Source organism: Bradyrhizobium sp. AZCC 2230, assembly GCF_036924495.1.
Lineage (GTDB): Bacteria > Pseudomonadota > Alphaproteobacteria > Rhizobiales > Xanthobacteraceae > Bradyrhizobium > Bradyrhizobium rifense.
The window spans coordinates 9128652-9184472 of record NZ_JAZHRS010000001.1 but is presented as its reverse complement, the minus strand read 5'-3'; the positions used below and the strand labels follow the sequence as shown (position 1 = coordinate 9184472).

The 55821-nt window shown below is 58.6% G+C and carries 57 protein-coding genes and 11 pseudogenes (2 of these 68 running past the window's edge); 32 read left to right on the top strand and 36 right to left on the bottom strand.

Translation table 11 applies throughout. From position 1 onward, the window contains the following. From istA to V1280_RS43745, 3 genes and pseudogenes are all read right to left on the bottom strand, one after another. Positions 1-1283: the 5' portion of an IS21 family transposase gene (gene istA, locus V1280_RS43755; protein ID WP_334538124.1), read on the bottom strand. Its footprint begins 256 nt before the window's first position; 1283 of the gene's 1539 nt are visible here — the first part of the coding sequence; its start codon is at positions 1281-1283; its stop codon lies beyond the left edge, outside the window. A gap of 886 nt (positions 1284-2169) precedes the next feature. Continuing rightward, positions 2170-2283, bottom strand: a pseudogene (locus tag V1280_RS47030) (PEPxxWA-CTERM sorting domain-containing protein); the annotation flags it as partial. A gap of 932 nt (positions 2284-3215) precedes the next feature. Continuing rightward, on the bottom strand, positions 3216-3422 hold the full coding sequence (locus tag V1280_RS43745; protein WP_334537209.1) for a hypothetical protein: 207 nt from the start codon (positions 3420-3422) through the stop codon (positions 3216-3218). Positions 3423-3764: 342 nt separating this feature from the next. Here V1280_RS43745 and V1280_RS43740 point away from each other — a divergent pair. Next, positions 3765-3944 (top strand): annotated as a pseudogene (locus V1280_RS43740) (IS5/IS1182 family transposase); the annotation flags it as partial. Between the two features lie 679 nt (positions 3945-4623). On the opposite strand, the gene V1280_RS43735 reads toward V1280_RS43740, so the two are convergent. Further along, a complete protein-coding gene (locus V1280_RS43735) occupies positions 4624-4938 on the bottom strand; it encodes a hypothetical protein (protein WP_334537205.1) in 315 nt (104 codons plus the stop codon). A 322-nt stretch (positions 4939-5260) separates the two neighbouring features. On the opposite strand from V1280_RS43735, the gene V1280_RS43730 reads away from it, so the two are divergent. Then, positions 5261-5479, top strand: coding sequence for a hypothetical protein (locus V1280_RS43730; protein WP_334537203.1), 219 nt, complete (start codon positions 5261-5263; stop codon positions 5477-5479). A gap of 962 nt (positions 5480-6441) precedes the next feature. Here V1280_RS43730 and V1280_RS43725 read toward each other — a convergent pair. Beyond that, on the bottom strand, positions 6442-7122 hold the full coding sequence (locus V1280_RS43725) for a PEPxxWA-CTERM sorting domain-containing protein (protein ID WP_334537201.1): 681 nt from the start codon (positions 7120-7122) through the stop codon (positions 6442-6444). Positions 7123-7392: 270 nt separating this feature from the next. Between V1280_RS43725 and V1280_RS43720 the strand changes: the two genes are divergently transcribed. After that, complete coding sequence (locus V1280_RS43720) at positions 7393-7548, top strand: hypothetical protein (protein ID WP_334537199.1); 156 nt, start codon at positions 7393-7395, stop codon at positions 7546-7548. Between the two features lie 204 nt (positions 7549-7752). Here V1280_RS43720 and V1280_RS43715 read toward each other — a convergent pair whose 3' ends face one another. The 11 genes and pseudogenes from V1280_RS43715 to V1280_RS43665 all read right to left on the bottom strand — a co-directional run bounded on the left by V1280_RS43715 (position 7753) and on the right by V1280_RS43665 (position 15717). Beyond that, on the bottom strand, positions 7753-7920 hold the full coding sequence (locus V1280_RS43715) for a hypothetical protein (RefSeq protein ID WP_334537197.1): 168 nt from the start codon (positions 7918-7920) through the stop codon (positions 7753-7755). 202 nt (positions 7921-8122) lie between these two features. Then, positions 8123-8260 (bottom strand): hypothetical protein, encoded by a 138-nt coding sequence (locus V1280_RS43710; protein WP_334537196.1) that lies wholly within the window; start codon positions 8258-8260, stop codon positions 8123-8125. 5 nt (positions 8261-8265) lie between these two features. Beyond that, positions 8266-8478, bottom strand: a complete 213-nt coding sequence (locus V1280_RS43705) for a hypothetical protein (RefSeq protein ID WP_334537194.1) — start codon at positions 8476-8478, stop codon at positions 8266-8268. Between the two features lie 294 nt (positions 8479-8772). Beyond that, positions 8773-8877 (bottom strand): annotated as a pseudogene (locus V1280_RS47025) (PEPxxWA-CTERM sorting domain-containing protein); the annotation flags it as partial. A 941-nt stretch (positions 8878-9818) separates the two neighbouring features. Continuing rightward, positions 9819-11408, bottom strand: coding sequence for an IS66 family transposase (tnpC, locus tag V1280_RS43695; protein ID WP_334518647.1), 1590 nt, complete (start codon positions 11406-11408; stop codon positions 9819-9821). Between the two features lie 69 nt (positions 11409-11477). Continuing rightward, positions 11478-11831, bottom strand: a complete 354-nt coding sequence (gene tnpB / locus V1280_RS43690) for an IS66 family insertion sequence element accessory protein TnpB (protein WP_027545641.1) — start codon at positions 11829-11831, stop codon at positions 11478-11480. After that, the gene (gene tnpA, locus V1280_RS43685) at positions 11828-12250 is read right to left on the bottom strand and encodes an IS66-like element accessory protein TnpA (RefSeq protein WP_334518652.1); all 423 of its coding nucleotides are present in this window, start codon (positions 12248-12250) and stop codon (positions 11828-11830) included. The genes tnpB (V1280_RS43690) and tnpA (V1280_RS43685) overlap by 4 nt, the downstream gene beginning before the upstream one ends. 347 nt (positions 12251-12597) lie before the next feature. Beyond that, a pseudogene (locus V1280_RS47020) lies at positions 12598-12705 on the bottom strand (PEPxxWA-CTERM sorting domain-containing protein); the annotation flags it as partial. An 853-nt stretch (positions 12706-13558) separates the two neighbouring features. Then, positions 13559-14245: a PEP-CTERM sorting domain-containing protein gene (locus V1280_RS43675; protein ID WP_334537188.1), complete on the bottom strand. Its 687-nt coding sequence runs from the start codon at positions 14243-14245 to the stop codon at positions 13559-13561. Positions 14246-14664: 419 nt separating this feature from the next. After that, a pseudogene (locus tag V1280_RS43670) lies at positions 14665-15225 on the bottom strand (transposase); the annotation flags it as partial. A gap of 225 nt (positions 15226-15450) precedes the next feature. Then, on the bottom strand, positions 15451-15717 hold the full coding sequence (locus V1280_RS43665; RefSeq protein ID WP_334538672.1) for a hypothetical protein: 267 nt from the start codon (positions 15715-15717) through the stop codon (positions 15451-15453). Between V1280_RS43665 and V1280_RS47015 the strand changes: the two are divergent. The 3 genes and pseudogenes from V1280_RS47015 to V1280_RS43655 all read left to right on the top strand — a co-directional run bounded on the left by V1280_RS47015 (position 15607) and on the right by V1280_RS43655 (position 17073). Next, positions 15607-16042: pseudogene (locus V1280_RS47015) on the top strand (NAD-dependent epimerase/dehydratase family protein). The gene V1280_RS43665 and the pseudogene V1280_RS47015 sit on opposite strands and share 111 nt — an antisense overlap. Next, positions 16039-16593, top strand: coding sequence for an NAD-dependent epimerase/dehydratase family protein (locus V1280_RS47010; RefSeq protein WP_442895202.1), 555 nt, complete (start codon positions 16039-16041; stop codon positions 16591-16593). The pseudogene V1280_RS47015 and the gene V1280_RS47010 overlap by 4 nt, the downstream one beginning before the upstream one ends. 198 nt (positions 16594-16791) lie before the next feature. Continuing rightward, on the top strand, positions 16792-17073 hold the full coding sequence (locus V1280_RS43655) for a hypothetical protein (RefSeq protein WP_334537186.1): 282 nt from the start codon (positions 16792-16794) through the stop codon (positions 17071-17073). Positions 17074-17122: 49 nt separating this feature from the next. Here V1280_RS43655 and V1280_RS43650 read toward each other — a convergent pair whose 3' ends face one another. Next, a complete protein-coding gene (locus V1280_RS43650) occupies positions 17123-18553 on the bottom strand; it encodes an undecaprenyl-phosphate glucose phosphotransferase (RefSeq protein WP_334537184.1) in 1431 nt (476 codons plus the stop codon). 79 nt (positions 18554-18632) lie between these two features. Between V1280_RS43650 and V1280_RS43645 the strand changes: the two genes are divergently transcribed. Beyond that, complete coding sequence (locus tag V1280_RS43645) at positions 18633-18980, top strand: hypothetical protein (protein WP_334537182.1); 348 nt, start codon at positions 18633-18635, stop codon at positions 18978-18980. A gap of 1125 nt (positions 18981-20105) precedes the next feature. On the opposite strand, the gene V1280_RS43640 is transcribed toward V1280_RS43645, so the two are convergent. After that, positions 20106-20468, bottom strand: a complete 363-nt coding sequence (locus tag V1280_RS43640; RefSeq protein ID WP_334537180.1) for a hypothetical protein — start codon at positions 20466-20468, stop codon at positions 20106-20108. Between the two features lie 585 nt (positions 20469-21053). Here V1280_RS43640 and V1280_RS47005 point away from each other — a divergent pair. Beyond that, a pseudogene (locus V1280_RS47005) lies at positions 21054-21161 on the top strand (PEPxxWA-CTERM sorting domain-containing protein); the annotation flags it as partial. A 1250-nt stretch (positions 21162-22411) separates the two neighbouring features. Here V1280_RS47005 and V1280_RS43630 read toward each other — a convergent pair. The 3 genes from V1280_RS43630 to V1280_RS43620 all read right to left on the bottom strand — a co-directional run bounded on the left by V1280_RS43630 (position 22412) and on the right by V1280_RS43620 (position 23782). Beyond that, positions 22412-22741 carry a hypothetical protein gene (locus tag V1280_RS43630; protein WP_334537176.1) on the bottom strand — a complete coding sequence of 110 codons (330 nt, stop codon included), beginning with the start codon at positions 22739-22741 and terminating at the stop codon, positions 22412-22414. Beyond that, the gene (locus V1280_RS43625) at positions 22738-23421 is read right to left on the bottom strand and encodes a hypothetical protein (protein WP_334537174.1); all 684 of its coding nucleotides are present in this window, start codon (positions 23419-23421) and stop codon (positions 22738-22740) included. The genes V1280_RS43630 and V1280_RS43625 overlap by 4 nt, the downstream gene beginning before the upstream one ends. A gap of 76 nt (positions 23422-23497) precedes the next feature. After that, complete coding sequence (locus tag V1280_RS43620; RefSeq protein WP_334537173.1) at positions 23498-23782, bottom strand: hypothetical protein; 285 nt, start codon at positions 23780-23782, stop codon at positions 23498-23500. A 373-nt stretch (positions 23783-24155) separates the two neighbouring features. On the opposite strand from V1280_RS43620, the gene V1280_RS43615 reads away from it, so the two are divergent. The 15 genes and pseudogenes from V1280_RS43615 to V1280_RS47000 all read left to right on the top strand — a co-directional run. After that, the gene (locus V1280_RS43615) at positions 24156-24860 is read left to right on the top strand and encodes an alginate O-acetyltransferase AlgF (protein ID WP_334537171.1); all 705 of its coding nucleotides are present in this window, start codon (positions 24156-24158) and stop codon (positions 24858-24860) included. 11 nt (positions 24861-24871) lie between these two features. Beyond that, entirely contained in the window at positions 24872-26251 is a 1380-nt protein-coding gene (locus V1280_RS43610) for an MBOAT family O-acyltransferase (protein ID WP_334537169.1), read from the top strand. Between the two features lie 10 nt (positions 26252-26261). After that, a complete protein-coding gene (locus V1280_RS43605) occupies positions 26262-27314 on the top strand; it encodes an alginate O-acetyltransferase AlgX-related protein (RefSeq protein ID WP_334537167.1) in 1053 nt (350 codons plus the stop codon). Positions 27315-27330: 16 nt separating this feature from the next. Beyond that, entirely contained in the window at positions 27331-28290 is a 960-nt protein-coding gene (locus V1280_RS43600; RefSeq protein WP_334537165.1) for an alginate O-acetyltransferase AlgX-related protein, read from the top strand. Between the two features lie 192 nt (positions 28291-28482). Next, entirely contained in the window at positions 28483-31077 is a 2595-nt protein-coding gene (locus V1280_RS43595) for an NfrA family protein (protein WP_334537163.1), read from the top strand. Between the two features lie 204 nt (positions 31078-31281). Then, on the top strand, positions 31282-31704 hold the full coding sequence (tnpA, locus tag V1280_RS43590; RefSeq protein ID WP_334518652.1) for an IS66-like element accessory protein TnpA: 423 nt from the start codon (positions 31282-31284) through the stop codon (positions 31702-31704). After that, complete coding sequence (gene tnpB, locus V1280_RS43585) at positions 31701-32054, top strand: IS66 family insertion sequence element accessory protein TnpB (protein WP_027545641.1); 354 nt, start codon at positions 31701-31703, stop codon at positions 32052-32054. Before tnpA (V1280_RS43590) ends, tnpB (V1280_RS43585) begins: the two co-directional genes overlap by 4 nt. Positions 32055-32123: 69 nt before the next feature. Further along, positions 32124-33713 (top strand): IS66 family transposase, encoded by a 1590-nt coding sequence (tnpC, locus tag V1280_RS43580; protein WP_334518647.1) that lies wholly within the window; start codon positions 32124-32126, stop codon positions 33711-33713. Between the two features lie 52 nt (positions 33714-33765). Beyond that, positions 33766-34128: a hypothetical protein gene (locus V1280_RS43575; protein WP_334537161.1), complete on the top strand. Its 363-nt coding sequence runs from the start codon at positions 33766-33768 to the stop codon at positions 34126-34128. Beyond that, positions 34125-34265 (top strand): hypothetical protein, encoded by a 141-nt coding sequence (locus V1280_RS43570; RefSeq protein WP_334537159.1) that lies wholly within the window; start codon positions 34125-34127, stop codon positions 34263-34265. The genes V1280_RS43575 and V1280_RS43570 overlap by 4 nt, the downstream gene beginning before the upstream one ends. Next, positions 34253-34393, top strand: a complete 141-nt coding sequence (locus V1280_RS43565; RefSeq protein WP_334537157.1) for a hypothetical protein — start codon at positions 34253-34255, stop codon at positions 34391-34393. The genes V1280_RS43570 and V1280_RS43565 overlap by 13 nt, the downstream gene beginning before the upstream one ends. 290 nt (positions 34394-34683) lie before the next feature. Continuing rightward, entirely contained in the window at positions 34684-34881 is a 198-nt protein-coding gene (locus tag V1280_RS43560) for a hypothetical protein (protein ID WP_334537155.1), read from the top strand. 68 nt (positions 34882-34949) lie between these two features. Further along, positions 34950-35300, top strand: coding sequence for a hypothetical protein (locus V1280_RS43555; RefSeq protein ID WP_334537153.1), 351 nt, complete (start codon positions 34950-34952; stop codon positions 35298-35300). A gap of 138 nt (positions 35301-35438) precedes the next feature. Continuing rightward, entirely contained in the window at positions 35439-35957 is a 519-nt protein-coding gene (locus V1280_RS43550) for an ATP-dependent DNA ligase (protein ID WP_334537151.1), read from the top strand. 530 nt (positions 35958-36487) lie between these two features. Continuing rightward, positions 36488-36592: pseudogene (locus tag V1280_RS47000) on the top strand (PEPxxWA-CTERM sorting domain-containing protein); the annotation flags it as partial. An 88-nt stretch (positions 36593-36680) separates the two neighbouring features. Here the strand turns inward: V1280_RS47000 and V1280_RS43540 are convergent. Beyond that, on the bottom strand, positions 36681-36848 hold the full coding sequence (locus V1280_RS43540; RefSeq protein ID WP_334538670.1) for a hypothetical protein: 168 nt from the start codon (positions 36846-36848) through the stop codon (positions 36681-36683). On the opposite strand from V1280_RS43540, the pseudogene tnpC (V1280_RS43535) reads away from it, so the two are divergent. Both tnpC (V1280_RS43535) and V1280_RS43530 read left to right on the top strand, forming a co-directional pair. Continuing rightward, positions 36841-37765, top strand: a pseudogene (tnpC, locus tag V1280_RS43535) (IS66 family transposase); the annotation flags it as partial. The gene V1280_RS43540 and the pseudogene tnpC (V1280_RS43535) overlap by 8 nt on opposite strands. Positions 37766-37852: 87 nt before the next feature. Continuing rightward, positions 37853-38488, top strand: a complete 636-nt coding sequence (locus V1280_RS43530; RefSeq protein WP_334537147.1) for a hypothetical protein — start codon at positions 37853-37855, stop codon at positions 38486-38488. 170 nt (positions 38489-38658) lie between these two features. Here V1280_RS43530 and V1280_RS43525 read toward each other — a convergent pair whose 3' ends face one another. Next, the gene (locus V1280_RS43525; protein ID WP_334537145.1) at positions 38659-38826 is read right to left on the bottom strand and encodes a hypothetical protein; all 168 of its coding nucleotides are present in this window, start codon (positions 38824-38826) and stop codon (positions 38659-38661) included. A 598-nt stretch (positions 38827-39424) separates the two neighbouring features. Here V1280_RS43525 and V1280_RS43520 point away from each other — a divergent pair. Together V1280_RS43520 and V1280_RS46995 are read left to right on the top strand one after the other, a co-directional pair. Further along, positions 39425-40135 carry a PEP-CTERM sorting domain-containing protein gene (locus V1280_RS43520; RefSeq protein ID WP_334537143.1) on the top strand — a complete coding sequence of 237 codons (711 nt, stop codon included), beginning with the start codon at positions 39425-39427 and terminating at the stop codon, positions 40133-40135. An 837-nt stretch (positions 40136-40972) separates the two neighbouring features. Beyond that, positions 40973-41083: pseudogene (locus V1280_RS46995) on the top strand (PEPxxWA-CTERM sorting domain-containing protein); the annotation flags it as partial. 591 nt (positions 41084-41674) lie between these two features. On the opposite strand, the gene V1280_RS43510 reads toward V1280_RS46995, so the two are convergent. From V1280_RS43510 to V1280_RS43460, 11 genes and pseudogenes are all read right to left on the bottom strand, one after another. Further along, entirely contained in the window at positions 41675-42319 is a 645-nt protein-coding gene (locus V1280_RS43510) for an Npun_F0296 family exosortase-dependent surface protein (protein WP_334537139.1), read from the bottom strand. 403 nt (positions 42320-42722) lie between these two features. Beyond that, a complete protein-coding gene (locus V1280_RS43505) occupies positions 42723-43313 on the bottom strand; it encodes a hypothetical protein (RefSeq protein ID WP_334537137.1) in 591 nt (196 codons plus the stop codon). A 236-nt stretch (positions 43314-43549) separates the two neighbouring features. Next, the gene (locus V1280_RS43500) at positions 43550-43789 is read right to left on the bottom strand and encodes a hypothetical protein (RefSeq protein ID WP_334537135.1); all 240 of its coding nucleotides are present in this window, start codon (positions 43787-43789) and stop codon (positions 43550-43552) included. Positions 43790-44065: 276 nt separating this feature from the next. Further along, positions 44066-45013 carry a PEP-CTERM sorting domain-containing protein gene (locus tag V1280_RS43495; RefSeq protein ID WP_334537133.1) on the bottom strand — a complete coding sequence of 316 codons (948 nt, stop codon included), beginning with the start codon at positions 45011-45013 and terminating at the stop codon, positions 44066-44068. Between the two features lie 168 nt (positions 45014-45181). After that, complete coding sequence (locus V1280_RS43490) at positions 45182-45436, bottom strand: hypothetical protein (protein WP_334537131.1); 255 nt, start codon at positions 45434-45436, stop codon at positions 45182-45184. Positions 45437-45585: 149 nt separating this feature from the next. Beyond that, positions 45586-45696 (bottom strand): annotated as a pseudogene (locus tag V1280_RS46990) (PEPxxWA-CTERM sorting domain-containing protein); the annotation flags it as partial. A gap of 641 nt (positions 45697-46337) precedes the next feature. Beyond that, positions 46338-47519: a glycosyltransferase family 2 protein gene (locus V1280_RS43480; protein WP_334537127.1), complete on the bottom strand. Its 1182-nt coding sequence runs from the start codon at positions 47517-47519 to the stop codon at positions 46338-46340. 4 nt (positions 47520-47523) lie between these two features. Further along, positions 47524-48198 carry a metallophosphoesterase gene (locus V1280_RS43475; RefSeq protein ID WP_334537125.1) on the bottom strand — a complete coding sequence of 225 codons (675 nt, stop codon included), beginning with the start codon at positions 48196-48198 and terminating at the stop codon, positions 47524-47526. A gap of 159 nt (positions 48199-48357) precedes the next feature. Then, on the bottom strand, positions 48358-49260 hold the full coding sequence (xrt, locus tag V1280_RS43470; protein WP_334537123.1) for an exosortase: 903 nt from the start codon (positions 49258-49260) through the stop codon (positions 48358-48360). Between the two features lie 69 nt (positions 49261-49329). Next, positions 49330-49551: an XrtV sorting system accessory protein gene (locus V1280_RS43465; RefSeq protein WP_334537121.1), complete on the bottom strand. Its 222-nt coding sequence runs from the start codon at positions 49549-49551 to the stop codon at positions 49330-49332. Between the two features lie 54 nt (positions 49552-49605). Further along, a complete protein-coding gene (locus V1280_RS43460) occupies positions 49606-50484 on the bottom strand; it encodes a hypothetical protein (protein WP_334537119.1) in 879 nt (292 codons plus the stop codon). 264 nt (positions 50485-50748) lie between these two features. Here V1280_RS43460 and epsI point away from each other — a divergent pair, with 264 nt between their 5' ends. Together epsI and V1280_RS43450 are read left to right on the top strand one after the other, a co-directional pair. After that, positions 50749-51447 carry an exosortase-associated protein EpsI, V-type gene (gene epsI, locus V1280_RS43455; RefSeq protein ID WP_334537117.1) on the top strand — a complete coding sequence of 233 codons (699 nt, stop codon included), beginning with the start codon at positions 50749-50751 and terminating at the stop codon, positions 51445-51447. 5 nt (positions 51448-51452) lie between these two features. After that, complete coding sequence (locus tag V1280_RS43450; RefSeq protein WP_334537115.1) at positions 51453-52208, top strand: trypsin-like peptidase domain-containing protein; 756 nt, start codon at positions 51453-51455, stop codon at positions 52206-52208. 42 nt (positions 52209-52250) lie between these two features. Here the strand turns inward: V1280_RS43450 and V1280_RS43445 are convergent, their stop codons facing one another. Together V1280_RS43445 and V1280_RS43440 are read right to left on the bottom strand one after the other, a co-directional pair. Next, positions 52251-53057 (bottom strand): CpsD/CapB family tyrosine-protein kinase, encoded by an 807-nt coding sequence (locus V1280_RS43445; protein WP_334537113.1) that lies wholly within the window; start codon positions 53055-53057, stop codon positions 52251-52253. 14 nt (positions 53058-53071) lie between these two features. Further along, positions 53072-54004, bottom strand: a complete 933-nt coding sequence (locus V1280_RS43440) for a hypothetical protein (RefSeq protein ID WP_334537111.1) — start codon at positions 54002-54004, stop codon at positions 53072-53074. A gap of 213 nt (positions 54005-54217) precedes the next feature. Here V1280_RS43440 and V1280_RS43435 point away from each other — a divergent pair, with 213 nt between their 5' ends. From V1280_RS43435 to V1280_RS43425, 3 genes are all read left to right on the top strand, one after another. Further along, positions 54218-54541 carry a hypothetical protein gene (locus tag V1280_RS43435; RefSeq protein ID WP_334537109.1) on the top strand — a complete coding sequence of 108 codons (324 nt, stop codon included), beginning with the start codon at positions 54218-54220 and terminating at the stop codon, positions 54539-54541. A 164-nt stretch (positions 54542-54705) separates the two neighbouring features. After that, entirely contained in the window at positions 54706-55542 is an 837-nt protein-coding gene (locus tag V1280_RS43430; RefSeq protein ID WP_334537107.1) for an ExeA family protein, read from the top strand. 131 nt (positions 55543-55673) lie between these two features. Beyond that, a protein-coding gene (locus V1280_RS43425) for a polysaccharide biosynthesis/export family protein (RefSeq protein ID WP_334537105.1) crosses the window boundary here: on the top strand, positions 55674-55821 show its start. The gene runs 437 nt beyond the window's last position; the window shows 148 of its 585 coding nt (coding positions 1-148); the start codon lies at positions 55674-55676; its stop codon lies off the right edge, out of view.

The window sequence follows — 55821 nt, the reverse complement described above, 5'->3', positions numbered from 1 at the left end:
TCGCACAGCGCCGCGGTCGCCGGCCCGATCGAGGCTGCGTCCTTGCGGATGCGCTCGATGGTCCAGCCGGCGTAGCGCCGATGACTGGATGCCATGTGCTCCGGCACGGTCGTGTGCTTGTGGTTGCCGCTCATGCGCTGATGCGCGGCGATCCGCTCACCCTTGTGGAATATCTCGACGGTGCGGGCCGTGAAGCGCACCTCGACCTCGGCGCGGACGAAGCGATGCGGAACGCTGTAATAATGCGCCTCGATCTCGACGTGATAATCGATGCTGACCCGGCAGATCCGCCACTCAGCGAACACGTAAGGGCTCTCCGGCAAGGCCTGGAGTGCCGGCCGGTCGATCTCCTCCAGCAGCTTGCGGCGAGTGACGCCGAGCCGCCGGATCGGCCGCTCCTCGTTGAGCCGGGTCATTAACTCGGCGATCGCCGCGTTGACCTCGGCGAGGCTGTGGAAGATCCGGTGGCGCAGCCGTCCGAGCAGCCAGCGCTCGACCATGAGGACCGCCTGCTCGACCTTGGCCTTGTCCCGTGGCCGTCGCGGCCTCGCCGGCAGAATGGCGGTGCCGTAATGCGCCGCCATATCGGCGTAGCTGCGGTTGATCTGCGGATCGTAGAGGCAGGCCTTGATCACCGCGACCTTGGTGTTGTCCGGCACCAGCAGTGCCGGCACGCCGCCGATCGCCTCGAAGGCGCCGACGTGCCCGCTGATCCAGTCGGCGAGGCCCTGCGTCCAGGTCGCCTGCGCGTAGGTGAAGCTCGATGCGCCGAGCACTGCGACGAAGATCTGCGCGGTGCGCCGTTCGCCGGTGAACCGGTCGATCACCACCGGCACGCCGTCGCCGGCATAGTCGACGAACAGCTTGTCGCCGGCCGCATGCGACTGGCGCATCGTCACCGACAGCCGGCCTTCCCAGGCCCGGTAGAGCTCGCAGAACCGCGAATAGCGATACCCGCCGGGTTCGCCCGCGATGTACTCCTCCCACACAATCGACAGCGTCACGTGCTTGCGCTTGAGCTCGCGATGCACCGCCGCCCAGTCCGGCTCGGCCTGCCGCCGATGGCCCCGCCGGGTGCCCGGACCGGCTCCGGCGCTGGCGAACAGCCGGGCCTCCAGCACCGTGTCGGTGACGTCGTCTGGCAACGGCCAGGTCAGCCCCGCCGCCTCGAACCGGCGGATCGTCAACCGCACCGTCGAAGGCGCCGTCCCCAACCGCCGCGCAATCTCGCGGGTCGGCATCCCAGCCGACTTCAATCTGATCACTTCGCGCACGTGGCGCATCGCAAGCCTCTCCGTCGGCATCCAGGTCCCCCTTCGCAAAGCCGAAAGGCGGGACCGTATCGGAGCCAGAAGAGGCCTCGTCACCCCGGGCGACATCATCCCGGAATGGTGGGCGAGATCATCTCGGAATGGTGGGCGACATCAAATCGGAACGGTGGGCGAGATCATTCCGGAAAGGTGGGCGACATCGAGCGGAATCAGCACAAGCAAAATGCCCGAAGAAACAACACGATGCATAATTCACCCCCGGAAATTAACAGATTCGCAAGGGGAGTAATGCCGAGGTTTTGTTACAGCTCGATGTCAGTTGTGTCTGTTTGCTTCAGTCTATTGTTCGCTGCCATCAGAGAGGGTTGAGCGACAGCCATCAGTAAGGCTAACTGCCGGCGCCGCCGAACCCGCGCATGCCTGGCGAAGCATCGGGGCTGCTGAGACCGCGCCCCCCTGGCCCCATTGGCACCCCAACGGCTAAGTGCGCCGCGGACCTCGGCATTCAACTTTCTGGTTTCTTCGACCGCTCGGTTCTCTGCTTCGGTCATGCGGCCATTGAAACGCGGCGCGGACGAGAGCCAAATTATCGATTCTTAGTGGCTCTGAACGCGGACGAGCCACTGCGCATCGTGGGTGCGGACAACCGAGAATCAAAAGGCCGGATACGGTCGGGATGTTGAACGTGGGTATAAATCGGTGCCCTGAGTTCGTTACGGTGTCCGCATTTGAAGAAGCGGCCGATAGGGCGAGCAAGAAGAGCGCGGCAATAAAACGCATACTCAATACCCCAACTGAAAGGGTTATTCTCAGCTTCTCGTAATGGTTGAGTCAATCTGCGGCGCAAACAAAAAGACCGCCCGAAGGCGGCCTTTCTGCGTACTGATGGGGCTGGCTATCAGGCCGCGGTGAGCGCGGACGCTTGGTTGCGACGGCGATAGGCCATGAAGCCGACGCCAGCGAAGCCGAGGATCATCATTGCCCAGGTCGACGGTTCAGGCACGGCGCCGACCTGACCAACAGTGATTGCGTAGTAATTCTCGAAGGTCGGATTGGTCCACGAAATCGAAGTGATCAATCCACTGAAAAGCACAAGACCGTTGCCTTCAATCCCAGAGACCACGTTGCCGCTTGAAGAAAGGGAGGTGCCGCCCCACGCGGACGACGGACCGCCGCCTGCAAGGGTGAACGTGAGCGTGGGGTCAAAATGGAACGAAGCATCGATGCCGTTTTGCCCGAGGCTCACGATCGCCAAAACAGGATTGAGAACTGCCGTGGAGAAAGTAATCGTATCGAGGACGGTCGGATTGCCGCCACCTTGAAGTTGAATACTGCTATTGCCGGGAGGCGCGTTACTCACCGGACCACCCTGCCATGTCGAGGCCGGCGACCAGTTCGATACATAGCAGTTGAGGCAGTCGTTCTCACCGGAGTAAGTCACGGTCACGCTACCCATCGTGCCCGTAGCTGACCCAGCGGTTGGGCTAGTCGTACCAGAAGTCCAATTGGTCCAAACTACTGTGGCAGCATTAGCTGCGCTGATCGACCCGAGCAGCGCCAAGGCCGCTCCAAGAAGGAGTCTTTTCATTTCCAGCCCTTCGAATTATCATTTAATTAATTAACGATTAAAATTAAGCACAAAATTTCAACGCTAACAAGCGGAACTCAGAATAATCTGTTGGGGCGGCCCTGAAATTGTGACTTCACCAGCGAGAATTGGCCCGCTTGGCGCCGGCACCTTCGCGCAGTCGGCTCAGTCTCCGCGTCGTCGCGCATTTCGCGTTCGATTTTCTGGCGTCTACGCTCTAGCTCGACCAGCCGCTGTTCGATTTCTCTGATGGCTTTGAGTTGAGTCAAGGTGAGGGTGGGCGAGGACGGCTTCATATTCACGGCTCCGAATGCGCGCGACCATGCCCGAGGGCTGCCGATTGCTCTGTGAACTGGTTAACAAGCGCCGTGTTTTTCCCCTGGCCAGTCGATCGGCGCGCAGAACAAGTCGCGGCGCTCGATCTCCTTGCGCAGCTCTTCGGCGCGCTCCCGGGCGGGTTCGCCAAGTAGGCGGCCGCCAGATGTCGTGTCCGCGAGAACCTCGCCGCGGATGGCTTCATACATTTGGATGATGAAGTGGTCTGAGAGATTTTCGAACGGCATCCGCGCATCGTCTCAGGTAAGGTGGTGGGCCGCCAGGCTTGGGGGCGTATCGCTGGCGGCCCGTACCGGACGATTGAAATCGTGGTCTTGGGGTTTCGACATGGGGAAAGACCAGCCCCGTCCGGCGCTACAATGAATACCGTCAACGTCGTCGGCTTCAAGCCGATGTTCGGATTAACCTCACTTCTCAAGGTTAAGCCAGCCCGCGTCAAAGTCGCCAGCGACGAGCGCTCATGATGCTGGAGTCGGCTCAGGGCTGATTTTGTTGCAAAAGTCGGTTGAGACGAGCCGCGAACGGAGATTCCGTTGTGTTGACGCGAATCTCGGCGAGGTCGATCCATGATGGGCCGTGTGAAGAGTGACCAAGGTCAACTGTTCTACGAGTTTCATCTTGGTGACGCGGTTCCTGAAGATCATTTGCTGCGGAAGATCGACGCAGCTCTCGATCTATCCTGGCTTCGCAGTGAATTAGCACCTCATTATTCGTCCATGGGTCTCCCGTCGATCGATCCGCCATTGCTCAGAACCTACGGTGCGGCCACACCATTGCCTTGAGCGCAGATCGCTGGCCTGATGAGGTGCGGCTGTCTGATGTCGAGCCGCGCTTGGTCTGTACCGCCTGCGGCCAGCGCGGCGCCGAGGTCCGGCCGAACTTCGATTGGGACAAGCCGCCGCTGGCGGCGATGGGGTATCGATAGACCTTAAGCGAGTAACTGCCCCGTCAACCGAGTAGTCGCCGGCTCAAATTGATGATAAAGTCGGCCGGCATGCCGGTAAGGGCACCAACGGTCCCATGCCCGATGGCCGGCCGCGAAGCCGCGAGCCTCTTGGGCAAGTCGGGTCGCAAGCGTTTCAACCGGTCGGCACGGAGGGGGCTTCCTTGGCAAAAGGAAGACTTCACTAACGCCAACTGAGGCGGCCCTTACTCGTCCCAAACACGCTCACCGCAATCGCATTCGAACGCTCTAATGACCGCTTGCCTGTCTGGGAAGTGCACGACTCCGATCAGCTTTAGCGTTGCGCCGCAAACGCGGCAATCCCGGCTTGAATTGGTTTCAGTCTCCGCAATTTTCTCAGCTCTGAATATCTCCATCGGTCATCCCTGACTGTTCATTCCTGAGTTTCGTGGAAAGGTGGTAATTGTCAAATCAGCTCTCAAATCGAACTAAGCCACTGAGGTCGGAAACAGGCCAGCGCCAGCTTATGCCGTGAGAACACGAAGTGAACAACGCGCCTTGCGGAAAGGGCGAACGAAACCAGACGCCCAGAGTGCGCTCAACGCAGCCTGATCTTCCACCCTCACAACGGCTACAAAAACACCGCCTTCGGGGCGGTCTTTTTGTTTGCGCCGCCGTGCAGGAAGAGGCTGCTCGCGCATTAGCAGGGCCTTCATGGGGACGCCGCGCGGACTCAAAGCCATCGAATGTCGATCGAAGTCCGGGACGCGCTTGGCTCCGTGATGCACGCCAGATTTACGTTCGACATTATCCGCCAGCAGTGACAGCCGTTGGGACATTGGCAAATCTGCCCCCCGCCACGGGGGCCGCACCTGTCCGCAGCGCGGAGCCGAGAGACCACCGGCGTTGCGCGGCGGCGGGCCATCGCGCACACTGCTTATTGATCCAGCCAGTCCAAAATAGCTGCGGGCCATACGCGGCAAAGCACTTGGGGTTGAGTGCCCGCCAGCAGCCAGCCCCGGCGGTGCCCTCCTCAGCCCACCCGCAATAACGCCGCCACGGTTAGCGACTGCAGCAACGATGTTGCTTGCCGTCCCGAGCGCGAGCGGTAATCTCCCCCTCATTGCACATCGTCGATTTCAGCACCTTCGGAGATTTCTGATGACAAACGACACAGCCGTGTTTGAGGCTATGCGTTTCGATCCGGCCAGCGGAGAGAATGAAAGCGAGGGGCGCCTGGGCACACGCGACGCGATCAGACGTGACGGCATGGAGATCGATGCCGCCTCCCTCGCCTTCTGTCCGCACGAGTGGATCAATAGCTCTGGCTATGTCGACCTCGATCTCGTGCGCAAGTTTCCGCTGATGCTGGCGCTTTGAGCACAACGACGGACAGGCCTCCTCCGGAAGCCGCGGTTCGCCGGCGGCTCGGTCGCTTCGCCAGACGACGGCGACCCGCTAGGCCGCCTTCCACCACACCTCACGCAACGGATACCGATCCGAACCGCGAATTCGCGCGAACCGATCAAACAGCGGTTTGGTTCCTCATCTTTCTGCCGATCTTTGTGCTGCTCTACGCGATTGCCGAGAAGATGCACGTCAGGTAGGGAAGCGAGCTGAGCTTCCCGTGACACCCCAGGGTTACCGTTCAAGACGGCAGCCAGCAGGCCGCGCGCCCCTTCATCTCGACAAGCTTTCTTCTCCCGACGAAGCACAATTTGCGGCACGCGTCGCGGTCCTTGACGCGCTGAAGCCCGACCCAAGTCACTTTAGCGGGGGACCGCCTCAGGCAGCTTACTTTCGGAGTATCAAGCCCAACTTACCGGCCATCCGCTTAATGGAGCTAATGTAACGATTGAGCTTTTTGCAATGACGGCAGAGGAGACACCTTGCTCGGCAAGGCGGCGCAACAGGTTCACCTCCTCATCTGACCATGATTTTGGGTTGCCAGTCCTCAATGTGAGGCTCCCGATTCGCAATCGCTAACATAACAAATGTTTAGGGACGGCGCGCGGTCGCGCTAAGCTACGGCAATGTGCGGCAGTAAGGGCTACGGTACTGCGTGAGTTCCTGGCCTCATCCGCTCGTTCGCCGTCAACCGACGGCTGGGAATGCGCTCCTGACGCAACCTGGTCAGGCGCGATTCTATGAGGCCGATCTCAGCCTCGAGTTTCTTAGCAAGATTGTCTCGGATCTGAGCATACAACGCCAAGAGTTCTCGGAGATCAGCATTATCGACATCCACTCTCACAATGCTCCCCCCGCTTGCAATGCGTGCGGTCATCGACAAAAGGCCGCCGAGTGAGGCGGCCTTTCCCCGAAGAGGTTGGCGAGCCGTTTCGCTAAACCAGGCGGACTGCGGAGGATTCCCTACGGCGGTAGGCAAGGTAGCCAATGCCACTAAACCCAAGCAGCATCATCGCCCAGGTAGTCGGCTCAGGCACTGCGGCGATAGCAGTCACACCGGAAAGCTCGAACTGCTTGATCTGAGAGAAACCAAGGTCCGAGTGGAGGCTAATCGAAGTCAGGCTAGTACCGTTGATCGAGAGCGCCGTGAATTCGGTATTGCCGTTGGGGAGATTGCTAAGGCTCGCCGTCCCACCGTTTGAGGCGGTGATCGTGAACGGATTTGGGCTCAGAATATCGAAAACCAAATCAGTAAATGTGAAGCCCTTCGCGATCGTGAGTGTAAGGTCGTGATAGACTGATGTCACGGCGTCAATGGAAGCGAAGCCATTTTTGGCATCGACATTGATCGGGCTGGTGAAGGTCACGGAAGGCGTGCCGATCTGGCTACCAAGGTGTCCCGCAATCGTTTTGGCGATATCAGCATCAAGAAAGACCTTGACCTCGTCTGCCGAATTGTTTTGCCCGATCGCAACCGACAAATTGCCGGTGGTATTGATGACGGCCGTGACAGGGGTTGCGCATGCAAAGCTACCAGCAGCAACCGATCCCACTAACACTACACTTGCAACTGTCGAGCGAATTATATTCATTTTAATACCCCAGCGTTTGAACATGCGACATTAAACATTTGTAAATCTACTGGATTTAACCCGTCCGCACAATGGGTTCGGGATATTTCGGCAAAATCGGCAGACAGATCTCGTTAAAGCATTGATTATATTAGACTTTATAGCCTGCTTTCTTTGGGGGCACCGGAAAGATCGCCATCAATCCGTTTTTCATGACGATCGAAGCGCGCGCCTTGCGGCGCGCGGTGCGAGACCGAGAACAAAATAGTGGACTCGAAACGGCCCTGCGCCGCGACGCAGCGTCGAAAGTCGCCGATGCTGTCGCTCAGGGCGCAGTCTGACATCGAAGCCGCAATTTTGTCTGCACAGCACGCTTTTGTCGAGGAACGCGAGCAGGGTGTTCTGTACTACCGCTTCGTGGAGCAGCCCGAGGCTATGAAATGCGTGCCGGCGCCGTCGACCGATCGATAGCGCGCCTGATCTGCTTCGCAAGCCGGTTATCCGTCCTCGGCCCGCCTGTAGTCCTGGCAGCCAGGATGCGATCCGCGGCTTCCTGCCGAGCCCGATGTCGCCTGATGTATCGTTTCGATCTTGTGTGCATTTGCGAGATCGGTGATATCGCCGAGCCACGTCATGCCAAGTTGTGGCATAGAGGCAAGAGGCGTATGCTGGGCCCTAAAGCGCGGTTTTCCAGCCGCCAAGCTTGAACAGCACCACCGAGAAATTGTTGGCACGATTCCACCGCAGCTCGAGGACCTGCTCGCCAGCATAGGTGACACGGAGGCGAGAGAACTCCGTCTCGAAGGCGCTTGAGCGCCACGGCTCCCAGAGCTCAGTGAACATGAGGCCGCGCCGATATTCTATGGGCTGCTTCCTCGCCCTCACCTCAAGGTTGCCCGCGATCGTAGCGGAGCGCGCCAGGCGGTAGGCAGCGCGGCCCAGCGCCTTTGCACGTTCAACCCGCGCTGCACGCGTCGAGCTAGCCACAGAGGACTCTGAATCGGATGATGGAGCGGCGGCTGAGAGACCGCCGCTCCAGCGATTGCTACGTTGCGATGCCGGCGACGCGAAGCACGGCGTCGGCGAGGCCTCGGCCGAGGATCGATGCCGCTTTGATTGGCGCGCTTACGTGCCAGCCGTCCTTGTCGACATCAGCATAGCCGGCGAGAGCGCGGATGATCACACCAGCTAGCCGTCCGCGGCGAGTGCTTCTCGATCATGTTCGAAGGCGTAAAGGGCCTGCACGCGGGCTTCGGCCTCTTCCTTTCGGCACTCTATCTTCGAGACGTCGACCGCTTCGAAGCACGCCGCCTCGTACTGCTTTGCTGATGCGGTCGAGGAGTTCAGTTTGATAGTGGATGGATGATGACGACGAGAAAAGAAATTCGACGCGGCTCGCATGGATTTTGCTCGGGCGCAGGCCAAGCTGAAAGGTGTCCAATCACACGAGGCCGAAGCCGTCGACACACCCGCGATGTACGAGGCTTGGCGCAAGGATTGCGCCGATGCGGCCGCGGAGATCGATCGCTGTCAGAAGTGGTTGAGCGCGAACAGGCCCTGGCCAAGGATGAGCAATACGCGCACTGGACAACTCCTACAAAAAGCCGCCCATTCTGCGCCGGTTGCGTCAATTTGCGACGCAAACAAGAAGAGCGCCCTTAGGCTGTCTTCCTGCTGCGCTGATGGGGCCGAATATCAGGCTGCGGTAAGCGCGGTCGCCTGGTTGCGGCGACGGTAGGTCATGAAGCCCACTCCGCAGAAACCGAGGATGAGCATCGCCCAGGTGGACGGTTCGGGGACAGCGCCGACGTTAACTTGAATGTCGACTGATGCGAGGAGTGCGCCATTGGCGTCCTTCGTCGCTAGATCGATTGAGTAGATTGCTGGGGCGGTCGGATCAAACGCGCCAATTGTGAAAGGAAAGAACCCGATGTTTTCGCTGTTCTGTGCGGCAGTACCGGCGAAAGTGTTGTCGAAAACGAAAAGCGGAAAATCTGCGAACGTGTGATTATGATTGTCTGCGATCGTGATGTAAGTCGTTGTGCCCGCATTGCTGCCAGCGTCGTAGGAATATTCAAAGTTCCAAAGAGCAAGCGTTGATCCGAGTGTACTGACGGGAGCCACATACACGTCGCCTGAAGGCGTGACGGGGCCCACGAAGCGAATTGCCGCCCGTAGTCCCAACTCGACGCCGTTCTCTTGGTCAACGGTGAAATGGCCGTCGACCGTTCAAGTGCCGTTATGCCATCCCGTCGTGAGGGTAGTATTGTCCACCACAGTCGCTGAAGCGCTGTTCAGCCCCGCGAACGCCACGACGGCCGCAGCCACCAATGCCTTGTAGATCATTTCCAATGCCCCAAATTACATTTGTTTTTATGCGTCAGATTATTCTGCGGGGAGCAACTTACGTGCGCAAGCACATTCCCTGCAATAAGAAAATCGTGGGGTCCCGGCACGGAACTCAACGTTCTTTACCGGTAGCGCGACGAACGCTTTGATATCCGCCAGCGCCGCGGAAAAGACAACGCCATACCAGAGCGATTGCGCGGAAGTGGGTCAGCTTAATCCGGGCGTGCGGCGTTTTACCAGGGTCGGGTGCGGTGAGTTTCCGGCGAAGAATAACGGCTGCCGGAAGCCGGCGTCATGCCTTCGTCTTTCTTCAAGGTCGGGGCTAAGCGAAAAGCCATGTCGCAAGGAGGGCAAGAGGGTGCCAGATCAACCGTAAGCGCTCAGCCGGGACCCTATTGAGGCAGGCTTGACGTTTTGCGGAATCGCCACGGCATGAGGTCTTCGATTCTGCTATGGGGATGGCCGTCGATGATCGCCTCGAGTGTTTCGGCGATGTAGGCAGCCGGGTTGACGTCGTTGAGCTTGCAGGTGGCAACGATCGACGCCAGCAAGGCCCAATTTTCAGCCCCAATTTCATGGCCCGCGAAGAGCGCATTTTTTCTGGTCAGGCAGACTGGCCGGATGGCGTTCTCGACAGGGTTCGTGTCGAGCTCGAGGCGCCCGTCTTCGAGGAAGCGGGTCAGCCCTTGCCAGTGATTGAGCGCGTAGCGGATGTCCTCGGCGAGCGTCGAACCGCTGGAGATCATAGAAAGCTGTTTCTCAAACCACGGCTTTAAAGCAGCGATGAGGGGCGACGAATGCTCCTTGCGGGCGGCCAGCCGCGTGTCCGGCGATGCACCGCGTACCATGGCTTCAATGGCGTAAAGCTGCGCGATGTGCCGAACGGCGGCCTCGGCGATCGGCGATTTGCTGTTACGGGCCAATTTAACGAAGCGCCGGCGCAAATGGCTCCAGCAATGCACGAGCGTCCATGGCCCTTGCGGTCGAGCGACTTCGGTCAGCCGGTCATAACCGTCATAGGCATCGCATTGCAGGAAGCGTCCGCCAAAGCCGTCCAGGAACTGCTCCGCGAAGGCACCGCTGCGACCGGGGGCATATCGGAACAGCACGATCGGCGGACTTGGGCCGCTGTGGCCGCGGTCGTCGGAGACGATCGCCCAGAAGTAGCCCTTCTTCGTTTGGCCTCGCCCGGGATCGAGCACCGGCGCCGTGGTTTCGTCCATGAACAGACGATCCGCCATGGCCAGGCGGCGGCGCATGTGGTCCGCGATGGGCTGAAGATGGAAGCAGGCGCGGCCGGACCAGTTGCCCAGTGTTGCCCGATCAAGCCGGATCCCCTGGCGCGCATAGATCTCGGCCTGACGGTAAAACGGCGTATGGTCGCCAAACTTGGAGACGATCACGTGCGCAATGGCCGCTTCGGTCGGCAGCCCGCTGGGCACGACGTGCTCCGGTGCGTGCGCCTGCACGACAGGGCCCGAGCAGCGGCGACAGATGTATTTCGGGCGGCGCGTGACCAACACCCGCCATTGCGCCGGGATCACGTCGAGGCGTTTGCTGACGTCCTCGCCGATCTTCGTCATGGCGCCGCAACCGCACGGACAGAGCGTGCTCGCAGGCTCGATGATCCGTTCCACCCGCGGCAAATGGGCAGGCAAGCAGCCGCGATTGCGATGAGAACCTTGATCCGGCACGCTCCGCGATCGGCCCTTGATCACAGCCTCGGCTCTCTCCTGCGCGGCGTCCAGGATGCCTTGCGCGATCTCTACGTCTTCCAGCGGTAAGTGATACTGATCTGGCCGCAGCTTCTCGGACTTCGCGCCGAACTTCTCGCGTCGCAATTCGCCGAGGATGACCTCCAGCCGACGCCGCGCTTCCTCCGACGCCGCCAGCGCCCCCTGATGCTCGCTCAACGCCGCCTGCGTTTGCGCCAAAAGCGCTTTGAGTTGTTCATTTTCGTCGCGCAGCGCCGCGATGCTCATGCGCTATTTCGAGCACATCGCCGCCGCACGTGCCACATTCAAAATAGCTGCCGAGTCATTCTGCCGCAGCTATCCAGCCGCCTGGGGACGTCGCGCTTCTTCCGGGCGGACCAACCTCCAATCCAGCCCCTCGAACAGGGCTGCGAACATCGCCGGCGATATGCGCATCACGCCGTCTGCAATCGTTGGCCAAACGAACCTGCAACCTTCGAGACGCTTGTGCACTAACACCAGGCCCGTTCGATCCCAGACCAAAATCTTGATCCGGTCCGCTCGTTTCGATCGGAACACGAAGGCTGCGCCGCTGAACGGGTCGAGACGAAGCATCTCCTGCACCTTCGCCGCAAGCCCATCGTGGCCACAGCGGAAGTCGATCGGCCGCGTCGCGATGTAAATCTTCAGATCGGCACCGGCCGCGATCATCGTGACGCTCGCACTGCGCGGATCACCCGGGACAGCTGCTCGCCATCTATGGCTGTGTCCGTCCGCAGCACGACATCACCGATCGAGATCTCAAGCTTGATCGCCGGAACGTGACGCTCCTTCAACGCGCTTTCCACGACCAGCGGTGCGAATGTCGACTGCGATACCTCGCACGGCGCCAACATGCCTCGCTGTCGAAAGCGTCGTCGCCAATCGTAAATCTGCCAGCGCGTCGCTCCGTGCTTGCGCGCCACCTCGGACACCTGGGCGCCGGGTAGCAGACTCTCGGCGACGATCCGGGCTCTCTCAGCTTCCGAACGCACGCGGCGCCCCGATGGCCCTTCAAGAACCTCCAGCCGGCTCACCGCCCCCGCCGATGAGCCGTCCAAATGGACGTCCTTTTTGCTGTCCAATCCCATCCCAAACCTCCGTCCAAGCCGGAGGCTTCTTCGCACAGCTATCCCGATCCCGAAGCAAGGGTTCCGGCTAAGCGCTTACGATCAACCATCCAATCGCGGCAAGCCAAACTAGCGTGGCGATGCCGGCTATTGCAGTGAATGCGAGAGGGAAGAGAAGGTCGGCCGGTTCGCGAAGGTCAACCGGAGCGTCAGTTAGCTCAGCTGTTTTATCCAACATTTGAATTTGTCCCTGTGGCAAGGGCGCACTTACCGTGCGCGGGACGGCTCAAACCCGGACATGGCGGATGATAGTTGCGCAAAAAAGCCGCCCGAAGGCGGCTCTCAAATTCACACATGATGATTTTAGATCACGCGCCGATCAATGCTGGCTTTGACTTCCGGCGATAGGCCATGAAGCCGGTGCCTGCGAAGCCGAGGATCATCATCGCCCATGTAGAGGGTTCGGGAACGGCCGCCACCACAGGCGAAATCCCCTTGCCTCCGAATAGTCTGTTGCCTTCCGCGAAAAACTGCTCGTGTTGGCCATGCGCGTCTGTGAAAAAGCCGCTAGCATCGAAAATGAAGTTAATGCCGTAGGATTGGACGGCAGCGGGCGTGAAAGTCACTTCGAGAGAACAAGAGAGAGAGCCTAAACAACCGCTCAATGGATGAAAAGAGAATATGCCGAGCGCGGAAGGTTCAGCCGAAAAGTTCCACGGCTGCACGTGGTCGATATTTGGAATTTGGGTGAGAGTGGCTGTTATTATCTCTTGCGAAAATTGCCCAACCTGCGTGTCCGGAAAACCAGCCAAGGTTATTGGCGATTCTACAATACTGATGCTCGACGCGAGAGATGGATTTGCGCTTGAACCTAGTGCGAGCGAAAAAATGGCTAAGGCGAACACGCCTCTACGCGCCGGGGCTGGGCGCCCCAAGCTCGGCTTCAATGTCATGATTGTCTCTCCCGCCTACTCTGGATCACGAGCGATCAAGCTTGCTGCCTATGCTCCGTCGCGGCGTTGCGAGAGCGACCCTGCGTGTGAGCCTTCCTGGGCCGATAGTCAATCACTAAAAGTTTTTGCGCATGAGTGCTCAGGCCAGGACCATGTCCAGGAGCGCGCTTGAGTGGCGTCACCGGGTTGCAAAAGAAACGCATATCAACCTTCAACCCCGCGAATGCTCAATTTTGAGTGAAGCACGGCGACTTCCGGTATGGGGTCATAAGCGGACACCGCCGCGAAGGTTAGCTGCGGCCAACCCCCGGAAGTCGCTCCGCCAGAAGAAAAGCCGCCCAAAGGCGGCTCTCGGTTGAATATTGTCGACCTAAGATCAAGCGGTGATCACCGCGCTGTTCTTGCGCTTATATGCCATCCAGCCAAGACCGTAGAAGCCGATGATCATCATTGCCCAAGTTGAGGGTTCGGGCACGGCAGAAACGCCGTCTACAGTCTCAGTAACACTCGTGAGATTCAGAGAGCCTTGTGCCGAGTACAGGCCTAAAGTTGTCAGATGGAAATCGCCCTGCATCGAGTCGCCTGGCTGAACAATATAAGAGAACGGCACATCGATAGTCCCCGGCAGCAGAGTCCCGTGGTTGGTGATCGATGCTTCGATGAAGTTTTGATTAAAATCGTTGCCGGCTATGTGCTCCTGGGTCGAGTTGGTGCCGTCATTTGCCGCATAAATCTGACTGTCATACGATGGCGTGAAGCTCTGCGTAATACCGTTGATCGTGAGCGCAGCAGAAAGGCCGGGCGCCGGTCCACCGAATGCCGATCCTCCGACGATGTAGCTTCCCGCAGAATTAAAACTATTAAACGCACCGGAGATTGATGTATCGAACTTGAAAGTCGCGGTAAAGTTGGCGCCGACGATGTTACCTCCAAACACCCCCTGATCATAGGAGCCGTCGGCTACAGTTCCGGTGTAGGTGATGTTCACCATTGCAGCGGAAGCCTGAGAAACCTGCCCCAACAAGGCCAGCCCAGCAACCACGCCCAAAATCTTCGAATTCATTTCGCGCCCCATATATATCATTTAATAATTTCAAAGGTTCCTTAATCGGAACCCGGTTGTCAAGAACCACGACTGCCTAATTTCTCGCCGATCCGGCTCAATTGCGGGGCGGGTTTCGGGCTCGAAGCACTCGACGCGATGGGAGGGCACCGTTCACGGGCGCCGCGCGAGCTGCTTCAGTGTAGCGGCCGGGCGCTGCCTGCCTTCTGGCAGTTGCTGCACATCTGCCGGGATGCGAGGCCGTCACATTGGTAGTTGTCGGCCGCTTGAGCTCTGAACCGCTTCGGGCCACGATCTGCATTCGCTAAAGCTCGACTGAGGTCTGCTTAGGGTCCAGGCTGTGTAAAAACGCAGCTCCGCATCACTTCCATGCAAGGTAGGCGGTGGTCGGTGTCGCCATTGAGCCCGCTGCCCGCGCCTCACGCTCGCATGGCCGCCAGCAATGGCTCGACGCCGAGGATGTTCAGCACACGCGTGATATTGTAGCTGAGTACGTTCAGCGCCATTTCGGTTGCGACATTGGGCAACCGCTTCATTAGAAAGTGTGTTGCACCCATTCGCATCTTCAGTCTGGCGAACGGATGCTCGACGGTTTCGCGGCGCACACGCACGGCTTGCGGGTTCTGATCGAGCCGGGTCTGCGCGGCCTCGACGACGTGTTCGTGTTCCCAGCGTTTGATGCGGCGCTCGTTGGACGTCGTGCACTGATCCTTGAGCGGGCATGTGCGGCACGCCTTCGTCAAGTAAATCCGCATTTTCCGGCCATCTTCACCAGCGGTGAAGTGGTGCGCCAGCTTGTCGCCGGCCGGGCAGCGATAGACGTCGTCCTTGGCCAAATACACAAAATCAGGTTTCCCAAAGCGGCCTGCCGACTTGGCTCCCGAGGTTTGCGGCTTGGGTAGCGTGACCGCGACCCCGGCCTGTTCGCATGCCAGGATTTCCTCACCTTTAAAGTAGCCCCGATCCGCAACGACGTCCAAATGATCGCTGCGCAGCGCGGCTTCGCGGCAGAATTCTCGTAACCTTGAGCGTTACTACTTCTCAAACCGTGAGGTCGCTCCCATTGTTTCTCTTACGAGCGACACCGATAAGTCTATGCTTGACAACATAGCTGGCTAGCCGATTCATATTGGGATACTAGGCATTTGTTGAGATCGCTTACCTTGAGACATCCGGCCATTTCTGGAATAGCTGTCTCCAGTCCATCAAATCGATCGAATCGACGTTACGTGCGCTTGCGCCGCAAACATCCCCCATGGCTCAAGCTCGCTCTGCTTGTGCTTTTCGCGGACTTCCTGCTGTCGACAATTGCTTGGATAGTTGTTGACCTCGCTTCTGGGTAAGCAGGCATGACTGACCGACTGGCTGTTCTCGTCACGGGAGGCGCGGGCTACATTGGCTCGCATGCCTGTCGCGCCCTCGCCGCCGCCGGCTATCGGCCCTTCGTTTATGACAATCTCTCGATAGGTCATCGCAACTTCACTGCCAGTGAGCTGGTGACGGGCGATACCTCCCTCCTCGATCGCGCTGCGCTGGCGCGCCTTTGCCGAGCTCGAGATCAGGGCGGTGATGCGTTTCGCGGCGGCGAGCCTCGTCGAGCGAGTCCGTGACCGACCCGCAGAAATATTAGATCAAAATGTGCAGGGCCCGCTGTCGCTGCTTCAGGCGATGCGCAGCGCCGGCCACCACCGCATCGTGTTCTCCTCCACCGGCGCCGTCTATGGCAATGCCGATTCCAAGGCGCGCAGGATTTCGCCTGCGCGCCGATCAACTCCTACGGCCCGTCGAAATGGATGATCGAGCGCATGCTCGCCCTACCGCGCGCAGCTTACGGCTTCGGTGCGTTCTGCCTGTGCTATTTCAATGCCAGTGGCGCCGATCCGGCCGGCGGCATCAGCGAATTGCGTGACAACGAGACCCATCTCATTCCGCGCGCCCTGATGGCGTTGCAGGGCCATGTCGAGTTTGCCGTCTTCGGCAACGACTACGACACGCCCGACGGCACTGCGATCCGCGACTACATCCACGTCGCCGACCTTGCTCGCGGAGTTGGAGCTCGCGGAGTTGGAGCTCGCGGAGTTGGAGCTCGCGGAAACGGGACTTCAATTTTGGCACCGACACGGGCTTCTCGGTGCGCGAGATCCTCACCGTCATCAGGCAGAAGAGCGGGTGCGAGGTGGCGCACACCGTCAAGCCGCGCCGCGCCGGCGAACCCCACTTATCTCGTGGCCGACCCCTCTGCCGCGCAAAAAGGGGGGAACTTCGTGCCGCGTCATTCCGACCTACCGACCGTGATCCGGATCGCCTGGGTACGATACCAGAAGGCGCATCTTGGCTGGTCCCAATAAGGGCTGGTGGGGCCCCCATGCGGAACTCTGCCGCCACTCAATCTCCGTATTTGTCCGGAATTCGCAAGATGCAGCTTCTGCCTTAGCCTGAAGCAGGATTGACGCGCCTCGACTGCCGAAAATTTGGACATCTTGTCTTCCGAGTTCCAAAAGGTTAGCTTCGAACCAATTTCTTCGTTCATTTTCCGGTGAGTTGGTATGCGGATCGTCCTCACAATTTTGGCTATTTGGGTTCTGCTCAACATTTTATTCGTCATGCTCGTTATTCGCCCGCACAAACCGCTGCCGACCTCTCGTGCGAAAACGCTCTCGCCAGCCGTCATCGAGCGGAGCCAGAGAGAAGCAGAACCGGACGAACCGCTCTTGCTTCGGCACGTCATCGTTTCCGTCGCGATGGGTGCTTTTTTCGTCCTCGCACCACCGCTTATCGCGCTAGGCGACACGATTATTCGCTTCTTTCGGAAGCCGCCACGTAACTGAACCCGGGGCCGATTTGCTGTTCCCTGGTGATCCGCCTTGAGATCTTGGCTCAGTAAGCTTCCTGGAACAGCACAGCCGAGGCCGTGCGCGCCATGATCTTGAGATCGAGCCAGATGCTCCAATTACCGACGTACCAAACGTCATACTCGACCCGTTTTTCCATCAGGTCGATCGTCGGCGTTTCGCCGCGGAATCCATTCACCTGAGCCCAGCCCGTCAGACCCGGCTTCATGTGATGGCGATAGACATATTTGCTGATGAGCTCGTCATAGTAGTTGTCGTGGGCAAGCGCATGCGGACGCGGCCCGACCAGTGACATATCGCCCCGCAACACGTTCCAGAGCTGCGGCAGTTCGTCGATACTCGTCATGCGAAGGAAGCGCCCGATCCTGGTGATCCGCGCATCCCTTTTGGTTGCCTGCCTGATCGTCTCACCGTCTTCGCAGACCGTCATCGTGCGAAATTTCCAGATTTCGAACGGTTTGCCATTAAACCCGCGGCGTGACTGCCGAAAAATGACGGTTCCAGGCGAATCCAGCTTGATCAGAATGGCAACAGTCAGCACCAACGGCGTCAGGAGCACCAGCGCAAACAGGGCCACCCCCACGTCGAGGCATCGCTTCTGCAGCCGTTCGACGATGCTAAGGGGCGGTCGCTGAATCTCAACCGCGACGGTACCACTGACCGGAAGAAAGGGACGGGCCACGAGATCTGCGATCGGATCGTCCAGCAGCAGGCGTATCGGCTGCGGCACAGCCCGCAGATACGGCCCGATCTTGCGAAGCATCTGCAGCTCATTCCAGTCGATAGCGAGCAGATATTCATCGACATCGGCCGAGTGCGATTGGCGGATGACGTCCCGAATCTGTCGTTCCCAGTGGCCATCATCAGGATCGATTCCGAGGACGAAATGGCGAACAACATCGAAGCCGTTCCGCCGCAAGTCCTTGAAGCGGCTCGAAGTGAAATCGAGAGGCTTCAGACTTAGCAGGATCACCTTGCGATCGACCAGCCGACTTCTCGCAAAGCTTGTGCCGAACACGGCTTGCCAAACGAAGCGTAGGCTAATCAGGCCGATGCCACCGATCGCAGCGAAGACAATGACGCTGCCACGGGACAGATTGTCCGTCGACTTCAACAAGAAAGCCGCGACGGCCAGAATCGTCAGCGACGTCAACCAAATGAAGAGCGCCTTTCGGAGCTGCCAGACGAAATCGAGCAAACGGTGCGTAGCATAGATGTCCCGAAAATAGGCGACCGTGACGAATACGACGGCGACGAACAACCCAGCTCCTACTGACGCGCCATCAGCGGGTAAACCAACCGCTGCACCATAGAGGGAAGCCCCAATCACATAACTCAGCAGGATCAGCAGAAAGTCAGCAGCTATGATCACGATCTGAAACGGTCTCTGGAGCGCGTTGCCGCGCGTAGACAACAGCGCATGCGCGCCTTCAGAACCATAAGTTGCAACAGCCATTCGAACCTCTGCGTATCGAGAGAGTATCTGGCGCTCATCGTGATGCTGAAGATTCGCCTCTTCCCCGCGAGAGAAGGTGTTGAATGATCGCAGCGACATTGTGGCGTCGCACGCAAAACTTTTTGCGATGCAAGGATTGCACGAGCTGTACTTTGATGGATTGCAACTCAAGAAAACTTGTCACAACGCCGACACACCAATGGGCTTGTTGCCGCATTTCCAATCAAGTTCCGCTTCGAAATTACTCGCGCGCAGATGCCTGGCTGCACATCAGGCAGCAGTGCTCGTCGAAGAGCCGATCAGTTACGAGAACTTCAACGGATTACGATCTAGAGGTGTATCACAGGAGGAGGCGTGGGCATGCAAGCCTGCCATGATCCCGCTCCGGCGTGCCAGTCGAAAGCCACGGCTGCCGAACGACGTGTGAAACGATGAGATCTCGGACAGCGAAAGCGGCCTCATGCGCTCGCTCGCGCTCAGATGCCCAAACAGGGTCGCCATCTTGAAATATTGGGCCGCCAGCGCAAATGTCGAACTCGTAAAAGGCACGAGATGATCTCGCCCGGCGGATCACCCGGCAACTTCGATGCTGTTCCCAGCGGAAATGTTGCTGCGATCGGATACTTGACGAAAGGATCTGTGATGATCGAATTTCCGGCTGGTGCAGCGAATGTCTAAGTCAGCCCTGACAAACTAGCGGATTGCTTGCTGACGCAACTGAGCGGCTCAGGGCTGTTGCAGCCCGCAGCTCGACTCCCGCACGGCCGCGAGCATCGAGGCAACGACGCGTATGTACTCGCGAAGTCTGGCCACAGCATATGCTCATCGTCAAATTCCAACGTCCCGCCGCCCCAAACCGCTGTAGACGCCAAAGCATGCCCGGATAGAACGAAGACGCATATCTGCCGAAACAAAACAGATGGTCCACACGTTAGAAGGCCCGGCATCACACACCCCGCCCCAAAGCAGGCGCGTTGACCGCTCCGCGAAGATACCACATCAAGACGCCTTAATTCGCCAGGCGGCCCCGTAGCGCGATTTCGAAGTTGGACATACAGGCTTCGAGGCTCCGACCGGGGCTTTCATTCAGAATCTTTGCCAGGTCACGAAGACGCGTATGGGAGCGTCCTTCGATTTCATCGAGGTCGGACGCAATATTTTCGAGCGCCTGCTGGAGGCGTCGCAGATCGGAAAGGTGAAGCTCTGCTCGGCCCATAGCTTGCCCCATATGAGGACTCGGCGAGGGTTCGGGTTTCGAGGGTCCAGAGTTGCTCGACATCCGGCAGAGAAGCCACGCAGCGCAGCGTTCCCCCTAGCCATGCCGTTACCTGAACCAACTTCCTCGCCGAAGAGAGATGATAATTCGTTAAAATGAATGTCATATTTCGCGATTTTTTAATCACGGTCAATAGCTTATTTAATTGAGGGCAGGTTATATGGACCAGGGACAGATGGTTGCAGGCCGGCACCTTAGCAAGGGCGAAATCGCAGACTACCGGCCGACACACGCCTCGGAACCCATTGGAACGTCTCATTCTCCAGGAAATTATCCTCACGTTCCTCCACGTGCGAACGCAATTTCATCGATCTTCAAAAACCCATATCGGATGAGACATATCATTTTGTCATTTTGCAGGAAGCGATTTCCGAAGGCGATCTGCTCAGTTTGATGTCCGAAGTCATCTCGTTGCGTGAACAGGTGGCTCAAGCTGAACTCCACGTTCAGCGCTCGCGACATTTCACATCGAGGCTGGCAGCCGTGGCAGCCCCGAAGAGGCGCGCGCGAGAGCTTGGGTAGTTTTTCACAGCTCGGCTCCAGCTCGGCTTGTTGAGCTGGCGTACATTGGAACAAGCCGCCTTCCAAGGCGTGGCAGGCAAGGCGTGGCAGGCCCCTTGAGATATTTAACTCGTTCAAAAGGACACCTCAAATAAAATTAATTGACGTTCAATAAATTATATGCATAATTAAATAACCATATTAAAATGTTAACGCGTGAGGCCTGTGATGATCAAGACGTGCGTTGCCGCAGCCATGCTTGTGCTTGCTCTAGCCACAGCTGCGAAAGCAGACGTCGTCTACCCGAACCCCGGCACCGAAAACCCGACTACCTACACTTTCACCTCGACCTCGAACGGATCGCTGATCGCATATTTTTATGGTTCTGGCGCCTCCTTTAGCGAGAGCTTGGGCTTGCTCGTCAACGGCCAGGACAGAGGTATTGCTTTAGACAATCATAGCAGTACGTACGGACAGGCGTATAAATTTGGCAACGTCAGCGTCGGCGACACACTGGTCTTCTATATCGACGTCAAGACGACCGGCTACACCTACTACTCCGACGTCAAGATGAATTCCGATGGCGTGAACCACGTCTACTCGACGGCTTTCAACGGCGATGGGAAGATCCCCGCCGGCACCTATGTGGGCTTCGAAGATCTCAGCCTGCATCAGACATGTTGGACTGACAATAATTATACCGATGAACAATTTGTCTTCACAGTTACGGCCGTGCCTGAACCTTCCACGTGGGCGATGATGATTCTCGGCTTCGCCGGCGTCAGCTTCATCACATATCGGCGCCGTAATTCGGCGATGCGCGTCGCCTAATTTAGCTTCGGAATGCTGACAAAAAGGCCGTGCTTGCGCGGCCTTTTCTCGTTTTGATATTGATATCTTTTTGATGAGCGCGCTCTGATCGGCAGTAAGATTCACAGTCAGGGCTAAGGAAGAACCACGATTGATTTATTTGGCTGCAAGAGCATAGCCTCTCCAATTAATATTTCGCTGGAGGGAGACGCATGCTGGCTGGATATTTCATGGCGATGCTCACTGCATTTGGTTTCTCAAAGCCGGAGCGTCGACGAAAAGATAACAGGCCCAAAGTCACACAAATCGAGCATCGCGAACTGCAGACTTGGATCTAGCTCCGGGCGATTGGTCTAGGCATTGGCCGCGCCTATGGCGAACACGACCGCAAGCATATCGCTGCGACAACTTGATCTCGACCAGTCCGGCGGCGTTTATGGCAATTCGTGCGTCCTGCCAAAAATGTATCCGCGCGAGATGACGTAGTATTGCCGTCTGCATCGATTGCCGAGGAAATCAGCGCCGGCTTCGCGACCAAATGCCTGAGTCACGCGACCTCGACCTCAGCTCAAATCCAACGTTGCTTGCTGGAGCCATGCGCGAGCGGCCGCATTGGAACCGACCGCTCAAAACTGCTTCCCGACATCAACTGGCGCTCGGGATCCGCCTGCAGACCGTCCAGATAGCGAGAGTGAGCCCGCCCGGCTATGACCACCGGGACAAGCACAGACGCGAGGATCAGGAACCAACTCACGGAATATCCTTTTGCATGCCCCAGAACCAAAACCAGCCCACAGACCGTTCGTTCCCACCTATATTGGCTATATTGGCCGGGCGCCCGTCGGTCGAATAGCGCAACATCGTGTCGATCAACGTACGAATGCGTGTCGATACTGTGCAAATGCAGCAACGATTACAGTTGGGGCCAGCCTTCCGCTCTGTAAGCTCGACCCCATTGTGATTTTTGATTTTGGCTAGCTGGACTGCGATCACCAATGTTACAGCCGTGCACGATGCGATGCATCTCGATCCGATAAGCGGCGAGCGGAAGGGATCGATCGGGTCGGGTACACGACAAGCCATCACAAGAGACGGGCTTGCAGTTGCCCCCACTCACTCGCTTTTTGCCCCCACGAATGGATTGATGAGAGTGGTGAGCTCGATCTCACACCGTGCCGGTTTTTTTGGGCGTAGCCGAAATTGGCGGACCATCGCGGGCCCCCGGCGTGGTCGAAAAACCTGGAGACGTCGTCCGTGGTGGATCAACAGTCCTAAGACTGGACCGAACACCGAAGGGACGCGCTCGCTGACGTCAGCGTCACGGTCACCACGCGGTTCTTCCGAACCGCAAATTCGCAGAGTTTTCGACTTGTCTCGCCGTGCTTGACCTGAATGCTGGCAGTGCCCGTGGGCTGTTGCACCACAAGACTGCTCCGCGCACCGAGATCCAACGGGGCCGAATTCAGGATCAGAATGTCACCGGCAGCCATGGTGGCGAAGCTCTTCTTCACCTCCACAAAGCCCGTTTCGTCGCGCCAGTCACAACCGGCCAATCCCACCCCAGCCACAAGAAAGATCGATAGGCTCAGACTCGGCCTCATGACTCCGGCGGAGTGAGGCTTCGGATGAAGAGCTTCAATCCTTCCGAGGCTCCCCGCACGTCACCGGCGAGATTGCGGACAACGCGGACCATTTCGTCTGCGTTTTCGACTTCCAGCACTTCGGCCGCATAGTCGCCCCGGGTCTGCACGGTCTTCAGAAGCTGAGTGAATTCGTTACCGGCTTTTGCCAATTCGTCCGTCGCCTTCACCATTTCGGCAACGTTCTGATCCCAGCGCTTCTGCAGGGCCTGCCGTTCGGACGGCGTGAATTTGGTATCGTTGCGCATCTGCTCCTGCTTGGAGCGGGCATATCCCAGGGCGAGCGCCCCAAGCTTCGCAATCTCGCCGTTGTCCGCGACCAGACCCAGGGTCTGGGAGATCAGGGCCTGAAGCTCCTCGACCTGCTGTTTCGCAGCGTCAGGCTTGGACAAGGTTTCGATCGTTTTCGTCTTTTCCTCAATCCTCGCATTTACGCCCTCAAGACTCTTGCGCACATCGCCGAGCTGGCTGCGAAAATCGTTGAGCGGGGTCGAGGGTGCAGTTGCGGACGCGGGGGCCGACGGTCCGTTCTCTGCGGCGCGCCCAGGGTTTGTCGCTGCCATGGCCGCGCAAAGGAAAGCGGCGCAGATGGCCCTGCCTGGGGACAAAGTCCACTGTCTAGGGGTGAGCAAACCGGTCATCGCAAAGCTCCGGGACTATGGGAACGCCGGTCGACTGGTCCGGCCAAGGCTGATCATGCGCGCCAATCGCAGCGCATTACCACCAAAAGTAGGGAAATACCCGATACTTCAGCCGCGGATTACCGTAGTTGCCGGGGCCATCATACGGGCCATAGAAATTGCCGTCCCCATAGACCCAGCGTGCGACTGGCTTGCGGATCGGGGGGCGGTAGCAGTGCCCGCCCTCGTTGCAGATCACTTTGACTTGCTCAACCGCCAGGTTGGAATGAGGGGTCGTGGTCTGAGCCAGAAGCGGCGCCGCGGACGCCCCACCTGCCAGCATCATCGAAAGACCGGCGATTGCTCCAGCCAGTTTCACCATAGACTTGCCCCTCTGATCCGCCCGATTCATGGTCGTTTGCCACCAACAGTCTTAATGGCCTCTCATCCACAGGACAAGACTGCCAAGACCGGACCAAGGCCGCCTAGCGGCTCCTAGGCCGCGGCTGCGATGTATCTGCCACATTGGCGGTCCGAACGGCACCTGGAGACGGCGCTGACGCCCCGTCCAGGCAATTCCGCCGCTTGCCGGATTGTGATCAACCCCGGCAGAAACACCTTCGGGAGACCTCATAAAAAGGTCTTGCTAACCAATTCTGTTTCCCATGCGACAAGCGACACGGATAGTTCGGATTTTCGCTCCATAGGTTGGATGCTATGTAGCGCAGGCTCGATTCATCAAGCCAAACCCCAAGATGGCCTTTTTCTCATTTTTCTGCGGTCACCGTCGTCACCTGTCGTGCAGCTTTGCCGCACTGCTCGCGACGCTGACGATGGCTATCGCCGCTACGAGCCGCGCGCAGGACGTCGGCCGCCTCTATGCCACTAAGCCGCCGCCAGGATATGCGCTCATAAGGGTGGTTGCCGCGCCCGACAGCGCCCTCCTGCGGATTCAGGTGAATTCGGCGGATCTGCAGATCAACGAGGCCTCAGGAGCGAGCTTCTACCGCGCCGTTCCCGGAGACCAGCCCCTAAACCTGTCGGTCGACGGTTCCACAATTTCGAAAGTTATCGTGCCGGGCGCCGAAGCGTACCTGACCCTGGTGATCTCAAAAACGAACTTGGCCTGGAGCGTCCAATCCATTGACGAGGGCCAGAACTCCAGCGACGGCCTGAAAGCCAAGCTGCGCTTCTTCAATCTCGTCCCTGGATGCACGGCCAAGCTAAAAATTGCAGATGGACCGACGATCTTTCAGCAAACTCAGTTTGCCTCCGTTCAGTCTCGCACGATCAATCCCGTAACCGCAAAGCTCGAAGGCTCCTGCGGCGAAGCCAACGCCGCCCTGACGCTGCCTCAACTGCGTGCCGGCGATTACTACAGCATATTCCTTCGCAAGGATTCCGAACGGCTTCGTCTTACCGGTCAATTGGATGAGACCGAGCCCTATCGAGAGCGCTAGGTCGCACGCCGATGGTATTCGTCAGCGATTCCTTCGTTTTTCTTTTTCTGCCTGTATTTCTGCTCGTCTATGCGATCATCCCTGCCCGCTTCCGCAATGCCACGATCCTGCTGTTTAGCCTGATCTTCTATGGCTGGTGGCGGTTCGATTTTCTTCCGCTCCTCATTGCCATCGCCTGCTGGTCCTGGGCGACGGGCCTCTGGATCGTCCGCAGCGCAGGAAGAGAACGTCGGATCGCCCTGCTCGCCGCCATCATTGCGCCTCTCGCGAGCCTGGTCTGGTTCAAATACGCCAACCTGTTCGCTGAAAGCCTGCTGGCCCTGGGCGCCCCGATTGGACATTGGACGGCGATTCCTTTGCCCATCGGCCTCTCATTCTTCGTGTTCGGCGCAATCTCCTACTCGGTGGACGTCTTCAGAAAGACCGTCGCAGCCGAGCCCAGCCTCGTGAACTACGCTACCTATCAGGCCATGTTCGGCCATCTCGTCGCAGGTCCCGTGGTGCGTTACCAGTCGGTGGCGGAACGGCTGACGTCGCGCTCGTTCGATCTTTCTGAGTTCACGGAAGGATGGCGCCGCTTCATGCTCGGTTTTGCTCAGAAGGTGCTGCTCGGAGATACGCTCGCGCCACTCGTCGATGCCGGCTATGCGCTGCCGAACCCAAGCACGGCAGACGTCGTCTTGACCGTAACCGCCTACACGCTGCACCTCTACTTCGATTTTGCCGGCTACAGCAGCATGGCTATCGGGCTGGGCCTGATGGTCGGCTTGAAGTTTCCGGAGAATTTCGACAATCCCTATCTGAGCAGATCGATCACCGAATTCTGGCGCCGTTGGCATATCAGCCTGTCGAGCTGGCTCCGCGACTACCTGTACATCCCACTCGGCGGAAACCGAGTAGGCCGGGTTCGTTCCTATTTCAACTTGCTGGTGACGATGGCCCTCGGCGGCCTCTGGCACGGCGCGAGCTGGACATTTCTGGTCTGGGGCGTTTGGCATGGGCTAGGGTTGATCGCAGCACGACTCTGGAGCGCAGCCGGGGCGCCCGCGATCCCAACACTCGTCTCCCACGTCCTGACGATGGCTTTCGTCATGATCGGCTGGCTGCTGTTTCGTGCCCAGGACTGGCACGTTGCCCAAACGATGATGTCGGGGCTGCTGGGATTTAACGGACTGTCCTTTTCGTCGCCGATGACTGCGTCGGCGAGGCCAACTGAAGTGCTGACGCTTTGCCTGGGTCTGCTCATGGTCTACGCGCCGGCGCTGCCCGACTACCCGTTGCGGCGCTATATCGCACGCCCACCGTTCGAATTGGCTCTGCTCTTGTGGCTCTGCGCCTTGTGGACGATGCAAAGCCGCACCGTGATTCCCTTCCTGTATTTCCAGTTCTAGGGCACGCGTGATGATCAGGGCTCTCCTCGTACTCGCAGTGATCTTCTCAGGGCTGGCCGCGGTGCTGACCAGAGGCCACGAAGCGCTCGGCGAAGTGCTGAGAACGACGACCGTAAGCGATCTCACCAACGGCCATTTTGCCCAGCACGTCGACAAGACGATCTTTGGAGCAGTGCCGCGAAGCACCGCACTGGACGGCCTCGTGACTGGGCTGGAGTATCGGGTACTGGGCGACGCCGGCCCCCAGGTCCGCGCCGGGTGCGGTGATTGGCTCTACACCATGGAGGAACTGCGAGCCGAACGTCACGATCGCGACAACATGGCTCTCCGAGCAGAAATGTTGCAACGGTTGGTCCGAGCAATCAAGCAGTCGGGAGCGCGTCTCGTTATTGTCCCTGTACCCGACAAGGCAGACCAGGTCGAAGCTAGGCTCTGCGGCATCAGAGCGACGCAATCACGGCTACGAGACCAATTCTGGAACGAGCTCGCTCGCGTCGACGGCGTGCTTGTCGTTGACCTCCGCAATCACTGGCCGAAGCCAGGCTATTGGAAGACAGACACTCACTGGGATCAGACCGGCGCACGCTTTGCGGCCGAGCAGATCGCACAGGCTGTCGCTGGCACGCTCGATCCTAGGCAAGACGCGATCAAACTTGTGGACGGGTCCATGCGACGGCGCACGGGCGACCTTGCGCGACTGTCCGGATTGACCGACGCGCCACATTTGCTCGCGCCGGGGCCCGAGCAGGAGCGCGAGGTTAAGGTGGATGTCTCGCGATCAGGTGGGCTTCTCGACGACCCGCCGGAGCCGCAGATCATTCTTGCCGGGTCTTCCTTCTCGTTAAATTCAGGATTCCTCGAATACCTCGAAACCTCTCTCTCCAGGGAGGTGGCGCAAGTCAGCCAGCCAGGCGGAGGCTTCGCCGGTGCACTGATCGAGACCCTGGACAAGCGAGCCGGCAGCTTGGAGAAGGTCAAGGCTGTGATATGGGAGTGGCCGATGCGGTCCTTGGTCTCCTCGCCGAGCGAAGCCGAAAAAAACTTCATGCGCCAAATCAAGTGATCCAGTGAGGCCGAGCGTGATCCGATTGATGGTGGCATCTGCAGCTGCGCTTTTTGCGCTCACTTCATTCGCAGTGGCGCGCGATGCGGTCCTCGAGGGAAAATCCGACTGGCTCTTTGCCGGATGGGAGAGCCTCACGGTAGCCCGCCCTGACGCCGAGCAAGCGTCCATCAAGCTTATTTCGGAAGTGGGACGCCTGCTGGCCCAGAAGAACGTCAAATTGATTGTGGCAATTGTGCCGCTTAAGCCGCGCTACTACGAAAGCCTGCTTCCCGACGGATCAGCGATGTCGGATGCCGTTCGGGGACGTTACGACCGAGAGCTCACCGAACTGCGCGCAGCGGAAGTCAATGCACCAGATATCAGGGATGCCTTCAAGACGGTCCTGGCCGGCAAGAAGGAGGTCTTTTACCGCACCGATTTTCACTGGACGACTTTCGCCGCTGAAGCAACCGCGGACCTTATCGCCGGTGCGATCACCACCCAAGAACCGCTTCCCGGCAACGCGGGAAGTGGAGCGCAGCTCGGCGAATGGATGAACGACCGGCATCTTGGCGACCTAGCTGCCAATTTCCTTCCGCCGGAACGGAAGCGGGCCATTGGGCCGGAAGCCTACGTCATCCGGGCCATCACCAAACCTGCGGCCGGGCTGCTCGACGCAGATCCCTCCCCGGTCGCCGTCGTCGGCAACAGCTTCGTGCAACCCTATTTCGGCTTTCCGCAGCGCCTGTCGAACAGGATCGACAGGCCGGTCGGCCTGAAGTGGAATCCTGGAGATGTCGGGCCTTGGGCCACGCTCATGCAATATCTCCAATCAGCGGAATTCACGACGTCTTCGCTCAGGTATCTCGTCTGGCAGTTCAACGAGGCGCAAATTCAGAATGGACCCGACGCCGTCGGCGAATGGGCTCAACCAAGTATTTTGAGCCCAGTCGAGTGGCGAACCAAGGTTACGGATGTTTTGAAAAATCGATGAAAAGCTTAATTTTCCCTGACGAGTAGTTTGCTGCCTGAAACTGTTGGGAAATTACCGCAGCAATTGCGCAACACAACCCGGAAAAGCATGACTTTTGAAGGTGTTGTTGCAGTCGGACATCAAATTCCGGTTCCGCCAGATCACCCCCTCCGCTAATCTGTACGACGTTAGTTTTATTCGCCTGTGGGGGCCATGACTGTTTGGGGTGCAGAACGTCCGGGACGACGTAAGCTGCGGGCTGCCTTCGGCAGTCTTCTGCTTGTGCTCGTCTTGTTCGGCCCGGCCGGAGCCCAAACCGCTGATCCGGATCGTCCGCTCGAAGGTGAAGCCTACACCTCTGCCGAAGAGGCCTATAAGGCGTTTGGACGGGGCAACTACCAGGCGGCCGCAAGCCGGGCTGAGGCATCGGTCGCCTTGCGACCCGATATTCTCCGTTTGCGATTGCTGCTGATTGACTCGCTCGTTGCGGCGGGGAATCTCACGTCGGCTGAGCAGGCGACCACTGCGGCGCTCGCGACGTTTTCCGCGAACCAGGAACTGGAGTCCCGACAAGCCAGCATTCGCCAGCGCCTTGCGCAGCAGCCGGCTGGCGAGGGCTATAAGGCGCTGGAGCGAGGTGACCCCAAGGCCGCCATTCGTGCTGCCCGCAAGGCGGTGGAGTACGGGCCGGACGTGATGTCCTACCGCCTGCTCCTGCTCGCGGCCCAACTCGCCGACAATAGTCTTGCAGGTGCCGCCGAGACCGCATCGGAGGCGATCAAGCTCGATCCCGGCAACTACGTGCCGGTGGTCTGGCGGGGCTATATTTACCAGAAGCTCGGCAACAGGACCCTCGCCGTCGCCGACTTTAATGCGGCACTCGGTCTTCCCGACCTCACCGACACCGAAAAAAAGCAGATCCGATTGATTGCTGCCGACGCGGCCATTGCGTCAGGCGACGCCCGAGCGGTCCAGAGCCTGCTTCAACCATATCCCAAAACGGACCAGCTGGTTGTCACACGGATCGGCGACGCTGATGCCGCGGCCGAAGGCAAGGCGACGCTGAAGGGCGACGGCAAGCTCATGCCGATGCCCGTGCAGGATTGCCGCGATACGCCATATGGCTCGGTGTGCAGCCTGCGGGCGCCACTCGTTCAAAGCGTTGCCACGCCCATCGACAAGAAGGCCGAGGGCATCGAAGCGGCTGGAAAGGCCTACGAGGCCAGCCGAGCCAGGAACTACGGCGTCGCGATCGACGAAGCCAAGAAGGCGATCGCGGACACGCCCGAGATCGCCAGCACCCGGCTGCTGCTGATCAATCTGCAGCTCACGGCCGGCCGGCCGGCCGAGGCCGAAGCCACAGCAAGTCGTGCGATCGCGGACGGCCTGGCCAACGCCGAGATCTACGCCCAGCGCGGATTTGCGCGGGGCCGCATCGGCAATGACAAGGGTGCGATGGCGGATTGGGAGACCGCACTTGCCCGAGGGCTTCCAGCCGAGCAAGTTCGGAATGTCCGTCTCGCGCTGGTCGACACCTCGCTGAAGACCAAGGATCTGCAACGGGCGCTGCGCTCCATTCCACGCGGGGGCCTTGATTATGAATTCACCATCCGGCGCGCCTACGCTTATCAAGGCCTGGGCCGGAAGGAAGAGGCCTTGCGAGACTTCAGGTCCGCCGAGCGCCTGTCGGTGACCAACGTTCAGCGGGATGGAGCCATCCAGGCGCAGATCAACACGCTGCTGGAACTGGATCGCAAGCCCGAAGCACGGGCGATCTTCAATGCGGCGATCGCGCGCGGCCAACTCCGCTCGATCAGGGACGCGGACGTGGCCTACATCGCAGTTGCGGTCGGCAATGATAAGGTGGCGCTGGAGCTGTTCGATCGCGCCAAAGCCAGTGGTGCACTTCCTCCCCGCGCGACCATCGATGCCGGTTACACGGCGATGCGGCAATTTCAGAATCCGAAGGCCATCGCCTATCTGAAAGAAGGCATCGACGCGAAAGCGGACGGTCGCATCAATATCGACGACCAGAAGCTGTTCGAGACGCGTCGGACGGTCGCCGATCTGACGCGCGTCTGGGGGGTCAACAGCTCGATTTCCTACGGCAAGGTTGGATCAGCACCCAACCCCTTCCTGACGATTAACTCGCCGGCAAGTACCTATACATCCCAGTTCGGATCGGAAGTTTACTACCGACCTGAAGCCTTCGGAAACCGCAACGGCGCTCTATTCGAAGTTTTCGGCCGGGTGTTCGAGACCCTTTACGACGAGGCCGGCGGCCCTACTGGGTTGCGCACGACGCAGGGCATGGCCGGCGCACGGTGGAAACCGTTCTCCGATCACAACCTCGTTCTCGAGGTCGACAAGCTGTTCAGGCTCGGCGACGCGGCCCGCGATGACACGCTGCTTAGAGCAGCGTATTCCTACACGGTGGGGACCGACTTGCGGGCGATCGATACCCATTGGCCGACTTGGTACATTTATACGGAGGTCGACCGCTTCTTCGAGAAGACGCAGTTGGTCGGTCTGTTCGAGGGGCGCTTTGGCCATAGCTTCCGGCTGGATCCGATCAGCACGAACCTCGTGTTCTTCCCGCACGCTGTCATTGCGGCCAGCTATGACGATTCATTCGCGGTTCGCGACGCCTACTCCGCAGGCGTCGGTGGCTCGATCCGCTACTGGTTTGGCGAGACAAAGTATATCGCGCCTCCCTCATACTGGGAGCTGACGTTGCAATACCGATTCAGGCTTGCCGGCGACAAGCGTGCCGAGGGCATCTTCGCGCAGACGTCCATTAATTATTGAGCAGCCGCTGGCTGCAGCGAATGGTGCCAATGCATCGCGCACAGCACCGCATTCAATCGACTGTCACACAGCCTCAGTAGCTTTTTCGCACCGCAATTAAAGGAGCATGAAAGTGAGACTTAATCGTAAGCGCTTAGCCGGAACCCTTGCTTCGGGATCGGGATAGCTGTGCGAAGAAGCCTCCGGCTTGGACGGAGGTTTGGGATGGGATTGGACAGCAAAAAGGACGTCCATTTGGACGGCTCATCGGCGGGGGCGGTGAGCCGGCTGGAGGTTCTTGAAGGGCCATCGGGGCGCCGCGTGCGTTCGGAAGCTGAGAGAGCCCGGATCGTCGCCGAGAGTCTGCTACCCGGCGCCCAGGTGTCCGAGGTGGCGCGCAAGCACGGAGCGACGCGCTGGCAGATTTACGATTGGCGACGACGCTTTCGACAGCGAGGCATGTTGGCGCCGTGCGAGGTATCGCAGTCGACATTCGCACCGCTGGTCGTGGAAAGCGCGTTGAAGGAGCGTCACGTTCCGGCGATCAAGCTTGAGATCTCGATCGGTGATGTCGTGCTGCGGACGGACACAGCCATAGATGGCGAGCAGCTGTCCCGGGTGATCCGCGCAGTGCGAGCGTCACGATGATCGCGGCCGGTGCCGATCTGAAGATTTACATCGCGACGCGGCCGATCGACTTCCGCTGTGGCCACGATGGGCTTGCGGCGAAGGTGCAGGAGATGCTTCGTCTCGACCCGTTCAGCGGCGCAGCCTTCGTGTTCCGATCGAAACGAGCGGACCGGATCAAGATTTTGGTCTGGGATCGAACGGGCCTGGTGTTAGTGCACAAGCGTCTCGAAGGTTGCAGGTTCGTTTGGCCAACGATTGCAGACGGCGTGATGCGCATATCGCCGGCGATGTTCGCAGCCCTGTTCGAGGGGCTGGATTGGAGGTTGGTCCGCCCGGAAGAAGCGCGACGTCCCCAGGCGGCTGGATAGCTGCGGCAGAATGACTCGGCAGCTATTTTGAATGTGGCACGTGCGGCGGCGATGTGCTCGAAATAGCGCATGAGCATCGCGGCGCTGCGCGACGAAAATGAACAACTCAAAGCGCTTTTGGCGCAAACGCAGGCGGCGTTGAGCGAGCATCAGGGGGCGCTGGCGGCGTCGGAGGAAGCGCGGCGTCGGCTGGAGGTCATCCTCGGCGAATTGCGACGCGAGAAGTTCGGCGCGAAGTCCGAGAAGCTGCGGCCAGATCAGTATCACTTACCGCTGGAAGACGTAGAGATCGCGCAAGGCATCCTGGACGCCGCGCAGGAGAGAGCCGAGGCTGTGATCAAGGGCCGATCGCGGAGCGTGCCGGATCAAGGTTCTCATCGCAATCGCGGCTGCTTGCCTGCCCATTTGCCGCGGGTGGAACGGATCATCGAGCCTGCGAGCACGCTCTGTCCGTGCGGTTGCGGCGCCATGACGAAGATCGGCGAGGACGTCAGCAAACGCCTCGACGTGATCCCGGCGCAATGGCGGGTGTTGGTCACGCGCCGCCCGAAATACATCTGTCGCCGCTGCTCGGGCCCTGTCGTGCAGGCGCACGCACCGGAGCACGTCGTGCCCAGCGGGCTGCCGACCGAAGCGGCCATTGCGCACGTGATCGTCTCCAAGTTTGGCGACCATACGCCGTTTTACCGTCAGGCCGAGATCTATGCGCGCCAGGGGATCCGGCTTGATCGGGCAACACTGGGCAACTGGTCCGGCCGCGCCTGCTTCCATCTTCAGCCCATCGCGGACCACATGCGCCGCCGCCTGGCCATGGCGGATCGTCTGTTCATGGACGAAACCACGGCGCCGGTGCTCGATCCCGGGCGAGGCCAAACGAAGAAGGGCTACTTCTGGGCGATCGTCTCCGACGACCGCGGCCACAGCGGCCCAAGTCCGCCGATCGTGCTGTTCCGATATGCCCCCGGTCGCAGCGGTGCCTTCGCGGAGCAGTTCCTGGACGGCTTTGGCGGACGCTTCCTGCAATGCGATGCCTATGACGGTTATGACCGGCTGACCGAAGTCGCTCGACCGCAAGGGCCATGGACGCTCGTGCATTGCTGGAGCCATTTGCGCCGGCGCTTCGTTAAATTGGCCCGTAACAGCAAATCGCCGATCGCCGAGGCCGCCGTTCGGCACATCGCGCAGCTTTACGCCATTGAAGCCATGGTACGCGGTGCATCGCCGGACACGCGGCTGGCCGCCCGCAAGGAGCATTCGTCGCCCCTCATCGCTGCTTTAAAGCCGTGGTTTGAGAAACAGCTTTCTATGATCTCCAGCGGTTCGACGCTCGCCGAGGACATCCGCTACGCGCTCAATCACTGGCAAGGGCTGACCCGCTTCCTCGAAGACGGGCGCCTCGAGCTCGACACGAACCCTGTCGAGAACGCCATCCGGCCAGTCTGCCTGACCAGAAAAAATGCGCTCTTCGCGGGCCATGAAATTGGGGCTGAAAATTGGGCCTTGCTGGCGTCGATCGTTGCCACCTGCAAGCTCAACGACGTCAACCCGGCTGCCTACATCGCCGAAACACTCGAGGCGATCATCGACGGCCATCCCCATAGCAGAATCGAAGACCTCATGCCGTGGCGATTCCGCAAAACGTCAAGCCTGCCTCAATAGGGTCCCGGCTGAGCGCTTACACTTAATCGGCACGATCGGCGAGCGCGCTGGCGTGCCTGTTCATGCCGAGCAATGGGCCTGGGCCGTCGGCTTTTATCCCTGCATGGAGCCGGGCAGTCAGCGGAGCGGCATTGCCGTGACATTCGAGGCCGCCCGCGAGGCCTTTGAGGCAACCTGGACAGAGATGCGACCGACCATCCCCGACGATGCCTTTGCGGAATGGCGGCACGATCGCGATTGGCGCGCGGAGATGGCGGCCAAGCGCGCCCGCGGCGAGAAGCTCGCGAGCGAAGTCGCGGGCACGACGATACTCTGCGTCTGCGGCACAGTGTTCGACAGCAGGAATCCAACCGAGAGCTACCCGCATCGCGGGCACATTGACGCCGCACAGGCCGCAGGAAAGGTGAGCTGGTGAAACACGTCGAGGGGCGGCCGTTCGCAGATCCGGAGGCGGCCGCGCGAAAGCTGCTCGAGATCGCCGCCGGCATCGCGCTGGTCCAGGACGGCCGGATCTACATCGAGCGGTCAACGCACGGTTCATGTTCGAGCTGAAGGGCAGCGGCAGCGAGTTCGGTGCCGGGCTCAAATATGCGCTCGAGCACGGCTGGCTCGAGCGCCATGAGAGCGGGACCTATCTGCAGCTGCTGCCGCCTGGCGCCGATCTATTCCCGCGTCAATAAAGCAGCATCACCGACATCCACGCCGCCAGCGACGCACACAGACCAATTCCCAGATACGGCAATGCAAGGCGCATCGGCTTCCCTCCGACACGCGAAAATATGGCGATAGAATTGCATGTTTGCCGGCGGGTGACGACGAATCTAAGGTTGCATCGAACAACGTGGAACGGCGGGGAGGCGGGCAGCTTGATCTTGTGCCCGGCACCGCTGCAAATGCTGGGCGGAGCGGCCCCGGCGAACCTTCGCCCCCAAAGCCTGCCGGGGCCGTCTTTCCGCCCATGGACCGACCCATGACCTGCAAGACCTGTGACGATACCGGCTGGGTCTGCGAGACGCATCCGGGCTGGCCTTGGGAAGGCCCGCACGCTTGCCCATGCGGCGCCGCCGGCGCGCCCTGCCCGCGCTGCAACGTTCCAACCGATGGCGAACCGCCGCGGATGCCGGCGGGCTTCAGGACCGAGGTCGACAAGGATGGCTGGCGGCACTGAGGTTCCCGATTCGCAATTCTAGCTTCCGCGACTATCTTTCCGACATCAGTAAGCGTGGAGTTTTGAGTATGCCGGGACGCGGCTGGACGCCCTCGATCGTGCCCGAAGGCTGTGATCAGACGGTCTACCTGGTGAAGGATGATCTCGGCCGCCACGGCGCAGTCTGGCGCGAAGCCGACGCGGAAACCACCGACCTCGAGAGCGTCATCACCGACCTGATGGCGGGCGAGTATGCGAACCCGCTCCGGATCATCGCCTTCAACACCGCCGAGCGATGGTCTGAGGACGTCACCGAAGACGTTGCCCGCGAGATCCGCCGGCGCTTCGACCTGCAGCTCGCCGACGTGCCCTCAGGCCTGCAAGACTTCGTCGAGCGGCACGAAGGCCATCACCGGCAGCTGGCGTTGCGGCTGGTCTAGGACCGCGTCGAGATATGCCAAAACCCTTTGAATTCTGTCTGCCGACCGCCGCCAAGGTGGTCCCGGCCGGCCCCGACTGGAATCCACGAAATCAAGTATGACGGCTATCGCCTGCGCCTCGAGCGCCAGGGTAAGACCGTGCGGCTGTTCACGCGCAACGGCCACGACTGGACCAGCCGCTTCCCCTGGATCGTCGAGGCCGCGCTGAAGAACTGCGAGCAGCAATTCGTCATCGATGGCGAGGCGGTCGTGCTTGGCGTCGACGGAGTCTCAGACTTCAACGCCCTGCACTCGCGCAAGCACGATGCCGAGGTGCAGCTGTACGCCTTCGATGTGCTGGCGCTCGGCGGCGAGGATCTGCGGCCGCTGCCGCTCGCCATGCGCAAGACCAATCTGGCGCGGCTCCTGCGCGGCCGGCCCGACGGCATCTTCATCGCGCCATTCGAGGCCGGCGAGATCGGGCCGGATCTGTTCCGCAAGGCCTGCGAGATGGGGCTCGAAGGCCTGGTCTCGAAACGACGTGACCGGCGCTATGGCGCCGGCCGGTCGAAGGACTGGATCAAGGTGAAGAACCGGGCGCATCCGGCGATGACGCGGGAGTTCGAGCAGGACCGTCGGCGGCTCCTTCCCGCCCGCCCCCTCGAAATGAAAGGTTGACTCGTTACTTAATCCCGAGCAATTCTATTAAATATTTTCAATTGGGGGTTATAATGAAAGCTTTTCGAACACTTGGTACGTCAGCGCTCTTGATCGCGGCTCTCGGATCCGCATGCGGCCAAGCAAGCGCGGCAACCTTGCAAGGCGATACTGTCGATATCCAGGTGTCTTCATCGACCGGCCAAGCCCAAAGTCTACCATCACTCATGGTCGGCGCTGGTTCAGATGGAAATTTCTTCGGTAGCCAGTTTTTTGACTTCAATGCAGGCGCCAACGGCGACCATTTTACACTGACTTCGACGGGTACGTATGTCGGCTATTACTCGGGAAATCCGTCTGACACGCTTACGTTCACGCTGTTTAACTTGAACTTTGGGGTTCCTCTAACCGGCTTCTCGGTAGTTCAAAGCCCATCTCCGGTCACGATCGATTCGATTACCGCAACTTCAGTGACATTCACCTATCACGAAGGAATTTCCTTTGGTCCTGGTCTCTACTTTGATGGGCAGTTTTTGACCGGCTCGGTATCCGCCGTTCCCGAGCCATCAACTTGGGCGATGATGATGCTAGGCTTCGCAGGGGTCGGTTTCTTTGCCTATCGTCGTAAAGACAAACTGGCGCTCGGCGCCTCATAAACTCGTGCCCTATTCGTGAGCGAGCGGCCGCCTGATGGCGGCCGCTTTCGTTTTCGGCGATGAGTCCGTGCAGTTTCCACGCTCTCCATCACTTGCAAAAATGCTTCGCCAGCATGATCGCCATCCGGCTGTGGCCGCGCTCGCGCGCGAGCTTCTCGGCCGCCGACCGGCTGCCGGCCTCGACCAGCAGCGCATGCGCGCCGGCGCAGAACGCCGGCAGGTCGGAGCACTGGAAGCTCTCGGCCATCGCCGTCATGCCGCTCTTGCACTTGATCGAACGCCATGTGCTTGCCGCTGAGCGCCTGCATGGCGATGACACCACCATCCGCATCCTGGCGAAGGGCAAGTGCAGGATCGGCCGGATCTGGACGTATGTACCGGCCGTTTGCCGGGCCTGCGCCGCCTGCGGCGGTCTATTACGCCTCAAGCGACCGACGAGGCGAGCATCCGCAGAGACATCTGGCCGCCTTCGCCGGCATCCTGCAGGCCGATTGCTACAGCGGCTTCGAGCCGCTGTTCGACCCGCAGAAGAAGGCGCTGCCGATTACACCGGCATTTTGCCTGGCCCATGCGCGGCGGGGCTTCTTCGAGCTGGCTGATATCGAGAAAAATGCTCGGGAAGGCAAGAAGGGCAAACCGGTCTCTCCGATCGCGCTAGAGGCGGTCAGGCGCCTCGACGCTCTGTTCGAGATCGAGCGCGCCGTCAATGGCCTTAGCGCCGACGAGCGGCGCGCCGTGCGCCAGGAGAAGAGCAAGCCGCTTCTCGACGACATGCACTCCTGGTTGCTCCGCGAACGCGAAACCCTCTCGCGCTCCTCCGAGGTCCTGAAGCCGGTCAACTACATGCTCAGGCGCTGGGACGGCTTCGCCGGTTTCCTCGACGATGGCAGGATCTGCTTGACCAATAATTGCGCTGAGCGCGCACTGAGAGGCATCGCTTTGGGAAGGCGGAACTGGACCTTCGCCGGCAGCCAGCGTGGTGCCGACCGTGCCGCCATCATGCTGACGATGATCACGACCTGTCGCCTCAATGACGTCGATCCCAAAGCCTGCCTCGCCGACGTCCTGGCTCGTATCGCCGATCATCCTGCATCGCGTCTGCACGAGCTACTGCCCTGGGAATGGAAGCTCTTGCGCCAGGCCGACAAGCCCGCCGATCAGCAGGCCGCCTGACCTCACCCAACACGACCATAGACCTCGTCGTGCCCGCCCGCATGCGCCAATTAGGCGGCCTTCGTCGTATGCGTACGAAACTAAGTTATGGCGCTGTGTTTGTTGCCCGTTTTTGCCGCGCCAACCAAAGCCGACACCATCTTTGAAACCGGGACGTTCACCGGGACCGATCTAGGCGATTATAGCATCTACGATGGCCGGTATCTTGGCGCGTCGTTCACGATCATGCGGCAGACCACGATAACTTCGATTGGCGCTCAATTCGGCGCGTATTCCTACGGCACCATCTTCGGCGCCATCGTGCCCCTCGCTTCACTGACGTCGCTCCCCGCCGGATCGCCGACGGGCTTGGGGAGTATTGCGCTCGGACATACGATCTTGGCGATGCCCAGCCAGATCCAGGATGTCTCGGGTTCACTGTCCCTGACACTCGCCCCAGGCACGTATGGATTCGTTTTCGGTTCTGGGTTGTTTGGCGCAACCGGGACGGCCGGCATCGGCCAGTACAACGACGACGTCGGAAGCGCTGAGTTCTTTCAATACCTGGCTGCCGCTTCGTCCAGTTGGTTAGCCGCGGACGGCGAAGGCGTCCGGCTGTTCGTTGACGGTACGGTTTCCGCCGTGCCTGAACTCTCGACCTGGGCGATGATGCTTATGGGCTTCTGTGGAGTCGGCTCCCTCGCCTATCGCCGGCGCAATCAGGTCGCGCTCAGCGCGGTCTGATCACTCCTGCACATCGACCCAAAATCGAAAGACCGCTTCTGGGCGGTCTTTTTTGTCACGTGCTCACTATGCGCCAAGGATCCAAACAATTCCGGTGGTCAGCGCCCAAAGCCAGGCCACCATGCCAACCACAAGAGACATTACATAGAGCGTACGCATCATCCTAATTCCTACTGTCGATCGGAGCGCCAGCTATCCGCCTCGAGCACGCGCTGCCTCAATCGCAAGACTTCAAAATAGCGTTCGGCAATAGTCTCCATGGCAGGAGGCCTTTTCGGCGTCCGCTTGGCCTTTTTCAAATCACGGGGTTTCCGTTCCTTCCGGAATGCGTCCTTCATGAAAATCCCCCAAATCCCCAAAATTCAGCAAGAAGCAAAATGCATACCAACACACTAAGACTTCCCAGAGACACTAAATCTTCGCCCGTTAAAGCAAATGTTGGTCGCGCGGCGATCCACCTAGTTCGATCAAGGTCTCGTGACCTGTTGAGTCTTATTCGCCCGATCCGAAAAAACCGAAACGTAATCGACCGCAGCGACGTCATTCTTCGTGACCAGCTGCACGAAGGAAAATCCGAATGCTTACCCAAATTTCGTTTGGAATTGTCAGAACGGATGGTAGCGCCTTCGTCTCGTTTTCGTCAATTCGATTCGTTACGAGCGCGTCGAGACGCAGTCCAACATGAACGGCCATTTACAAAGATGAATGGAATTGCCGCGCACGATGGCACCACGCATGTAAAAATGTCTGGCACGAAGTGCGACCACGACGAAAGTTTAATTCGCGCGGCGTGACCTATTGTCGTGCGCGCTTGGCGGGAAGCCTCCAAATCCGAATGCGGCAAATTGCCCGGGCGCGCTTCGCCTGACTGTCATCAAGCTGTTTGCCCCCACGTGCGACGCCTCCCTTCACTTTAAGAAAGGGGAGTTGGTTCTTATGTTTCGTAAAGTAACTGCACTGTCCATCGCAGGATTTCTGGCCCATGTGGTCCCTGCGCAAGCCGTCGAAGTCCTCACAAATGGCGATTTCAGTTCCGGCCTGAACGGCTGGACGTCTTACACCACCGCGAACGGCACGATCTCGCTTACGCCGAGCCTACCGGGGGCTCCGCAAACCCAGACCGCTGCGGTGACTTCGTTCAATGTCACGGGGTCTGGTGCCTCAAGCGCGTTGACGCTCAATGCAGGCAAGATTGATGGACCTTACGGCTTGTCGCCTCAAGCAGGTGGCGGCGTGACGCAGACGTTCACAACCAGCGGCGGTCTGGCAACATTCTCCACCGATATCGCGGCCTTCTACACCCGAACCAGCGGTGCTTTTGGCCTCGGCCTGATGAGTGTTTTGCTCGATGGCATTATGATGGACAGCTTTGATTTTGGCGGCGTCAATAGCGGACCCGCCGCGCTGAGCGACAGCCTCGACTTCACAACGACCCTCGTAGCGGGTCAACACACCCTCTCCTTGCAGGCTACACGGCTCTTCGCTCCAGCTGGCGGCGTTACTTACCAGTACTTCGACAAAGCGTCGCTTGATGTAACCACGGCCGTCCCGGAAGCCTCGACCTGGGCGATGATCATCCTGGGCTTTGTCGGAGTCGGCTACTTCGCCCAACGTCGCAAACAGGAGGGCGCGCTCAACGCGGCATGAGCTTGTGAGCCACGTCGCACGCACATGGAGACCGCCTTCGGGCGGTTTCCCTTTCGTCACCGAGAGGGGTGGGCGAAGACTTGTCAGCGGATTGAGGGGAGACAGTCGGACACTCGACCGATTTAATTCGCCGATCGATGCGAACGATGCTGCAGGGCAATAATACGACCGGCCGTTCACAGGCCTAGCATCCCTGCATGATCCGGTCGGCGATTTTAACAGTATTTTATCGTTAGGCATTGACCCGGCTGCAGAATCGGCCTACGCGAAAAATTGCGAGTTAAATAAAAATTAAACTAAAAATTTGAACAGGCAGACATGGAAATGAAGAAAACGATTTTGGCTGGTTGCGCCGCCACCGCTCTCCTCTGGAGCGCGCCGAGCCAGGCCGCGCTTGTTTATAGCTATTCGACGACAGGATGCTTCACGAGCACGAGCTGCGCCCCCTCGTCCCCGACGGCCTCGACGGGCAGCGCTATGCGCGGTGAAGGTGGACTTACCTTCAAGGGGACGACCGCTTCGAACAAGTCGGGACCGAGCCTCAACCTCGGCAGCATGTCGCTCCAAAACATCCTGTTCGATGATCCCTCAGCCACCAAATTCGATCTAAAGGTCAGCTTCACTTCACCCACTGGCGCCGGTGCGAGTGTGTTCTCGGCGGACCTCGTCGGCCTGATCTTCCTGGGCCTCGGCTACGTCGAAATCGACTTTGGCGGGCCCCAGACCATCAAGTACGATGGCGGTTCATTCAAATTGGCGATCGACGACATCTATCTGTACTCGCTCGATGCCAAGGATCCGATCACCGGGCACGTCTTTGACGTGAACTCAGCCCCGGTCGCTGCGGTGCCTGAGCCGTCCACCTGGGCGATGATGCTCCTGGGCTTCAGCGGGCTGGGCTTGATGACCTATCGTCGCAAACGCGCTAAGGCGGCGGTTCGCGCCTGAGATCCGGTGGTCTGACCACAATCCTCGACGGCCCCTTTTCAAGTCTATAGACCCCAGCTCCGATTTGGAGCAGGGATTTTGTTTTAGGGTGATAGATCTCGGCCTGACCAGCAAACAGGCGAGACGCCTGCCCTGGAGACGTTCCCGCCGGGACTCCTACAATGGCCGGGCAGCATTTCGCGCCAAGGCTCGCTAGCCTAGCCGAGAGCCCGCCCATGGGAAAAGGCGGCGTTGCGGGCGGCCCTTCAGACGCGAGAAGCCGCCCCCGCAACCAATCGGCTGGCCGCATAGCCTTGACGCGGCGTCGATATGTGATGAACCGAAGCGGGATCGAGAATGCCACGCCATCGAGCCCGACCGCCGGCGCTCTTAGCGAACTGAACTACCGAAACTACCACACCAGATCGCGACCCCCAACACGGCAAGAGCCCCTACACTATTCGCCAGCAAGCAGCCGGACGGCGGAAAACAGTTGAGGCACGTTCCAATGATTTCCATTGGGAGCTCTCTCTGGCCTGATTTGCAAGCCACACACGAAAATACAAAGGCCGCCATTGCTGGCGGCCTCTCGAGGTCCAGTGGATTCCGGCATCAAGCGAGACGGAACGACGCGCCGCCCGTCTTGCGATAGCCGAGGAAGCCGAGGCCCAGGAAGCCGACGATCATCATCGCCCAAGTGGCCGGCTCGGGGACCGCCGCAACGGTCACGTTGTCGAACTCGAATGCAGACTTGCCCGAGTAGAAATCGATGCTCGTAATATAATCCGAGGCATAGATGTTGACGTACGACGTACCGCCCGGTCCCTGATTTCCGTTCGCGGGATTCAGGAGCGGTTGGGTCGCAGAGCTGATAACCTCAGAACCGCCGTTGGCCAGATGAAGCGTGATCGCATTGTAATCGTCGATCGAGCCCCAGAGCAGGCCAAGATAGTTTGAGCTGCCCGCCAAGGTGAGGGTCGCGGTCTGCGGGGTGATAAATGAGCCAACCGTGTAGTAGCTGGTCGAATCGCCGTTCGGGGCGGCGTACTGACCGCTGGACGAGCCCGAAACGATGTTGCCGGCGGAAATTGCCGCGAAGGTCGTATCGAAATTAGCCGTCGTTCCATAGAACGAAGTGAGGCCCGAACCGTCACCGGCGGCAACACCGCCCAACGTGACCACTGCGGCGTTCGCGCCTGTAGACAGCAATAATCCTGCACCGGCGATGAGGCCTAGCAGCCCGCTCTTTAGCGTCATGATAGATACTCCTGATGGCTTGCCGGAAATCGGCAAGAAAAGCTCCGTAGACAAAACGTCAGATCCGCATGCCACTCTTCGGCAATGCAACCAAGCTAAACCTCACTCCACATTTAGTCAATTCAATATTTTAAACAAAGAAAGCTTCTATTAAATATGTGACACACGCGCCGAGCGACGTGGTCCAACGCGACAATTATATCGTCTAGACGGGCCATTTTAGCGATGTAGGCAAAGGCTGAATTTAGAGGGTTGAGCCGATAGGCGCCGCACGCTCCCGAATTGTGGATCCTAAAGGCACATGGCCTTCAAATGAGACTCAGACGGGCGAATTTGCCGAAACAAAACGAATTCATAGAAAAATCGCCCCCTCTCGGCGGAGCCAAAGGGGGCCTCAGGGAGCTTAGCGAGGAGCGGCGAGCCCTCGGTGAACCTCGCGAACAGCTCGTCCCAAGAATCCCATTCCCAGGAACCCGAGCAGCATCATCGCCCAGCTCGAGAGCTCAGGGACAGGGCTGACCGCGGTAAATTTGAGCGTTCCAGCATCGCCAGGGCAATAGAGATCACCCACGGAGCAGTCGGAGGGAGACGTCGGCCCGTCAGGCAACCATGTCGAGAAGAACGCCTCCGGATTATAATAGAAGCTGCCGTAGTTGCCCGAGCCAAAGGAAAACAGGACGCCATTGAGCGGGAACGTTCCTGATACCGAATCAAATGTATTATCGAACGTGAATCCGTTGGAATTGCCGGGAACGGGGAAAAATGGAGATGCCCCCGTGACGAGGGCAGTGATTCCTTCAATCAGGGCGCCGGTTACGACATTTCCCGTTATCGACTGCAGCTGACCATTCGACTGATCATAGGTGAATTGACCAGCAACGCTGTAGACCGCCCCGGTAAAGGTGAAGCTTTCCGTCAAGATCGCTGCGTGGGCTGGCATGATCGTAAGCGTGGCACCAACAATCGTGGCGCCTAAAAGCGTGACAATCTTCACTGTCTCGTTCCTCATCCAAAAATTGAGAACATCATTCCAAGTCGAGTCGCATACGCCACTCAACTGATTCAACGCGAAAGAAAGCTCTCGCGCATTATACTCTCGGAATTACTCGGCTAGAGAATCGAACGCTACTGATTCGCCACGTAAAATATATCCGAATCGAACGCGCAGCGCGCTCGCCAATTTGCTCTGGGGGCGACAATTCGGCCCACGAGCAAGATGCATTGCCAGCGTCAGGACGCCGACCTGAACTTGTCCATGCTCAAGCAAATCGTTGCAGCGAAACGATTTTGACGTTCATCCGCAAGATCCAAGACCGGCATCCTGGTCAGCGCAGCCAGGGCCTTGACCACCGGCGCCACTTCGGCGCTGACGGGCACGGCAAGATCCGAGTTACGCTCAACGACTTCGTCGGCGGCATTAAGCGCCGCTAGCAGGACTCGCGTAATCGAGTCTGGCATTTGATTGGACATGTTCTTCGGAGCCTCTCAGCCAGCATGCCCATTTACCACTGAGTCCCCCGCGTATGAAGCGGCGGTTCCCGCTCATCGCGAAATTTCTGTGCGGAGTGACTTCTCTGCCGCAAAGGCCAGCCCCGAGGCGTCGGATATGTGGCACTGACATCGAAGATGACCTGAATATCGCCGTGAACTCTGCTCGGCGTGAAGAAGACACTAGACATCTCGAAGGCTGCAGGCGTGCCTTCTCCTAGAGTTTCATCACGTCCGCCAGGACCATCCAATCCCCAATCATGCCGTAACGAATTGGCGCCGGCGACGAAGGGCAAGCATGCCCATGCCCATGAACCCGGCGATCATCATCAGCCAAGTCGATGGCTCGGGCACGGCAGCGAGAAACTCGACCTCGCTCACCATGATCCACGGCTCAAGCTGGGTATCCCACGCATTCTCCTGGAAGCCGCTCAGGGGATCGTTGAACTTTTTCTTGATCGGATCCCAATACTGCTTCTCATAATCGTAGCCATCCTGCTCTAGGGCGCCACGGAACAGTTGAAGCGTAAAGAGATCGCTCGAAGATATCGCCTGGCTCAAGGTAATCGTGATGAGAGCGGTGCTCGAGGCATACGGATTGCCTCCGGTATATGGCGAAATCGTCTCGGCGTACTGAGACGAATTGAGAACCGTCGAACCGATCGTAACTGCTACGTTCCCGGGAGCTCCGACCAAGCCGCCAGAACCATTGGCCGCGACGTAAAGATTGATCTGGCTGACCATCGATCCGCTCGCCAGATGGAAGGCAATCGTTGGATCCTGATATTTCCAACCGACATACTGGCTGGCCTGCCCATTGAGGGATCCGTAGTATGGCGACGCTGCCGTAGTCCAACCGTTCGAGATCGTTCCATTCGAGCCGCTGACGAGCGAAAAATTATTCGTCGCGATAACGCCATCCGTCAGTTTGCCGGTGCCTCCGGTCAAAACATTCGTTGCATTGGAATTGTTCGGAATGGAGTTCGGAGACCCGTTCACGCCCGCATTGGGGGCGGGGGTGGATTGGCCGGTTTTGGTGTACGAGAAATCAAAGTAATTCTGACCGCCAGTCGGCGTCGTATACTGGGTCGCGCCGTTCCCATTGGCCATGTCATAGCTTGTCACCGTCACGATGCCTGCCGAGGCTGCCGACGAAGTTAAACCCGCGACCAGAAAAGCGGCGATTGAAAACGGGCGAGACAGCATTCCAAACTCTCCGGCGTCCACCCTCAGATCAGGGCAATTATAATGCGTATTTAGCCTGTTCCCGCAGGCTTGTCGTTAATTTACACAACCTCAAGCATAATTTTTATTAAAATGCCACGAGTAACGTTAAGGTGTGCGATCTCGCCCTTACAGCATCTTCCCAGCGCTTTAGTACTTCTTGTCGCGGCTTTGGTTCAAGGGATTCGGCACCGGCTTGAATTCATTGATGTAGCCGTCCGCTGCAACGCCCTTAAACAATAGAAACCCGAGCGGGGTTACGACGATGTCGCCTGGGCGAAGAAGACCGTCGCTCCTGGTGATTTCGGCAGCAATGTTTTCGGCCTCTTCCGGACCCGGTGTTGGTCGCTTGAGGCGCACGTTTTGTGCCGAGACATCCCGACCAAGCCCGGAGGCTCGCGGCAAAAATGAACCTCGCCGCCTTCGTATACTCCATCAGCATTGAGCACCAAATCAGCAGGAGCGTCGATCCGTAACAAATCCACCTGAACGGAGTTGTCATCAATAAAAAAGCCGCCTCGCGGCGGCTTTTTTTCGGACCTGGTCGATTTGGATCAAGCGATTCGAATGGAGGCACCAGCCTTCCGACGATAAGCAACAAGGCCCACGCTGATAAATCCAAGCAGCATCATGGCCCACGTGGCCGGCTCGGGAACAGCAGTAATCGTAAGCGTCTCCGGCAAATTGATCGTATTTACAGAGCCGCCTCCCACGAGCTTGCCCACATAAGTGAAGTAGGCCGTGTAGGTCCCGTTCGGGAAGGAGTAGGAGCCGATATTGATGACTGGGTTGGATCCAGACAGAGAGCCGGAAATGCCGTCACCGTTCGTGTCTGAAAAATACCAAGTCCCCGATAGGAAGTTGATGTTGGAAAACACTGCCGTGAAATCAACCGATGAAAAGGCCTGAACCGGATTCGCGGGCGTGTCTGAGAACACCACCGATGCTTGCGCGGGGGCAGCCAACATGAACAAACCGAGAATTGCGGCCAGCGCAAGCTTCAACGAAGGCATGGGAAGTCTCCTAATATTTAATCTGTTCAAGGTGCGGGTGGAACAATACTCTGTCAACCAAATTTTTTGCGGTGCACGCGCAAATATGTGCACTGCACATACTTGACGGAGCTGTTGCAGTCCGCGCCGATTCGCTTTGAATTTGTCAGCTTGGTAGCAAAATCGACAGTTTTCGGCACACTGCCGAATAGTTGAGCAATTCGGTCGCCGATTAAAGGCTAGGTAAAATATTAAATTTTGAGCCGCGAAAATTAAATACCCTTTGGGATCGCGCTGGCCCGATGATTCTCGACCTAATCGGGTCTGCTACGATCGGTGCGTATCCACTCAGAAGAGCCGCGCCGCGCAAGACGACGCAGGAGATAAAACCGTCGCAGGATCTGCCCCGCAACGAATGGAATTTGCGAGGCCGGTAGGATGTCGCTACCAAACTTAAGCCAGGCCAAAGTCAGCGCGGTGGCCAACGCCGAGAGATTCAAAATGGCCAGTGCGGCTGGAAGTAGCGCCCCAGCCAGCAAGGCATAGGCGCCTCCGAGAACCGCAACACCTCCTGCGATAGCCACGAGAAGCGATAGCGGCGGCACGAGTAAATCGAACGCGAGCACCAGAGCATCGAAATTGCGCGTCGCGATCGACGACACCAATAGCCGCGGGACGTAGCTCACGATCATCGCCAAGTGTCCCTCGATCCAACGCTGCCGCTGGCTTTCGGCACCTCGCTCTGTGGTCGCAAACTCACTCGTTATCCGAACTGTTGGCAGGAAGCGAGCTGGCGTACCGGTCAAGACCAAGTCCAACCCTAACTTTAAATCCTCGACAATGTGGCCGCTCGCAAGTGGCGCAGACTTAATCACCTCCCAAGGAAACATCATCCCTGTGCCCATCAACTGCACCGGCCTGCCGAAATGATTGAGCCCCAGCGGTCTGACCCAGTTCTTCAGCCGCCAGGCGAACTCCGAGACACGCTGGTTGACCTGAAATCCCTCAGCGCTGGTCATGAGATAGAGCGCCTGAATGGGCTCGCCTGTTTGCGCGCAATAATTGAGCGTATTGGCGAGGAAACCCTCTTGCAGCCGACAATCCGCATCCACGAAGAGAACGAATTCAGGCGGATTGTCCTTCAAATGTGCGATTGCCCAGGCCATCGCGTAGCCCTTGCCGCGCCGGTCAGGCTCGTTGCGCCGAAGCACTTGGGCGCCGTGAGCCGATGAAACTGCCCCCGTATCATCGTTGCAATTGTCGGCCACCACTATCATACGATCGCACTCTCTCAACTGCGAGGCGACGTCCTGAAGGGTGGGAATGATTCCGATCGATTCATTGTGTGCAGGCACTACGACTGCGACCCAACCGGCAGACACTCGGTCATCACCGGCAGCCGACACACCTGCCCAAAGCGCACCGAATACCTCGACAAAGAGCACGAGCGTTGGAATCGAAACCAACGCGGCAATGACGACGATTAAGAAAAACATGGAATCATCTCACGTCGAGAAACTCGACCGCGCCCCCCGGCCGGTCATCAGAAAATATACCAACGACGAGCCGCCCCGTCTTCCAGGCCAGACCGTCCAGGTTGGTTCTTCCCCTGAACACGACTGGAGCTTTTTCATCCGCGTGATGGCCGTGAACGACATGGCGGCGGCCGTGCCCTGAGTCGGCTCCCTTAGGGTATCTCTTCCAGAGCAGGGTTCGATCGCTTTGCTGATTGAGCGGTATCTTCGGATCCACGCCGGCGTGTACGAAAACCCGATGCAGATCCGCGTGCACCAGCGGAAGCTGGTCGATCCACTGCAAATGATAATCAGGAATGATCCGCTGAAGCGGGACCTCCACACAATATTCGACGCCATAGGAAGCCAACGTCTCGCCGCCCCCATTCTCGACCCACCACTCGGCCTCGACGAGATTGTTGCAAGCCTCCCACATCATGGCCTCGTGGTTTCCCTTCAAGGCGACGAGCTGCAAATTGGGAAACGACCACTGCATTAGGAATTCGATCACGCCGCGAGCGTTGGGTCCTCGATCGACATAATCGCCAAGGGTGACAACGCGCGCAGTCCGATTGCCGGCGTGCTCAAGAACGAGCGACAACGCTTGCTCGAGCAGATCGAGCCGCCCGTGAAGGTCGGGTATGGCATAAGTCAGACTCATGAGCAGGCCTCGAGAGAGCCGCGCAAATCCGCGCTGCGACGGACTTTCTCGAAGACAGAGCCCAAGTGCCGGCGACACCGGGTCCCCTTCTTGAAGGTGCACGCCCGCCGCCGAAGCATTCCTGGACAAAGGTTGCTCAAGGTCTCCTACGAGTTCGCCTCACGCGGCCGCCAATTTGCGCCGGGATCTCATGAAGAGGCTGCGTATAACCCCAAGAACACCATCGAAGGCGAACAGCAACAGAAGCGCCACGACAAACAGGCTGATTCCTGTCAGATCATGAACGGCGCCCTCGATGAGATCGGGGCCGCCATAATAGGCCATCAGCACCAACGCAAAAACGCGGAGGAAATTGGCGAGAATGGTGATGGGAACGATCGCCAACAGGAGCAGCAAGCTGCGCAGCTTTTCTTTCCACCGGAAGGCGTACACGTAAAACACACCGATCGCTGACAAGGCAAAGATCGAATTCATGCCGGAGCAAGCGTCCTTGACCAGAAGTTGGTAGGAACCGATCATAATCATGACGCCGTTCTGCGCGACCGGGAAACCCGCAGCGTAGAGAACTCGGGTCACCGTGTCGGAAATGAAAACCTTCAACGGGACTGTCATAGAATCGACGAGCCAGTCTGGCATCGGCACCGCAAAGACCAGGAAACTGAGCGGAAAGGCCAGGGCCCGAAGCGTGGGCCAGCCGGCACAAATCAGGACCGATCCCATGATCACGGGCAGGATCGATCCCATCTCAACGGTGAGCAGTCCTTGTTGCAATCGCGACAGGTACAAAAGCATCAACCCAACGGCCAAGACGATCCATCCCGCGACAGGCGCGGGTGTGACCTTAGCGCGCACCAGACGCTCGCGCGATTGCCAAACCAGCCAGAGCGTCGCGGCGATGATCAGAGGCCCATGGCCTTCCTGCTCCGTCTGCCATGGGCCATTTATCAAACCGCGGATCGTGGGCGTGTAGGCGCCAAGTATGGCAACCCCCATCAAAGCAGGCCCCAGAAGCGATGCAGATAGACCGGTTCCAATCGATTTGCGGATATGGATATCAGTCATCAATTCGACTCTGTGATTTAAATACCATTCCAGTGGAAACTATCATTGCCTGCCCGCGTCAACAATCGACTATCTTTTGATCACCAGCACGGCAAATACCGTTCCCGCAAGGATCAACCCCGTCGCGAGAACAAAATGCCCGGCATTGCCGACCTGATTGGCGACGGCAAACACGATGCTGGCCAGCATAAAGTAGACGAGCGTTCGAGTCTCGCGGTCCGAAAATTGAAAGAAGGCAAGCACCAGTCCTGCAAAACTGGTGACGGTGATGACATCAAATAGGGTTGCCATGTTCCGTACACTGAACAAAAAGGGAATGGCTTGGGTGGGATGCTCTGAAACGACCTACCGTGATTTGGTCTCACCCTGCTTCATGAGGTCGGCGTAGTCGCCCTCATATTTAGCCTCGAGTTTCGCCGAATAGGCTGCAAGGCCCAGTTCTGCTGCGAGGGCGTCCGCCCGCATCATCTGTCGCGCCAGGTTGGTCGCGGCATCTCCTTCGATCGGACGAGCTTCCTCGGCCCTGACCTTGAAGAAGAGTCCGTTCGTGCCGATCCTGGTAAAGAAGATATCGTCGTCCTTTCGCTTCTGAATCAGGCCGACAAGCTCCTCAGGAAGGTCGCTGCTCGACAAGACGCCCAGCTGACGACCATGCGGAATACCACCTGTGGTCAATTGCTGCAGCAGTTCTTCGAGCGATTTCGCATCCTTGTTCGTGTTCACAAAAGTCTGTGTTGCGGGCGTGAGGGGCATGACGATTTCGTCCACGCTGTACAGCTTGCGATCAGCGAACTTCCAGGTGTTCTTTGCAATGTAGCGGTCGATGTCAGCTTTGGTTGACGCCTTGGCCGACGCGGCGCGATTAAGCATCGCATTCCCGAGGACCTGCTCCCGCACGCGCAATAGATCCAGCAGAACTCCTGGTTCACGGTCCAATTTCGCGGTCATCGCCTGTTGCAGCAGATACTTCCGAACTACGATCTCGCCGAGGACGCGCTTCAAGGTCTCCGGATCTTTTTGTTTGTCCCGAGCGATACCAGCCAGCCTGAACTCGTTTTCGAGTTCCTGCGTCGTGATGATCTCGTCGCCGACACGCGCGACAACTTGTCCTTTCGCCGCAGCCGTTTGATCGCCGCTCCGCTGGCCGCACGAGGCCAGAGCGAGACCGGATACCGTCAGGAAAAGACCCAGACTCCAAATACGTAAATTGCCAAGCCTTTTCACCCGACGCTCCGTGCTTCTCTTCAGCGAATACAGTCGGCAAGCCATACTGAACTTGGTCGACTGGAACTGTCTGCATCAGTAGTTGGCTATTGCCCGGCCGTCGAGCCGGCAGGTCACTCCGAGCTAAGAATCCGATATTTAGATTAATCGAGAAATCCTCGATTAGAAGGCCATTCGTGACTGATTTGTGAGGAAATCCAGCGCCATCGCCCCTTTATTTAATCCCGCCGGACAGGTAACAATTGCCCGAACAGGAGCTATACGATGAAGCCCAGCCGGGTTGGAGTTGTTCTCGCGGCGGTTGCAATTGCCGGGACCGCGATAGCCGCCGAGGTTTTTGCACCGCGCCAGTTGATGGCCCGTACAACGGCATCCCAAAGCCTCGAGACTGTCATTCCACAACAGTTTGGAGCCTGGAAGCTTGTTCCCGAGATCAGCCCGGTGAAGCCGGTCGATCCCGAAGCGTACGCCCAACCACCGGATCCTCTCTCCGCGAAGGTTTACAGCCAGGAAGTGGCGCGCGGCTATACGGATGGCGCCGGCCATATCGTCATGCTGCTTGTCGCCTACGGCCCTGTGCAGAATTACAAGCTCAAGGCGCACCGGCCCGAAATCTGTTACACGGCCAACGGATTCCGCGTGTCCGAAAAAGCCAGCTCGAATTTGAACTATTCCGGCGGCTCGCTGAAAACCACGAGATTGATCGCGGAACGAGAGTCGCGATTCGAACCCATTACCTATTGGATGAAGATTGGCGACGACGTGTCCAACGGAGTACTTGATAATCAGATTAGTCGGCTGAAGTACGGTCTGCGCGGTATTCTGCCGGATGGCGCGCTATTCAGGGTCTCGACGATCGGTCTTCCCAAAGACGCTTCATTCAAGCTGCAAGATCAGTTCATCGAGGACTTGCTGGTGGCACTACCTTCCCAGGAGAGAGGCTTCTTTCTGGGAAGTTCTTAATTGTCATGGATGACGATGCGCCCGGCAAAGAGATGGATGGGGAAACTAACCAAGCGTGCTCCGGGCGCCGGAGAGCGGCGAGGATTCTCATCCACATCGCGGCCTGTATGGCTGTTCAAGTGGCGACGATCGGAGCAGCCACCGCACAGACGCTCGAAGATACCCTGCGCGCTTATGCCGTGAATATTCACCAGACGCCCATGCAGGCATGGGGACCGGGCTACGGAATTTATCTCGGAAAAGGCTATTTCTTGACTGCCGCCCACGTGGCCGGACGAACCTGGTTGACGCGGCCCAAAGTCACGATTGCGGATCGTGAGTATCCGACCCGGGTCGTCAAGGAAGGCCAACTCGAGGCAATCGACCTGACCTTGCTCGCGGTGGAGGAAGACCTGTTGCCAATGCGGCTAAGGCTCAGGCGAATGCGCCTCTGTGACGTCCAGCCTAGGCCGGGCCAGGAGGTCGTTACCGTTGTGCCTGAGGCCGTCGTTGCCTCCCGCATCATCGCCCCTGAGCGTATTCCCGCGGGAGCACGGCGATTCAGCACCGCGATTGTCGATGTCGCCAAGACCGGCAATTCGGGATCAGGTGTCTTCGACTCGAAGCAGAAGTGCCTGCTCGGCATTATGAGTCGCAAGATCAGTCAGAAGCGGCCCAACCCGGTGACCCGCAAAGAAGAGACGTACGACGTCGCGAAGTACTTCGTACCAGCCGCAGTGATCTCAGCTTTCGTTCCCCCCGGAACGTTCGATACACGGTAGGCTTCCGCCTGATCAACCATCAAGCCGAACTGGCCTCGGTCCTTAATAATATCCGTAGTAAGTATCGATCTTTTCAGACGCCTTGTTGACAACGACGCGCACTACGGGAACACGCTCGAGATGTTTCTGGCATTCCCTGATGTCCGCTACGGACGAACTTCCCACGCCGGTCACGAGCAGCACCGCATCCATGCGGGGCAAGATCGAGATCACGTCATCCCCAAGAAGCATGGGCGGCAAATCGAAGATCACTGTATGAGAGCGGTACTCCCGTTTGATCGCCTGAAGCAATGCCGTCATGGTTTGTGAGGCCATCCATTCGGATGAGCCAGAAGTTGGTGCCGAGCCGGGCAACAGGAACAGGCTGTTCGGTCCGACTCCCGCCTTGATTACAGCCGAAGAAATCGGCACCTGCCCGTCGAGTACACTCAGAACCCCGCCGCTACGCGGCAATCCGAGATAGTTTGCGACCATCGGTTTGCGCAAGTCGAGATCGACGACAAGCGCAGATCGCTCGGGAAGTCTCGCAATGCTCATAGCGAGATTGCACGCGGTCACCGTTTTTCCGCATCCAGCCGTGGGTGAAGTGATGGCCAGAAACTGCCAGTTCTTCTTGTCCATCTCTTGCAGGACCTGGGTCCGCAGCATGTCGTAGTAGCGACCGCTTTCTCCGCCGGTCGCGAAGGCTACGATGCGATTGGCCTCGAGATGATCCGGATCAAGTCGGACCTCACGTACCGGCGTTGACTCGTGTCCCCCCGCGATCGGCTTCGATCCACCGATGAGTTCCTGCTGTACGAGACTGTCGCCGGAGCGCGCCAGCTCCACGGCCTGCTTGATCGAGTCCATGGAGACCTCTCGCATTAGCGGAACAGACCTGCCCGCGCCTTGGCGAGCATGAGATCGAGCGGCGGCATGATGAAGTAGGCGCCTCCAAGGAGGCAGACCACAACCACGACCAGCAACACGATCGCAGCGATACCGCGATACTTCTTCCGGCGCAGCTCAGCCTTCGTTCCAATATAGGGAACTGGAATGATGAGACGATTATCGACGATCGTGAACAAATCGCTGCTGCGGCGAATCGCCTTGTCGGTCAGCTCGAGGACAAACGTCAGGCCCGCGCCGGCTGCAAACGCGATAGCCAGCGTAAGGGCCAACAGCTTTGGCCGATGCGGCTTGATCGGCTCCTGAGGCGCCGTCGGCTGTTCGATGACCTCGAGCTTTTCGGACTGTTGATCCTTTTCGAGGTTTTCGCCCAGCCGTGCGGCCATCAGCTTGGCCATGGCTGCTTCGAGATTCTTCTGCAAGCTCTCCTGTTGAGCTACAAGTGCGTCGAGGCTCGCTGCTACCGCGGCGTCATTTCCGGTCGACGCCTGAGCTGGCCCCTGAGCCACGCTTTCCATCGCCTGGATCTGACGCTTCAGCGACTGAATCATCGGATGCTTGTCGGAATAAAGCGCGCTCTTCTGAATCAGCTCGGCCTTCAATTGAGCAAGCGTGCTGGTCGGCTGGTCCTGGCCTGATGCCGTCGCCGGTTTGCCCTGGGCAATGCGAAGCTGGGCGATCTTTGCGTCGAGCGTCGCATTCTCGGTCTGCAACCGCTGGACTTCGCGAGACAAAAAGCGCGATGTATCTGTTGCGCGACTCGTCCGATCGCGAAGGTCCTCGTTTAGAATTCGAGTCATCAACTCGTTGGCAACGCGAGCTGCGACAGCCGGGTCGCCGTACTCAAATCCAACCGAGAAGACGATCGTCGGATTTTCGGCCCTCGACCGCTGCTTGAAATCAAGCATCGGATCGACCGGCGCGATCTTGGTCGATTTCTTCATCAACTCGACCAATTCGGTGACCGACATGAGCGTACGCTTTTCCGGAAAAAGCTGGAACTTGTCGGCGATCGCGATGAGGTTGTCACGCGTCATCGTGCGTTGCTGAATGACCTGGATACGCTCCTGCGCCGCGCTTGTTACGGTCGGCCGCACGAGCTCAGTCGGAATCTGCTGCGATTGGACGAGGATCTTGCCCTCCGAAAGATAGGTCGGAGGCCAAATCAGCACGGCGGCGGTTCCCGCCGCCGCAATCAGAATGAACGGCACTGCAAAGAACAGCCACCGCCGTTTGATGATATCCAGATAATAGGAGGGCTTCAGCAGGTGCGAGCGGTCCTGCTCGAGCGGACCGTCGAAATTGTCTTCAAAATCAATCTTTTGCAGCATGCGTCTTCTGGAACCCGGTTAGTACGAACTGCAAAGCGCGTGAAAACGTTGTTCTGTAAGCTCAGTCAGCCTGCAATCGATCTCTCAAACGATTTTAGCATCGAAATTGCATAGAGGCTCATTAAATATTGCGTCGCGAGAAGGTTTTGAATTATCAGCCTTAATAATGATCGTGAGTCGTTTCTTTAGGCAATTTCGTTCAATATTTGGTGGCTTGGATAGCTGGCTTGCGGAGCGTTGAGCTATAAGGCGGCCAAGTCAGGCTAGAGAACGGCAGGATGTACGAGTCATTTTATCAGCTGCGCGAGAAGCCCTTCTCGATTCTACCCGATCCGGACCTGATCTATTGGGGCAAGATGCACTCGATGGCGTTCACGATGCTTGAGTTTGGCATCATGAACAATGCCGGCTTCACTGTCATCACAGGCGAGATCGGTTCCGGCAAGACGACGCTCGTGCGGCACCTGCTCAGAAAACTCAGCCCCACACTGACGCTGGGGCTGATCTCAAGCTCGCCGCAAGGGCGCGAGGAGCTTCTTCAGTGGATCTTGATGGCCCTAGGGCAATCGTTCGATGGAAATTATCCTCATCTTTTCAAGAATTTACAGGATTTTCTCCATGGCCAATATGCAGCTGGCCGACGCACCGTTCTGATCATTGACGAAGCGCAAAACCTCGAACCGGAAGCGCTTGAGCATCTACGGATGTTGTCCAACATCAACGCAGATAAATTTCAAGTCCTACAACTTATACTTGTTGGCCAGCCGCAATTGCGAGATTTGCTCCTGCTGCCCAAGCTGCACCAGTTCGCCCAGCGAATCTCGTCCGACTTCCACCTGCGGCCGCTAGACGCACGTGAAGTTACCAATTATATCGCCTTCCGCCTCCAGGCCGTTGGTGCCCCTCGCCCCCTCTTCACCCAGGAAGCCTGCACGTTGATCGGAGCCGCCAGCGGCGGGATTCCGCGAATGATCAATGTGTTATGCGACACAGCCCTGGTCTACGGGTTCGCCAATGACCAAAAGGTCGTTGGCGAGCAGCTGGTCCGCGACGTTATTGCAGACAAGCAACAGTACAGTATTTTTCCCGTGAAACAGCTCTCCCGGGTTCCTTAAGTAGCTGAGATCCATTAATTTCCGAAAGCTGTCCTCGGCTCGCCGGGGAGTCTTGGCCTGAGTTCTTCAGCAAAGATTAAGATTAACACTTTACTTCGCTCATCTGCGCCCTTCGCGAAGAGGAAAGAAACATGCGGACGGTCTTGCTGGCAGTATTGATGGCTATCTTCGCCACGTCTGCCTTCTCACAGACGCTCAAGCCGGGCGATACCCTGTCGATTACCGTATTGCAGGACCCGAAACTCGACCGCTCCGTGGTCGTTGACCCGCTCGGAGAAA

Excerpts from the sequence above, each read along its gene's own strand:
- V1280_RS43720 (WP_334537199.1), top strand. The coding sequence starts at position 7,393 with ATGCTGTCGCTCAGGGCGCAGTCTGACATCGAAGCCGCAATTTTGTCT.
- V1280_RS43565 (WP_334537157.1), top strand. The coding sequence starts at position 34,253 with ATGTTCGAGCTGAAGGGCAGCGGCAGCGAGTTCGGTGCCGGGCTCAAA.
- V1280_RS43450 (WP_334537115.1), top strand. The coding sequence starts at position 51,453 with ATGGATGACGATGCGCCCGGCAAAGAGATGGATGGGGAAACTAACCAA.
- V1280_RS43555 (WP_334537153.1), top strand. The coding sequence starts at position 34,950 with ATGCCGGGACGCGGCTGGACGCCCTCGATCGTGCCCGAAGGCTGTGAT.
- tnpB (WP_027545641.1), bottom strand. The coding sequence starts at position 11,831 with ATGATCGCGGCCGGTGCCGATCTGAAGATTTACATCGCGACGCGGCCG.
- V1280_RS43630 (WP_334537176.1), bottom strand. The coding sequence starts at position 22,741 with ATGAGGCCGAGTCTGAGCCTATCGATCTTTCTTGTGGCTGGGGTGGGA.
- V1280_RS43560 (WP_334537155.1), top strand. The coding sequence starts at position 34,684 with ATGACCTGCAAGACCTGTGACGATACCGGCTGGGTCTGCGAGACGCAT.
- V1280_RS43615 (WP_334537171.1), top strand. The coding sequence starts at position 24,156 with ATGGCCTTTTTCTCATTTTTCTGCGGTCACCGTCGTCACCTGTCGTGC.
- V1280_RS43735 (WP_334537205.1), bottom strand. The coding sequence starts at position 4,938 with ATGTCCCAACGGCTGTCACTGCTGGCGGATAATGTCGAACGTAAATCT.
- V1280_RS43520 (WP_334537143.1), top strand. The coding sequence starts at position 39,425 with ATGTTTCGTAAAGTAACTGCACTGTCCATCGCAGGATTTCTGGCCCAT.
- V1280_RS43465 (WP_334537121.1), bottom strand. The coding sequence starts at position 49,551 with ATGGCAACCCTATTTGATGTCATCACCGTCACCAGTTTTGCAGGACTG.
- V1280_RS43650 (WP_334537184.1), bottom strand. The coding sequence starts at position 18,553 with ATGGCTGTTGCAACTTATGGTTCTGAAGGCGCGCATGCGCTGTTGTCT.
- tnpC (WP_334518647.1), top strand. The coding sequence starts at position 32,124 with ATGAGCATCGCGGCGCTGCGCGACGAAAATGAACAACTCAAAGCGCTT.
- tnpA (WP_334518652.1), bottom strand. The coding sequence starts at position 12,250 with ATGGGATTGGACAGCAAAAAGGACGTCCATTTGGACGGCTCATCGGCG.
- V1280_RS43655 (WP_334537186.1), top strand. The coding sequence starts at position 16,792 with ATGCGGATCGTCCTCACAATTTTGGCTATTTGGGTTCTGCTCAACATT.
- V1280_RS43610 (WP_334537169.1), top strand. The coding sequence starts at position 24,872 with ATGGTATTCGTCAGCGATTCCTTCGTTTTTCTTTTTCTGCCTGTATTT.
- V1280_RS43730 (WP_334537203.1), top strand. The coding sequence starts at position 5,261 with ATGACAAACGACACAGCCGTGTTTGAGGCTATGCGTTTCGATCCGGCC.
- V1280_RS43625 (WP_334537174.1), bottom strand. The coding sequence starts at position 23,421 with ATGACCGGTTTGCTCACCCCTAGACAGTGGACTTTGTCCCCAGGCAGG.
- V1280_RS43480 (WP_334537127.1), bottom strand. The coding sequence starts at position 47,519 with ATGTTTTTCTTAATCGTCGTCATTGCCGCGTTGGTTTCGATTCCAACG.
- V1280_RS43445 (WP_334537113.1), bottom strand. The coding sequence starts at position 53,057 with ATGGACTCGATCAAGCAGGCCGTGGAGCTGGCGCGCTCCGGCGACAGT.
- tnpB (WP_027545641.1), top strand. The coding sequence starts at position 31,701 with ATGATCGCGGCCGGTGCCGATCTGAAGATTTACATCGCGACGCGGCCG.
- V1280_RS43510 (WP_334537139.1), bottom strand. The coding sequence starts at position 42,319 with ATGACGCTAAAGAGCGGGCTGCTAGGCCTCATCGCCGGTGCAGGATTA.
- V1280_RS43540 (WP_334538670.1), bottom strand. The coding sequence starts at position 36,848 with ATGACGGCGATGGCCGAGAGCTTCCAGTGCTCCGACCTGCCGGCGTTC.
- V1280_RS43715 (WP_334537197.1), bottom strand. The coding sequence starts at position 7,920 with ATGTTCACTGAGCTCTGGGAGCCGTGGCGCTCAAGCGCCTTCGAGACG.
- V1280_RS43530 (WP_334537147.1), top strand. The coding sequence starts at position 37,853 with ATGGCGCTGTGTTTGTTGCCCGTTTTTGCCGCGCCAACCAAAGCCGAC.
- V1280_RS43495 (WP_334537133.1), bottom strand. The coding sequence starts at position 45,013 with ATGCTGTCTCGCCCGTTTTCAATCGCCGCTTTTCTGGTCGCGGGTTTA.
- tnpC (WP_334518647.1), bottom strand. The coding sequence starts at position 11,408 with ATGAGCATCGCGGCGCTGCGCGACGAAAATGAACAACTCAAAGCGCTT.
- V1280_RS43725 (WP_334537201.1), bottom strand. The coding sequence starts at position 7,122 with ATGTTCAAACGCTGGGGTATTAAAATGAATATAATTCGCTCGACAGTT.
- V1280_RS47010 (WP_442895202.1), top strand. The coding sequence starts at position 16,039 with ATGATCGAGCGCATGCTCGCCCTACCGCGCGCAGCTTACGGCTTCGGT.
- V1280_RS43665 (WP_334538672.1), bottom strand. The coding sequence starts at position 15,717 with ATGACCTATCGAGAGATTGTCATAAACGAAGGGCCGATAGCCGGCGGC.
- V1280_RS43595 (WP_334537163.1), top strand. The coding sequence starts at position 28,483 with ATGACTGTTTGGGGTGCAGAACGTCCGGGACGACGTAAGCTGCGGGCT.
- V1280_RS43605 (WP_334537167.1), top strand. The coding sequence starts at position 26,262 with ATGATCAGGGCTCTCCTCGTACTCGCAGTGATCTTCTCAGGGCTGGCC.
- tnpA (WP_334518652.1), top strand. The coding sequence starts at position 31,282 with ATGGGATTGGACAGCAAAAAGGACGTCCATTTGGACGGCTCATCGGCG.
- epsI (WP_334537117.1), top strand. The coding sequence starts at position 50,749 with ATGAAGCCCAGCCGGGTTGGAGTTGTTCTCGCGGCGGTTGCAATTGCC.
- xrt (WP_334537123.1), bottom strand. The coding sequence starts at position 49,260 with ATGACTGATATCCATATCCGCAAATCGATTGGAACCGGTCTATCTGCA.
- V1280_RS43620 (WP_334537173.1), bottom strand. The coding sequence starts at position 23,782 with ATGGTGAAACTGGCTGGAGCAATCGCCGGTCTTTCGATGATGCTGGCA.
- V1280_RS43440 (WP_334537111.1), bottom strand. The coding sequence starts at position 54,004 with ATGCTTGATTTCAAGCAGCGGTCGAGGGCCGAAAATCCGACGATCGTC.
- V1280_RS43430 (WP_334537107.1), top strand. The coding sequence starts at position 54,706 with ATGTACGAGTCATTTTATCAGCTGCGCGAGAAGCCCTTCTCGATTCTA.
- V1280_RS43475 (WP_334537125.1), bottom strand. The coding sequence starts at position 48,198 with ATGAGTCTGACTTATGCCATACCCGACCTTCACGGGCGGCTCGATCTG.
- V1280_RS43500 (WP_334537135.1), bottom strand. The coding sequence starts at position 43,789 with ATGTCCAATCAAATGCCAGACTCGATTACGCGAGTCCTGCTAGCGGCG.
- V1280_RS43525 (WP_334537145.1), bottom strand. The coding sequence starts at position 38,826 with ATGAAGGACGCATTCCGGAAGGAACGGAAACCCCGTGATTTGAAAAAG.
- V1280_RS43745 (WP_334537209.1), bottom strand. The coding sequence starts at position 3,422 with ATGCCGTTCGAAAATCTCTCAGACCACTTCATCATCCAAATGTATGAA.
- V1280_RS43675 (WP_334537188.1), bottom strand. The coding sequence starts at position 14,245 with ATGAATTCGAAGATTTTGGGCGTGGTTGCTGGGCTGGCCTTGTTGGGG.
- V1280_RS43705 (WP_334537194.1), bottom strand. The coding sequence starts at position 8,478 with ATGCGAGCCGCGTCGAATTTCTTTTCTCGTCGTCATCATCCATCCACT.